Consider the following 57671-nt stretch of genomic DNA (forward strand, 5'->3'; position numbering starts at 1 on the left):
CGCACGCATCGGCGAGCTCGTCGGCGACGAGATCAGGCTCGTGCTGCCCGCTCGGTCCGGGCCGGTCGTGCGTTCGGTCCCGCTCTCGGAGGTGCGCAGAGCGGTGGTGGAGGTGGAGTTCTCCCCGCCGCCGCCGAGGGAACTCGAGCTCGCGGGCGGGGTTCCGGACGGTCGGGTCGCGGCCGGGGAACTCACCGAAGGACCCGAGGACGAGACCGGCAGCGACGACCACGACGAGACGAACGAAACGAAGGTGGACAAGTGAATATCGAGATCGCCGCCCTGCGCATGCTCGAGGCGGAGAAGAACATCCCGTTCGACGAGCTGATCGCAACGCTCGAGACGGCCCTGCTCACGGCGTACCGGCACGTCGACGGACACCAGCCGCACGCGCGGGTCGTGGTCGACACCAAGACCGGCGCCATCCAGGTCCTCGCCGAGGAACGCGACGCCGACGGCAACCTGATCGCCGAGTGGGACGACACCCCCGAGGACTTCGGCCGGATCGCGGCGACCACCGCCCGTCAGGTCATCATGCAGCGCATCCGCGACGCCGAGCACGAGCAGCGCTTCGGCGAGTTCGCGACCCACGAGGGCGAGATCGTCAGCGGCGTCGTGCAGCGCGACTCGCGTGCCAACGCCCGCGGCATGGTCGTCGTGAAGATCGGTGGCGAGACCAACAACGCCGAGGGACTGATCCCGCCGGCCGAGCAGGTGCCGGGGGAGACCTACGAGCACGGCGACCGCATCAAGTGCTACGTCGTGGGCGTCTCCCGCGGACAGCGCGGCCCCCAGATCACCCTTTCGCGGACGCACCCCAACCTGGTGCGCAAGCTGTTCGCCCTCGAGGTCCCCGAGATCGCCGACGAGTCGGTGGAGATCGTCGCGGTCGCCCGGGAGGCAGGCCACCGCTCGAAGATCGCCGTGCACTCGACCGTCCCGGGCCTCAACGCCAAGGGTGCGTGCATCGGCCCGATGGGGCAGCGGGTGCGCAACGTCATGCGTGAGCTCGGCGAGGAGAAGATCGACATCATCGACTACGACGAGGATCCCGCCAAGTTCGTGGGCAATGCACTCTCGCCGTCGAAGGTGGTTTCGGTCACGGTCGTCGACCCCGACGCGCGTGCCGCCCGGGTGGTTGTCCCCGACTTCCAATTGTCCCTCGCGATCGGCAAGGAAGGGCAGAACGCCCGGCTCGCGGCCCGGCTGACCGGCTGGCGGATCGACATCCGCAGCGACGCGGCACCGGCTGCGAACGACGATTCGCGCGGCGGCTCGACAGGCGCGTAGGAGTGGGATGCGGGATTCCGGGCAAATCAGCGGTACAGTGGTCGATGGTTCAGCATGACCTGTCCTCGACCGGCGGGGAACGCACCACTCCGGTGCGGACCTGTGTCGGATGTCGGCAGCGAACGCTGGCTGCCGAACTGCTCCGGGTGGTGGCGCGCGAGAAGGAACCGTCAGGTTTCGCCGTGATTCCCGATCCCCGACGCAGGCTTCCCGGGCGAGGTGCTTGGTTGCATCCCACTCCGGAATGTCTGGGCCTGGCGGTTCGGCGTCGAGCATTCGGCAGGGCACTGCGCGTGACCGGACAACCGGACACCGCAGCGCTGGATCAGCTGGTCGGGTCCACGGAACAGTGATCACGGACGCATCGAATCGGCCTCGGCCGGGTAGACGTACGTGGGAACGACGACGAGGAACACCAACAGTGACATCGCACTCTGAGAAGAACAGGCACGAACACTCATGAGCACACCGTGAAGCACCAGCGATGAACGTCCATCGGAGATAACCCGAGGTCGTGCGGGCAGTCGGCCGCTCGACCTCATCAGTGAGGAGAGCAGTGGCAGGCAAGGCCCGCGTGCACGAGTTGGCGAAAGAACTCGGTGTCACCAGCAAGGAACTACTCGCACGCCTGAAGGAACAGGGCGAGTTCGTCAAGTCCGCGTCGTCGACGGTCGAACCGCCGGTCGCGCGTCGACTCCGCGAATCGTTCGGTAAGACCGAAGGCGATGCAGCCGCGAAGGCTGCATCCACCCCCGCACCGAAGCCCGGTGCCCCCCGGCCGGGTCCCCGGCCCACCCCTGCGAGCCCGGCCCCCGCGGCCGAGACCGCACGTCCGAAGCCCGGCGCACCGAAGCCGGCCGCTCCCAAGCCGGCTCCGGCACCGGAGAAGCCCGCGGCTCCCGCGCCGCAGGCCCCCGCTGCCCAGGCGGCACCGCAGTCCCCGGCTGCTCAGGCTCCCGGCGCGACGCCGCAGGCCCCCGCAGCGAAGCCCGGCCCCAAGCCGGCCGGTCCGCGTCCGGGTCCGAAGACCCCGCGCGTCGGTAACAACCCCTACTCCTCGGCTCCGGCCGAGCGTCCCGCTCCGCGTCCGGGTGCCCCGCGCCCCGGCCCGGGCGGACCGCGTCCGGCTCCCGGACAGGGCGGTCCCCGCCCCACGCCCGGACAGGGACGTCCCGCAGCAGGCCCCGGTGGCCCGCGTCCCGGACCCGGCCAGGCCGGTCCGCGTCCGGCTCCCGGACAGGGCGGTCCCCGCCCCGCTCCCGGTCAGGGCGGACCCCGTCCGTCCCCGGGTTCGATGCCCCCGCGTCCCAACCCGGGTGCGATGCCGCAGCGTGCTGCGCGTCCGGCCGCGTCCGGTCGTCCGGGTCGTCCGGGCGGAGCTCCCGGTGGTCGTCCCGGTGGTGGCGGCGGCGGTTACCGCGGTGGCGGTGCCGGTGGCGGCGCACCTGCAGGTGCAGGCGCTCCCGGTGGTTTCCGCGGTCGCCCCGGTGGTGGCGGTGGACGCGGTCGCGGCGGCGCAGCCGGCGCGTTCGGTCGTCCCGGTGGCGCTCCGCGTCGTGGTCGCAAGTCGAAGCGGCAGAAGCGCCAGGAATACGATTCGATGCAGGCGCCGTCGGTCGGCGGCGTGCGGTTGCCGCGTGGCAACGGCGAGACCATCCGTCTCGCTCGTGGCGCATCGCTGTCCGACTTCGCCGAGAAGATCGACGCGAACCCGTCGGCCCTGGTGCAGGCGCTGTTCAACCTTGGTGAGATGGTCACGGCCACTCAGTCGGTGAACGACGACATCCTCGAGCTGCTCGGCTCGGAGATGAACTACGTCGTGCAGGTCGTCTCGCCCGAGGACGAGGACCGCGAGCTGCTCGAGTCGTTCGACATCCAGTACGGCGAGGACGAGGGCACGGAGGAAGACCTCCAGCAGCGCCCGCCGGTCGTCACCGTCATGGGTCACGTCGACCACGGCAAGACCCGCTTGCTCGACACGATCCGTAAGGCGAACGTCGGTGAGGGCGAGGCCGGTGGCATCACCCAGCACATCGGTGCCTACCAGGTCATGACGCACCTCAACGGTGAAGATCGCCTGATCACCTTCATCGACACCCCGGGTCACGAGGCGTTCACCGCCATGCGTGCCCGCGGTGCGAAGTCGACGGACATCGCGATCCTCGTGGTCGCCGCCGACGACGGTGTCATGCCGCAGACGGTGGAGGCGATCAACCACGCGCAGGCCGCCGATGTCCCCATCGTGGTCGCGGTGAACAAGATCGACAAGGAGGGTGCGAACCCTCAGAAGATCCGTCAGCAGCTCACCGAGTACGGGCTGGTCGCGGAGGAGTACGGCGGCGACACCATGTTCGTCGACATCTCCGCGAAGCAGAACCTCAACATCGAGCAGCTGCTCGAAGCGGTGCTGCTCACCGCCGACGCAGCGCTCGATCTGCGGGCCAACCCGGACATGGAGGCGCAGGGCGTCGCCATCGAGGCGCACCTCGACCGCGGTCGTGGTCCGGTGGCCACGGTGCTCGTCCAGCGCGGCACGCTGCGGGTCGGCGATTCCATCGTCGCCGGCGACGCCTACGGTCGTGTCCGTCGCATGGTCGACGAGCACGGCGAGGATGTCCTCGAGGCGCTCCCGTCCCGGCCCGTGCAGGTCGTCGGCTTCACGTCGGTGCCCGGCGCCGGCGACAACCTGGTCGTCGTCGACGAGGACCGGATCGCTCGGCAGATCGCCGACCGACGCAACGCCCGCAAGCGCAACGCGCTGGCAGCGAAGAGTCGCAAGCGGATCAGCCTGGAAGATCTCGATGCCGCTCTCAAGGAGCACAACGAGCTCAACCTCATCCTCAAGGGCGACAACTCCGGTACCGTCGAGGCCCTCGAAGAGGCCCTCATGGGTATCGAGATCGACGACGAGGTTCGGCTGCGGGTCATCGACCGCGGTGTCGGTGGCGTCACCGAGACCAACGTCAACCTGGCAGCGGCTTCGAACGCTGTGATCATCGGCTTCAACGTTCGCGCCGAAGGCAAGGCGACGGAGCTGGCGAACCGCGAGGGTGTCGACATCCGCTACTACTCGGTCATCTACCAGGCGATCGACGAGGTGGAGAAGGCTCTCAAGGGCATGCTCAAGCCGATCTACGAGGAGGTCGAGCTCGGCCGCGCCGAGATCCGCGCGATCTTCAAGTCGTCGAAGATCGGCAACATCGCGGGTTGCCTCGTGCAGTCCGGCATCGTCAAGCGCAACGCGAAGGCCCGTCTGCTCCGCGACAACAACGTTGTCGCCGAGACGGTCACCATCTCGTCGCTGCGACGCGAGAAGGACGACGTCACCGAGGTCCGCGAGGGCTTCGAGTGCGGTATGACGATCACCTACTCCGACATCAAGGTCGGCGACGTGATCGAGGCGTACGAGTTGCGCGAGAAGCCGCGCGACTGATCCACCCGCACCCGTGGCGGTGAACGATTCGTCGTTCGCCGCCACGGGTGTGTCGGGACGCCCGACCGGTCGGTACAGAGCCGACCGGACGGCCGACCGGACGCCCTCGAGGGGAGAAGCGGATGTATCTGGGAGCGCTCGAACTCGACCTGCTGCTCGGCGACGTGCATTCGCTCAAACAGAAGAGATCGGCGATCCGTCCGGTGATCGCGGAACTGCGCCGGTTCGGGGTGTCCGCCGCCGAAACCGGGGAACACGATCTGTACCGCCGGGCGCAGGTGGGTGTGGCGGTCGTCGCCCCCGATCTCGCGCACGTCGGAGAGATACTGGACAAGTGTGAGCGGCTGGTCGCCCAGCGGCCCGAACTCGACCTGCTGTCGGTCAGACGCAGGCTGTACGGGCCCGAGGACTGATCCCGGCCGCACGACGGGCCGCCTGCCGGCGGCCACAGAAGGGAACGAACGACATGGCCGATCCAGCACGGGCTCGCCGACTCGCGAAGCGCATCGCCACCATCGTGGCGACCGCCATCGACCTCGAGATCAAGGATCCGCGGCTCGAGTTCGTGACGATCACCGACGCGAAGGTCACCGCGGATCTGCACGACGCCACCGTCTACTACACGGTCCGCGGCGCGGATCTGAACACCGAACCCGATCACGAAGCCGCTGCTGCCGGCCTCGAGAAGGCCAAGGGCGTGCTCCGCTCGAAGGTCGGCGCCGGCACCGGTGTGCGGTTCACCCCGACGCTGACGTTCGTCACCGACACCGTGCCCGACACGGCGCGGCACATGGAGGAACTCCTCGCACGCGCTCGCGCGGCCGACGACGAAGTCGCACGCGCCCGTGAGGGTGCCGTTCCGGCCGGCGACGCCGATCCCTACAAGGAACCCCGTGAGCGCGACGCCGGTGACGACGACGAATAACGCACCGGTGCCCGACCCGACCCCTCCGGTCGTCCCGTCGCACCGGGACGACGCCGCTCTCGCGTCCGCCCCGGCAGGATCCGTCGACCTGCCGGGTGCCGCCGCACTGCTCGACGCGGCGGCCACCGTGACGGTGCTGTGCCACATCAATCCCGACGCCGACACCCTCGGCAGCGGGCTGGCACTCGGCCTCGCGCTCGAGCGGCGCGGTGTCGCCGTACAGGTGGCGTTCGGTTCGCCCGCGAACATGCCGGACTCGATGCGGTCGCTGCCGGGCACACACCTGGTCACGCCGGTCTCGGAGGTGCGCCGCGAGGCCGATCTCGTGGTGACCGTCGACTGCGGTACCGCAGGTCGCCTCGGTGTCCTGCGCGACCGTTTGAAGACCGCGCCGAACGTCCTGGTGATCGACCACCACCTGTCCAACACGCGGTTCGGTACCCACAACCTCATCGACCCGGAGTCCGAGGCCACCGCGATGGTGCTCGCCGACCTCTTCGACGTGTGGGGCGTCGAGATCGATGCCGCACTCGCGCACTGCCTGTACGCGGGACTGGTGACCGACACCGGATCGTTCCGGTGGGGTCGCCCGCAGGCCCACGGCCTCGCCGAACGCCTGCTCGCCACCGGGATCGACGGCACGTCGATCACACGTGCCCTGCTCGACACCCACCCCTTCGGATGGCTGCCGATGCTGTCGTCGGTGCTGGCCACCGCCACGCTCGAACGCGACGCCGCGCAGGGCAGGGGACTGGTCTACGCCTTCGTCCGGCGCGCCGACTCCGCGCATCTCGGGCCGGAGGAGGTCGAGAGCGTCATCGACATCGTGCGCACGACCGCCGAGGCCGAGGTCGCCGCCGTGTTCAAGGAGGTCGCTGCCGAGGAGTGGACCGTCTCGCTGCGCGCGAAGACCTCGGTGGACGTGTCCGCCGTCGCCACCGCACTCGGCGGCGGAGGACACCGCCTGGCGGCGGGATACACCGCCCACGGCGACGCCGATCGGATCGTCGCCGCCCTGCGCGGCGTGCTCGGTTGACGGCGCCCGGCGGGTCGCCCGCCTCTGAGACGCCCGGCGACTTACGCGCCTCTGAGACGCCCGGCGACTCACGCGCCTCTGAGACGCCCGGCGGCGCCCATGCCTCGGACGTCTCCGGACGGCGCATCCTCGGGCTCGCTCTCCCCGCTCTCGGGGTGCTCGCGGCCGAACCGCTCTACCTGTTGTTCGACATCGCCGTCGTCGGCCGGCTCGGGGCGCTGCCCCTCGCCGGTCTCGCGATCGGCGGGTTGATCCTCGCGCAGGTGAGCACCCAGCTCACCTTCCTGTCGTACGGGACCACCTCACGCGCGGCGCGTCTCCACGGCGCGGACCGGCACGACGACGCCGTCGGTGAGGGCGTGCAGGCGACCTGGCTCGCGATGATCGTCGGACTGACGATCCTCCTGGTCGGCCAGGCGCTGGCCGGGCCGGTCGCTCGGCTGCTCGCCGGTGACGCCGAGATCGCCGACGCCGCCGTCTCGTGGCTGCGTGTCGCGCTGTTCGGGGCACCCCTGATCCTCGTCGGTTTGGCCGGGAACGGCTGGATGCGCGGCGTCCAGGACACGATCCGGCCGCTGCGATTCGTCATCGCCGGCCTCGCCCTGTCGGCGGTGCTGTGCCCGGTACTGGTCCACGGACTGCTGGGCGCTCCCCGGTGGGAGCTCGTCGGTTCCGCCGTCGCCAACGTGATCGGGCAGTCCGTGACGGCCGTCCTGTTCGTCGTGGCACTGCTGCGGGCCGGGGTTCCGCTGCGACCACGACCCGCCGTGATCGGAGCCCAGTTGCGGCTCGGACGCGACCTGATCGCCCGCAGCCTCGCGTTCCAGGCGTGCTTCCTGTCCGCGGCGGCGGTCGCGTCGCGCTTCGGTGCGGCCGCGGTCGCCGGTCATCAGGTCGTGCTCCAACTGTGGAACTTCGTGACCCTGACCCTGGACTCGCTGGCGATCGCCGCGCAGGCCCTCGTCGGCGCCGCGCTCGGTGCGGCCGACCGTCGGGGTGCGACGCGCCTGGCGTGGCGGTTGTCGGCCTGGTCGGCGGTCTTCGCCGTCGTCCTTGCAGTGGTCTTCGTGGCGGGGAAGGACGTGATCCCCGGTCTGTTCACCACCGACACCGAGGTACTCGACCAGATCGGCGTCGCGTGGTGGTTCTTCGCCGCGATCATGCCGCTCGCGGGAATCGTCTTCGCACTCGACGGTGTTCTCCTCGGTGCGGGGGACGCCGCTTTCCTGCGCACCGCGACGCTGGCCTCGGCGTTGTTCGGCTTCCTGCCGTTGATCTGGTTGTCGCTCGCGTACGACTGGGGTCTGGCGGGTATCTGGACGGGGCTTACGGTGTTCATCGTGTTCCGGATGATCGCCGTCGTATGGCGCACGCTCTCGGGACGATGGGCGGTGACGGGCGCGGACCGGCAGGTGCGTGTCCAGGACGAGTCTGGAGGTTAGTGCGTGGCAGCGAAGCTGTGGGCGATCAGCGACATCCATGTGGGCCATCGGGGCAACCGGCCGGTCACCGAGGATCTGTATCCGGAGTCGCCCGACGACTGGTTGATCGTCGCGGGCGATGTGTCGGAGAAGACCGACGACATCCGGTGGGCGCTGTCGCTGCTCCGCAGCCGGTTCGCGAAGGTGATCTGGGTGCCCGGCAACCACGAACTGTGGACGACCGCCAAGGACCCGGTGCAGATGTTCGGCGTCGCGCGCTACGACTATCTCGTCACGATGTGCCGCGAACTCGACGTGCTCACCCCCGAGGATCCCTATCCGATCTGGGAGGGCGAGGACGGGCCCGTGGTGCTCGTGCCGATGTTCCTGCTCTACGACTACTCGTTCCTGCCGGAGGGCACCACGACGAAGGCGGACGGGCTCACGCTCGCGCGCGAACGCAACGTCGTCGCGACCGACGAGTTCCTGCTGAAGCCGGATCCGTACATCACGCGCGACACCTGGTGCCGGGTACGCGTGGAGCAGACCCGCGCCCGTCTCGACGCGCTCGACCCCACCCTGCCCACCGTGCTGATCAACCACTTCCCGCTGGTGCGCGAACCCACGCGGATGCTGTTCTACCCCGAGTTCGCCCTGTGGTGCGGTACCACCGAGACGGCCGACTGGCACCTGCGCTACCGGGCGCTGTGCAGCGTGTACGGCCACCTGCACATCCCGCGGACCACCTACTACGACGGGGTGCGCTTCGAGGAGGTCTCGGTCGGCTACCCGCGCGAATGGCAGCGACGCGGCATGCCGGAGAAGCCCCTGCGGCAGATCCTCCCCGTCCCGGAGTATCCGCCGGGCAGCCTGAACAAGTGGGGCGGTCATTTCACCGTGACCCCCGAGATGGAAGCCGAGGCCGAGAAGATGCGGGCTCAACGAGAGAAGGAGTTGCGGTGACCGAACCGGACACCGGGCAGAGGACGGACACGCGCGGCGCGCTGATCGGGCGTATCGTGCCGGACGGCGTCGCTGCAGCCGAGTTGTTCGAGGACCCACCGGGACTGCGGCCGCATCCCCAGGAGGAACCGCTCGTGGCGCGGGCCGTGGAGAAGCGGCGCCGCGAGTTCGCCGGTGCCCGTCACTGCGCCCGGCAGGCCATGCGCACCCTCGGCGTCGACCCCGCACCGGTGCTGCGCGGGGAGAAGGGCGATCCGATCTGGCCGCGCGGCGTCGTCGGCAGCCTCACCCACTGCGACGGCTATCGCGGTGCCGTGCTGGGCTATTCGCTGCAGATCCGTTCGCTCGGCATCGACGCCGAACCGCACGACGTGCTCCCCGACGGAGTGCTGCCCGCGGTGAGCCTCGAACCCGAGCGCGAGTGGCTCGCCTCGGCCGGCGACGACCTGCACTGGGACCGGCTGTTGTTCTGCGCCAAGGAGGCCACCTACAAGGCGTGGTTCCCGCTGACGAAGAGGTGGCTGGGCTTCGAGGACGCCCACATCACGTTCGAGCGCGACACCACCTCGGACGCGGTCACCGGCACCTTCCATTCGCGACTGCTCGTCCCCGGCGACACCCTCGACGGGCAGCAGCTGACAGGATTCGACGGACGGTGGCTCGTCGCCGACGGTCTCGTCCTCACCGCGATCACGGTGCGCTGATGAACGACACCGCACCCTCGCAGGAACATCCGGCCCTCGCCCGCGCAGGCCTGCTCGTCGTCGACAAGCCCGCCGGCATGACGAGCCACGACGTGGTGGCGCGCTGCCGCCGACTGCTCGGCACCCGCAAGGTCGGGCACGCGGGCACCCTCGACCCCATGGCAACGGGTGTACTCGTCCTCGGCGTCGAGCGCGCCACGAAGCTGCTCGGGCTGCTCGCACTGACGACCAAGTCGTACACCGCGACGATCCGTCTCGGGCAGAGCACCGTCACGGACGACGCGGAGGGCGAGACCGTCGCGACCACCGATGCGACGCACGTGACAGACGAACAGATCGGCGAGGGCGTGGCCGCGCTGACCGGCGACATCCAGCAGGTGCCCGCCAGTGTCAGTGCCATCAAGATCGACGGCAAGCGCGCCTACGCCCGCATGCGTGAGGGGGAGGAGGTCGAGCTGAAGGCCCGGCCGGTCACGGTCTCGCGGTTCGACGTCCTCGCCCGCCGCGATGTGCCCGAAGGCGGCTTCGTGGATCTCGATGTCGACGTGGACTGCTCGTCCGGCACCTACATCCGGGCGCTCGCGCGCGATCTCGGCGCGGCTCTCGGAGTGGGTGGCCACCTCACGGCGCTGCGTCGCACGAAGGTCGGCCCGTTCGGTCTCGAACACGCCCGCACGCTCGAACAGCTCGCCGACGACCCCACGCCGAGCCTCGACATCGATGCGGCGGTGCGTACCGCCTTCGAGTGCCGCACCATCAGCGACGAGGAGGCGGGGCAGCTCGCGAACGGCCGCTGGCTCGAGCCCGTCGGTCTGCGCGGTGTCTACGCGGCCGTGGATTCCCGCGGACGGGCCGCTGCTCTGCTGCAGGAGAAGGGCAGTCGCGCGTCGGCCGTGTTCGTGGTGCGGCCCTCCAACATGTGAAGCGCCGGGGCCGACGCCCCGGATCGACCCCGGCTCAGACCAGCCAGATCGCTTCCGCCGCCGGGTGACCGAGATCGAGCGTGCGGCCCTCGGTCCGGCCCAGCCGGACCGAGATGGTCCCGGCGAAGTCGCGACGTTCGAGCACGGTGATGTCGGTGTCGAGCGCGATCCCCACCTCGTCGAAGTAGCGCAGCATCGCGGGGTCGGAGTCGGAGATGCGGGCCACCCGGCCGTGGTCGCCGTCGTTGAACTCGCTCAGGGCACGGGCCGGCGGTGACGGGATCGTCCCGTCGGGCGATGGGATGGGGTCGCCGTGCGGGTCGCGTTCGGGATGACCGAGTTTGGCGTCGATCGCCGCGACCATCCGTTCGGAGACGGCGTGCTCGAGGATCTCGGCCTCGTCGTGCACCTCGTCCCACCCGTAGCCGAGTTCGCGGACCAGGAAGGTCTCGATGAGGCGGTGGCGGCGGACCATCGCCACCGCGGCCTGCCGGCCCTCGTCGGTGAGGGAGATCGCGCCGTAGCGTTCGTGGTCGACGAGACCCTGGTCGGCGAGGCGGCGCACCGCTTCGGACACGGTGGACGCCGACACACCCAGCTTCTCGGCGAGCAGCTTGGTGGAGATCTTCTCCCCGGACCACTCCTGGACCGTCCACATGATCTTGAGATAGTCCTGTGCGACCGAGGACAGCATCTCGGTCGCGGTGGTCTCGTTACTCTCAGGCACGCGTCCAGCTTAGGTAACCGTCACCCGGGAATCACGCTCTCCGTCGGCTCACCGGCCGTTTCGCACTCCGGGGCGCGGCGACGCGTCACGAGCCGGGTGACGACGCCCTGTCGCGGCGCGAACAGGTACGCGAGGGTGAAGACCACGGCCTGGGCGAGCACCACCACGCCGCCGGTCGCGGCATCGGTGTAGTAACTCGTGTACACACCGATCACCGACGCGATCACCGCGAGTACCGGTGCGATGACGAGCATCCGGGCCATCCGGTCGGTGAGCAGGTAGGCCGTCGCGCCCGGGATGATGAGCATCGCGACGACCAGGATCACGCCGACCGCCTGCAGTGCGCTGACGATCGTCACCGCGAGCAGCGACAGCAACAGCGCCGACAGTGCGGCGGGGGACAGGCCGAGCGTGTGCGCCTGGACGCGGTCGAAGGCGAACAGTGTCAGATCGCGGCGTTTCGCGACGAGGACGGCCAGCACCACGGCCGCCAGGATCGACACCTGCCAGACGTCGCCCGAGGCGAGGCCGAGCAGGTTCCCGAACAGCACGTGGTGCAGGTCGATCTGGCTCGGGTTCTTCGAGATCAGCACCACGCCCAGGGCGAACAGCGTCGTGAAGACGATACCGATGGTCGCGTCCTCCTTGACGCGGCTCGTGCCGCGGACGAGCCAGATCAACGCGACGGCGATGCCGGCGAAGACGAGGGCTCCGAGCGCGAACGGCACCCCCAGCAGATAGGCGAGGACGACACCGGGCAGCACGGCGTGCGAGACCGCGTCGCCCATCAGCGACCAGCCGATGAGCACGAGCCAGCAACTGAGCAGCGCGCACACGATCGTCGCAGCGACCGCGACGAGCAGCGCGCGCTGCATGAAGCCGTACTGCAGGGGTTCGATCAACGTGTCGATCATCGTCCGGCCTCCTGTGCGTACGTCTCCTGTGCGAGGTCCTCGGTCCGTCCACCGTTGACCGGTGGGGGAGCGCCGAAGGCACGGGCGAGGTTCTCCGGGAGCAGGACCTCCTCGGGGGAACCGTGCACGAGCACGCGCCGCTGCAGCAGCAACGCCTCGTCGCAGAGTTGCGCCAGACCCGCGAGATCGTGGGTGGCGACGAGGATCGCGTGACCGCTCGCCGCCAGTTCGCGGATGACGGCGGTCAACGCGTGCTCGGTGGTGGTGTCGACCCCCGCGAACGGCTCGTCGAGCAGCAGCAACGGCGAACCCTGCGCGATCGCCCGTGCCACGAAGACACGCTTGCGCTGGCCGCCCGAGAGCTGCCCGATCTGCCGGCCGGAGAGTGCGGTCATGCCGACGCGCTCGAGTGCGGCGTCGACGGCGTCGTGGTCGGCGGGGCGCGGTCGGCGCAGGAAGCCCTGGTGGCCGTAGCGTCCCGTCATGACGACGTCGCGCACGCCGATCGGGAAGTTCCAGTCGACGGCCTCGGACTGCGGCACGTAGGCGACCTGCGTGCGGCGCCGCGCCACGGCGGTGGTCGTCCCGCCGATGGTGACGCGACCCGAGGTGGGACGCACGAGGCCCATGATCGTCTTGAACAGCGTCGACTTGCCCGAGCCGTTCGTTCCCACGAGTCCGCAGACGCGGCCGGGTGCGAGCTTCAGGGTGACGTTCTGCAGGGCCAGGACGGTGTCGTAGCGCACCGTCACGTCGTCGACGAACAGTGCGGGTGTGTCGAGTGTCGAAGTCATGGCCTCAGTCCCGTCGTGATGACGTCGATGTCGTGTCGGAGCAGATCGAGGTAGGTGGGGACGGGGCCGTCCGCCTCGGAGAGCGAGTCGACGTAGAGGATTCCGCCGAATTCCGTTCCGGTATCGGCCGCGACCTGCCGTTGCGCCTTGTCCGAGACGGTCGATTCGCAGAACACCGCCGGCACCTCGTTGGTGCGCACGAAGTCGACGGTCCGGGCGATCTGCTGGGGGGTGCCCTGCTGGTCGGAGTTCACCGGCCACAGATAGGCCTCCTGCAGCCCGGCATCCCGAGCGAGATAGCTGAACGCGCCTTCACAGGTGACGAGTGCGCGCCGGTTGGCAGGGATGCCGTCGAGGGCGGTGACGAGTTCGGTGTGGAGAGCGTCGAGTTCGGCCTTGTACGCCTCGGCGCGGGCCGCGAAGTCGTCCGCGTGCTCGGGGGCGAGGTCGGCCAGTGCCGCGGTGATGTTGTCGACGTAGACGCGGGCGGCGAGTGGGGACATCCAGGCGTGGGGGTTGTAGGGGCCCGTCATCGCGCCCTCACCGATCGGCAGTGGGTCCACACCGTCGCTCACGACCACGTGCTCGGCGTCGACGTCGGCGACGAACTGTTCGAACCACCGTTCGAGACCGAGTCCGTTGTCGAGGACGAGGTCGGCCTCGGTCGCGAACCGCAGGTCGCCCGGGGTGGGCTCGTAGCCGTGGACCTCGGCGCCGGGCTTGGTGATGGACTCGACCCGCACGTGATCGCCGCCGACGTTGCGTGCCATGTCGGCGAGAACGGTGAAGGTGGTCAGGACCAGGGGCCGATCGTCGGCGGAACCGGTGGTCGAACACGCCGCGAGGGCGGCGGCGCAGGCCGTGGCCGCGAGGGCGGCGATCATGCGACCGGCACGGGAACGTACGGACTGTGTTCTGCGGGCTCTCGGCGAAAAGTTCGGCACACCGAAATTATGCATTCGCCGAGCCGTCACCGTCATGTGGGGCGCGCCGGGAGCCATCCGGGCGTGCCCGACCCGCTCACGGGCCGTAGGCTGCCGATGTGCAGAGATGGCGAGGTCTGGACGAAATTCCTGCGGACTGGGGTCGGTGTGTACTCACGATCGGCGTGTTCGACGGTGTACACCGCGGCCATCAGCAGCTCATAGCGCGTGCCGTCGAGGCCGCGCGGGCACGCGGTGTGGCCGCCGTGCTCATGACCTTCGATCCCCACCCCATGGAAGTGGTCCGTCCGGGCAGCCACCCGGCGCAGCTGACCACCCTCGCGCGACGCGCCGAGCTCGCCGAGGAACTCGGTATCGACGTCTTCTGCGTCATGCCGTTCACCCCGGAATTCATGAAGCTCTCACCGGAGCGGTACGCCCACGAGATCCTCGTCGAGCGACTGCACGTGGCCGAGGTGGTCGTGGGGGAGAACTTCACCTTCGGGAAGAAGGCGGCCGGCACCGTCGACATGTTGCGCTCGATCGGTGAGCGCTTCGGGTTCGCGGTGCAGGGGCTCACGCTGGTCGCCGAGCACGCCGTGACGTTCTCGTCGACCTACATCCGTTCGTGCGTCGACGCCGGGGACGTCGTCGCTGCCGCGGACGCACTCGGGCGCCCGCACCGGGTCGAGGGCGTGGTCGTGCACGGCGACGGCCGCGGTCGCGGACTCGGATTCCCGACCGCCAACGTCGCACCGCCGATCTACGCGGCGATCCCCGCCGACGGCGTGTACGCGGCCTGGTTCACGGTGCTCGACTCCGGTTCGCCCGTCGAGGGACTCACGGCCGGTCAGCGTTACCTTGCGGCCGTGTCGGTGGGCACCAATCCGACCTTCTCCGGACGCAAGCGCACGGTCGAGGCGTTCGTCCTCGACGAGAAGGCCGATCTCTACGGCCAGCACGTGGCGGTCGACTTCGTCGAGCGGCTGCGGGGCATGGAGAAGTTCGATTCGGTCGAGGCGCTCATCTCCGCGATGCACCGCGACGCCGACCGAGCGCGAGAGGTTCTCACGAAGACTCCCCAGTGACACCGACTACCGAGTGACACCGACTACCGAGTGACGTGGGTGTCCGTCGACCGTCCGGTGTCGTCCGAACGAACGAAACTGCGAGTTCGGTACGAAAAAGGTCTTGTCCGCCGTCACAATCGGCTACATGTTTTTTCGAGAGTGGAGGTCCGCGCGCCTTTCGTGGGTCGATGCGGGTAACTACTTTCAGTCGATCCCGGGACGGCCCACCGATTGGTGGTCGTTCGCCGTGTTCTCGGAGGACCGGGGAAATACCCCGGACCGCGGGTCGATTCTGTCGTTCTTCGACTCCCGGATGCACCTGGTCAGCGCTCTGGCACGTCGGATCGCCGACGCGCCGGGCTCACTGGACTATCCCTACTGGGTGAAGGCCGACCTCGCCGTCGACGACGTGGTCACCGTCCACGACGCGCGCAGTTCCACCTTCGAGGACTGGCTCGGGTCGGTGGCGAAACTGTCCGCCGACTGCATCGACGCCGCCCGGTGCCCGTGGCAGGTGCACGTCTTCCCGGGCGTCCCCGATCCGGACGAGCCCGGCGCGACCGTCACCGTCGCGGCGATTCAGGCCAGCCATGCCATGCTCGTCGGTTCCTCCGCCCGCGGGCTCCTCGAGGCCCTGTTCGGCGAGGAGGGCCGACCGCTCGAGGTCGACGGCCTCGCACCGCCCGCAGAAACCACACATCCGGTCGCGGCCACGACGCACGGAATCGCCCGTCTCGCGATCTGGCCGATGGTTGCGCTCGGCGGCCTCGTGCGGGCGAACCTGGAGGCGCGTCGTCGTGCCCGGGATCCGCTGCCCGGAACGGTCGCAGCCGACACCGCACCGGACGACTCGCCCGCCCGGCCGACGAGCCGCCGTGTCATCCGCATCCTGCGCCCCGACCTGTCGGCGCTGGCCGGACGGTCCTGGACGGTGACCGCCCTCGGTCTGACGGCGGTGTCGCTGGCGATGGAGCGCTACTACCGCGAGCGCGGGGAGGATCTGCCCTCGGAGTACGCGGCAGTTCCCGTGGCACTCGGCGAGTCTGCGGCGGGCCTCGGGGTGAACCGTGTCGCGGGCGGCCTGGTACCCCTGCACGTCGAGATCCCCGAACCCGCGCAGCGCGCCGCGACGATCGCCGACTCGCTTGCGCGCGAACGGGCCCGCGTCGACTCGTCGGAGAGCATCGACGCGATGCACCGCACCGGTGCCGCCCCCTATCCGGTCTTCCGGCGTGTCTCCCGCGCCCTGGCACACGCCCTCGCGTCCGGCGCGGTGCCCGGTGTCGCGACGGCGCTCAGCAGCGTCAACTGCGGCGCGGACGTGCGGTGGTCGGTGCCGTGGGGTCACCTGAAGATCGTCGCCGGCGTGCAGGCGCTCGTGCCGCGTGTCGACTTCATGCACACCTTCGCGCGGGCAGGCGATGCCTTCGCGGTCACCGTCCTGGCCCCGGCGAGCGACGACAGTCGTCCCGATCACGACATCGACCGGTACGTCGAGTTGCTCGACCAGGGGTTCGCCGAGGTGTCGGCTGCGGTGGGCCGCGTGGGTGCCGGCCGGGCACTGAACCCGATCGTGGTTCGGCGGTGGAAGCTGTCTCTGATAGGCTGGACCGTCGGTGCGTGCTGCGGTTCGCGGTGGCCGTACCGGGCGGACTCTCGTCCGTCTACCGTCACGCGGACGTCAGTTGTACAGGAGTGACCCAGTGGCTCTGACCACCGAACAGAAGAAGCAGATCCTCGGCGAGTACGGCCTCCACGAGACCGACACCGGTTCCCCCGAGGCGCAGGTGGCACTGCTCACCAAGCGCATCGTGGACCTCACCGAGCACCTCAAGCAGCACAAGCACGACCACCACTCCCGCCGCGGCCTGCTGCTGTTGGTCGGTCGTCGTCGCCGCCTGCTGAAGTACGTCGAGAAGGTCGACGTCGAGCGTTACCGCTCGCTCATCCAGCGTCTGGGCCTGCGTCGCTGACGCGGACAGGACACGACCTGATCTGCATTCGCTGATCTTTTCCGGCAGCCGACGGGGTACCCACTACACTGGGCCTCGTTGGCTGTCGGTGTTTGTGCCGGTTCGGCCGGCGACTTCCATCGCCTCCAGCGGCGATGATCCGTATGCACCGACGGTGTCGGTCCTCGGTAGTGACCTTCCGGTCCCGTCGGGTGTCGTATCCCGAATCCGCCGGAGGGTTTCGATCGACGACCGCCTCCGTGAGTCGGTGCGCAGCCGTGGCCACGGGGGTCGCGGCGCCCGCGCGGGTACGGCGAAGACGAAGAGGGAAGAGAAGACATACAGATGACAAGCACTACCGCAGTCGAGATCGACGAAGGGGTCTACGAGACCACCGCGACGCTCGACAACGGTGCCTACGGCACCCGCACGATCCGTTTCGAGACCGGCCGCCTCGCACGTCAGGCCGCCGGTTCGGTCGTCGCCTATCTCGACGACGAGACCATGCTGCTCTCGGCCACCAGCGCCTCGAAGCAGCCCAAGGACCAGTTCGACTTCTTCCCGCTGACGGTGGACGTCGAGGAGCGCATGTACGCCGCGGGTCGCATCCCCGGCTCGTTCTTCCGTCGCGAGGGACGCCCCTCCACCGACGCGATCCTGACCTGCCGTCTGATCGACCGGCCGCTGCGCCCGTCCTTCGTTGACGGTCTGCGCAACGAGATCCAGGTCGTCGTCACGGTTCTGAGCCTGAACCCGAACGACCTCTACGACGTCGTCGCGATCAACGCCGCGTCGGCCTCCACCCAGCTCGCCGGTCTGCCGTTCTCCGGCCCGGTCGGTGGCGTGCGTGTCGCGCTCATCGTCTCCGACGACAACAAGTCGGGGCAGTGGGTCGCGTTCCCGACCGTCGAGCAGCTCGAGAACGCCGTCTTCGACATGGTCGTCGCCGGCCGCATCGTCGGTGGGGGAGACAACCCCGACACCGCCGACGTCGCGATCATGATGGTCGAGGCCGAGGCGACCGACAACGTCATCGCGCTCGTCGAGGGGGGCGCCCAGGCGCCCACCGAGACCGTCGTGGCCGAGGGCCTCGAGGCAGCGAAGCCGTTCATCGCCCGCCTGTGCATCGCGCAGCAGCAGCTCGCCGCCGCTTCCGCGAAGCCCACCGGCGATTTCCCGCTGTTCCCGCCCTACCAGGACGACGTCTACGCCGCGGTCGAGTCCGCTGCGTCGGAGAAGCTCGCCGACGCGCTCACCATCGCCGGCAAGCAGGAGCGCGACGACCGCACCGACGAGATCAAGGTCGAGGTGCTCGAGCAGGTCGCTCCGAACTTCGAGGGTCGCGAGAAGGAGATCGGCGCGGCCTTCCGCTCGCTGACCAAGAAGCTCGTGCGCCAGCGCATCCTGCGCGACCAGTTCCGCATCGACGGCCGCGGTGTCACCGACATCCGTGCCCTCTCCGCCGAGGTCGCGGTCGTTCCTCGCGCCCACGGTTCGGCGCTGTTCGAGCGCGGCGAGACCCAGATCATGGGTGTCACCACGCTCGACATGGTGAAGATGGCGCAGCAGGTCGACTCGCTCGGTCCCGAGACCAGCAAGCGCTACATGCACCACTACAACTTCCCGCCGTACTCCACCGGTGAGACCGGTCGCGTGGGCTCGCCGAAGCGCCGCGAGATCGGCCACGGTGCCCTCGCGGAGCGCGCGCTCATCCCGGTTCTGCCGAGCCAGGAGGAGTTCCCCTACGCCATCCGTCAGGTCTCCGAGGCTCTGAGCTCGAACGGCTCGACGTCCATGGGCTCGGTCTGTGCCTCGACGCTGTCGATGCTCAACGCCGGTGTGCCCCTGAAGGCCCCGGTCGCCGGTATCGCCATGGGCCTGGTCTCCGACGAGGTCGAGCTCGAGGACGGCACCCGCGAGACCCGCTACGTCGCCCTCACCGACATCCTCGGTGCGGAGGACGCGTTCGGCGACATGGACTTCAAGGTCGCAGGCACGAAGGACTTCGTCACGGCCCTGCAGCTCGACACCAAGCTCGACGGCATCCCGTCGCAGGTCCTCGCCGGTGCGCTGTCGCAGGCCCACGATGCCCGCGCCACGATCCTCGAGGTCATGGCCGAGGCCATCGACGCCCCGGACGAGATGAGCGAGTTCGCTCCGCGCATCACCACCATCAAGGTCCCGGTGGACAAGATCGGCGAGGTCATCGGCCCCAAGGGCAAGATGATCAACTCGATCACCGAGGAGACCGGCGCCAACATCTCCATCGAGGATGACGGCACCGTCTACGTCGGTGCAGCGGACGGCCCGTCCGCGCAGGCCGCGATCGACAAGATCAACGCCATCGCCAACCCGCAGCTGCCGAAGGTCGGCGAGCGCTTCCTCGGCACCGTGGTCAAGACCACGGCGTTCGGTGCGTTCGTCTCCCTGCTCCCCGGCCGCGACGGCCTGGTGCACATCAGCAAGCTCGGCAACGGCAAGCGCATCGCCAAGGTCGAGGACGTCGTGAACGTCGGTTCGAAGATCCGCGTCGAGATCGCCGACATCGACAACCGCGGCAAGATCAGCCTCGTCCCCGTCGAGGACGAGTCGGCCGAGGCCGCTGCGACCGGCGAGAACGCCGAGTCCTGATCACCCCACCCGCCTGCCGGTTCCCGGTGGGCGCGTGAACCCCGCACCCGTGGCGCCCGACATCCGGTCGGGCACCACGGGTGCGTCGTTTCCGGCAGACCATGGTTACCGGGGTGCAACGGCCGGACGTCCTCCGGGTGAGGTTCCGCCGAACCGGGTGCGGACCGCGCCCGGGAATGGTTCCCTGAATATGTGAGAACAGCCACGCCGGCGGATCTCGGGAGGTTGCGCGGAGCGAATCTGGCTCTGGCAACCTGGGTGTCCGCCATCAACTTCTGGGCCTGGAACATGATCGGGCCGCTGTCGACGACCTACGCCACCGACATGTCGCTCAGCAGCACGGAAGCGTCGATGCTGGTGGCCACGCCGATCCTCGTAGGCTCCCTCGGCCGCATCGCGGTCGGGGCGATGACGGACCGGTACGGCGGAAGGGCGATGTTCATCGCCGTCTCGCTGCTGTCGATCGTTCCCGTCGTCGCGGTCGGATTCGCCGCCGAGGCCGGCTCCTACCCGCTGGCCCTGGTCTGCGGGTTCTTCCTCGGCATCGCCGGCACGATCTTCGCGGTCGGGATCCCGTTCGCCAACAACTGGTACGAACCCGCCCGCCGCGGCTTCGCGACCGGCGTGTTCGGGGCGGGCATGGTGGGCACGGCCCTGTCGGCCTTCTTCACCCCGCGTTTCGTGAACTGGTTCGGGCTGGTGCCCACCCACATCGTCGTGGCGGCCGCCCTCGCCGTGACCGCCGTGGTGTGCATCCTGGTGATGCGCAACGCTCCCGATTTCCGTCCCAACACCGACCCGGTGCTGCCCAAACTGACAGCCGCGGCGAAACTCGGTGTGACCTGGGAGATGTCGTTCCTGTACGCGGTCGTGTTCGGCGGATTCGTGGCGTTCAGCAACTATCTGCCCACCTACATCAAGACGATCTACGGCTTCTCCGCGGTCGACGCCGGTACGCGCACGGCGGGTTTCGCGCTCGCCGCGGTCCTCGCCCGGCCCGTGGGCGGAGCGCTGTCGGACCGGGTGCCGCCGAAGTACGTGGTCCTGGCCTCGTTCACCGGCACCGCCGTGATGGCGGTGATCGCGACCTTCCAGCCCCCGCCCGACCTGTGGTCGGCGCTGACGTTCATCACGATGGCGATCTTCCTGGGTATCGGCACCGGTGGGGTCTTCGCATGGGTGGCGCGCCGCGCCCCGGCGCACGCGGTGGGCAGCGTCACGGGCATCGTCGCCGCAGCCGGTGGGCTCGGCGGTTACTTCCCACCCCTGGTGATGGGCGCGACCTACGACGCCGAGGGCAACGACTACACCGTCGGCCTGCTCCTGCTCGCCGCGACGGCACTGGTGTGCCTGCTCTACACCGCCTTCCGGCTGCATGCCCACGAACCGCCGCCGTCGGCCGCAGGATCCGGGAACCGCGACGTACGTGAGGAGAAGCCGTGACGGACACCGCCGGAGTCGGGAACCGGATCGAGGAACTGCTCGTGCGCAGCGGACGGTTCTTCACCTCCGGCGAGCAGTCCGACGACACGCGCACGGTCACGCGGCGCGGTGGCCGCGAAGGCGACATCTTCTACCGGGACCGCTGGAGTCACGACAAGGTCGTCCGCTCCACCCACGGGGTGAACTGCACCGGCTCCTGCTCGTGGAAGATCTATGTCAAGGACGGCATCATCACCTGGGAGACCCAGGAAACCGACTATCCGACAGTCGGTCCCGACCGTCCCGAGTACGAACCGCGCGGGTGCCCGCGCGGCGCGGCCTTCTCCTGGTACACCTACTCACCGACGCGCGTGCGGTACCCGTATGCGCGCGGGCTGCTCGTCGAGATGTACCGGGAGGCACGGCAGCGACTCGGCGATCCGGTGCTCGCCTGGGCCGACATCCAGAACGATCCCGAGCGGCGCCGCCGCTACCAGCGTGCCCGCGGCAAGGGCGGGCTGGTGCGCGTCACGTGGGCCGAGGCCACGGAGATGATCGCCGCCGCGCACGTTCACACCATCAAGGAGTACGGGCCCGACCGGGTGGCGGGTTTCTCGCCGATCCCCGCGATGTCGATGGTCTCCTTCGCCGCCGGTTCCCGGTTCGTCGAACTGCTCGGCGGCGTGATGACGTCGTTCTACGACTGGTACGCGGACCTGCCGGTGGCGTCGCCGCAGGTCTTCGGCGACCAGACCGACGTGCCCGAGTCCGGGGACTGGTGGGACGCGTCCTATCTGATGATGTGGGGCTCGAACGTGCCCGTCACCCGCACCCCGGATGCGCACTGGATGACGGAGGTCCGTTATCGCGGCACGAAGGTCGTCTCGGTGAGCCCGGACTACGCCGACAACACCAAGTTCGCCGACGAATGGATGGCGTGCGCGGCGGGTACCGACGGTGCCCTGGCGATGGCGATGGGCCATGTGCTTCTCACAGAGTTCTATGTGCGGCAGCGTGTTCCGTTCTTCGTCGACTATGTGCGCCGGTACACCGACCTGCCCTTCCTCGTACGGCTCGACCAACGCGACGGGAAGCTCGTGCCGGGCAAGAACCTCACCGCCGCCGACCTCGGGCACAGTGTCGAGAACGCGGCCTTCAAGCCGGTCTTCGTCGACGGTGCGACCGACACCGTCGTCGCACCCCGGGGCTCCCTCGGATTCCGCTACGGCGACGACGGCATCGGCAAGTGGAATCTCGAACTCGGTGACCTCGTCCCCGCACTGACGGTCGCGCCCGGAGGTGGGGGAGCGGGTGAGACCGCGGCGGTGCACCTGCCGAGTTTCGACACCGTCGACGGGCACGGTGAGAGCATCGAACGGGGCGTGCCGGTGCGGCGGATCGGGGATCACCTCGTGTGCACCGTCTTCGACCTGATGCTCGCGCAGTACGGGGTGAACCGCCCGGAGCTCGACCTGCCCGGGCAGTGGCCGAGCGGGTACGACGACCCGGCCTCGCCGTACACCCCGGCCTGGCAGGAGGCCCTCACCGGAGTGCCCGCAGCCCAGGCGATCCGGATCGCGACGGAGTTCGCCCGCAACGCAGAGGAATCGGGCGGGCGTTCGATGATCATCATGGGGGCCGGCATCTGCCAGTGGTTCCACGGCGACGCGACCTATCGCGCTGTACTCGCGCTGCTCATGCTCACCGGTTGCATGGGACGCAACGGAGGCGGATGGGCGCACTACGTCGGCCAGGAGAAGTGCCGGCCCGTCACGGGATGGGCGGCCATGGCGATGGGGACGGACTGGTCTCGCCCGCCCCGCCAGATGGCCGGAACCTCCTACTGGTACGTGCACACCGATCAGTGGCGCTACGACGGTTACCGCGCCGACGCCCTGGCCAGTCCCCTGGGACGAGGACGTTTCCGCGACAAGCACACGATGGACGTCATGGCGTCCGCCGTCGCCATGGGCTGGACGCCCTTCTATCCGCAGTTCGACCGCAACACCCACGAGGTCGCCGAACAGGCGCGGGCCGCGGGAACGGAGATCCCGCAGCACGTTGCGCAGCAACTCGCCTCGGGCGAGTTGAAGCTGTCGGTCACCGACCCCGACGATCCCCGGAACTGGCCGCGTGTGCTCAGCGTGTGGCGGTCGAATCTGCTCGGCTCGTCCAGCAAGGGCAACGAGTACTTCCTGCGGCACCTGCTCGGCACCGACTCCAACGTGCAGGGCGAGCCGACGGCCCCCGGCCTGCGACCCGGCGAGGTCGCGTGGCCCGACGACCTGCCCGAAGGAAAACTCGATCTGCTCATGTCGATCGACTTCCGCATGACCTCGACGACGTTGTTCTCCGACATCGTCCTGCCCGCCGCGACCTGGTACGAGAAGGGCGACCTGTCGAGCACCGACATGCACCCCTACATCCACGCCTTCACCGCGGCGGTCGACCCGCCCTGGGAAACCCGTTCGGACTACGACGCCTTCGGCGCCATCGCGCAGACCTTCAGCGCCCTCGCCCGGACCCATCTGGGAACCCGCACCGACATCGTCATGGGGACACTGCAGCACGACACGCCCGCGGCGATGGCGTATCCGTCCGGCACCGAACGGGACTGGCGCGCGACCGGCGAAATACCGGTTCCGGGGAAGACGATGGGTCCGCTCACCGTCGTCGAACGGGACTACGGTGCGGTCGCGGAGAAGTGGGCGACCCTCGGCCCGCTCGTCGAGACCCTCGGATTGAACACCAAGGGTGTCGTGACCCGGCCGGACCGTGAGGTCGCCGAACTGGCACAGAGATTCGGCGTGATGGATTCCGGTGCCGGGCAGGGGCGTCCGGCGATCACCACCGCCGAGCGCATGGCCGACACGATCCTCGCGCTGTCGGGCACGTCCAACGGCAGGCTCGCCGTCGAGGGTTTCCGCGAGCTGGAGAAACGCACCGGACGGCGACTCGTGCACCTCGCGGAGGGCAGTGAGGAACGGCGGATCACCTACGCCGACACCCAGTCCCGTCCCGTACCGGTCATCACGAGCCCGGAATGGTCGGGGAGCGAAACAGGAGGTCGCCGGTACGCCCCGTTCACCGTGAACATCGAAGAACTGAAGCCCTTCCACACGTTGACGGGCCGGATGCACTTCTACGTCGACCACGACTGGCTCGAAGAGCTCGGGGAGCAGCTCCCGGTCTACCGGCCCCCGCTCGACATGTCGCGGCTGTTCGGCGAGCAGGCGGTCGGCTCCGGCGACGGTATCGGCCTGACGGTGAGGTACCTGACCCCGCACTCGAAGTGGTCGATCCACTCGGAATACCAGGACAACCTGTTCATGCTGTCGCTGTCCCGGGGCGGGCCGACGATGTGGATGTCGCCGGCCGACGCCGCGAAGATCTCGGTGAGCGACAACGACTGGGTCGAGGCCGTCAACCGCAACGGTGTCGTGGTGTGCCGGGCGATCGTCTCGCACCGGATGCCCGAAGGGGTGGTGTTCGTCTACCACGCCCAGGACCGCGTCATCGACGTTCCGCGCAGCGAGACCACCGGACGCCGCGGCGGCATCCACAATTCGCTGACCCGCATCCTCATCAAGCCGAGCCACCTGGCCGGTGGATACGCGCAGACGGCCTACGCGTTCAACTATCTCGGCCCGACGGGCAACCAGCGCGACGAGGTGACGATCGTGCGGCGCCGATCCCAGGAGGTCGTCTACTGATGTGTGAGCAGGAAGCGAGGCGATCGTGAAGGTCATGGCACAGCTCGCGATGGTGATGAACCTCGACAAGTGCATCGGATGCCACACCTGCTCGGTGACCTGCAAGCAGGCGTGGACCAACCGGTCGGGCACCGAGTACGTGTGGTTCAACAACGTCGAAACCCGCCCGGGCCAGGGCTATCCGCGCACCTACGAGGATCAGGAACGCTGGCGCGGTGGCTGGGTCCGGGATACCAAGGGACGGCTGCGTCTCCGCGACGGTGGACGCCTCGCGAAACTCGCGCGCATCTTCTCGAACCCGAAGATGCCGTCGATCGACGACTACTACGAACCGTGGACCTACGACTACGACAACCTGACGAACGCCCCACTCGGCGACCACGTCCCGGTGGCCTCGCCACGCAGCCTCATCTCCGGCGAGCCGATGAAGGTGGAATGGTCGGCGAACTGGGACGACAACCTCGGTGGTTCACCGGCGATCGTGCCCGACGACCCGATCCTGAAGAAGGTCGGCGACCGGGTCAAGCTCGAGTTCGAGCAGACCTTCATGTTCTACCTGCCGCGGATCTGCGAGCACTGCCTCAACCCGTCGTGTGTGGCGTCGTGTCCGTCCGGCGCGATGTACAAGCGGTCGGAGGACGGCATCGTCCTCGTCGACCAGGACCGGTGCCGCGGCTGGCGGATGTGCGTGTCCGGATGCCCGTACAAGAAGGTGTATTTCAACCACAAGACCGGCAAGGCCGAGAAGTGCACCTTCTGCTACCCGCGGGTCGAGGTCGGGTTGCCGACGGTGTGCTCGGAGACGTGCGTGGGCAGGCTCCGGTACATCGGTCTCGTCCTCTACGACGTCGACCGGGTCCTGGAGGCGGCATCGGTGGAGAACGACACCGACCTGTACGAGGCGCAACGCGGGCTGCTGCTCGACCCCCGCGACCCCGAGGTGATCGCCGGCGCCCGCGCCGAGGGCATCTCCGACGAGTGGATCGAGGCCGCGCAACGGTCGCCGGTCTACGACCTGATCAGCACGTACCGGGTCGCGTTGCCGCTGCATCCGGAATACCGGACGATGCCGATGGTCTGGTACGTGCCACCGCTGTCGCCGGTCGTCGACGCCGTCAGCCGGGAGGGACACGACGGCGAGGACATCGGCAACCTGTTCGGCGCCCTCGACGCCCTGCGCATCCCCATCGCGTACCTCGCGGAACTGTTCACCGCCGGGGACACCGCGACGGTCGAGGCGGTGCTGCGACGACTCGCCGCGATGCGCTCCTACATGCGCGACATCAATCTCGGCCGCGAGACCCGCCCCGAGATCCCCGAGGCCGTCGGCATGACCGAGGAACGGATCTACGAGATGTACCGGCTCCTCGCGCTCGCCAAGTACGACGAGCGGTACGTCATCCCGACCGCCTATGCGGCCGAAGGGCATCGGCTCGAGGAGTCGGCGACGGACTGCGCACTGTCCTACGAGGGTGGTCCCGGCATGTACGAGTCGGGTCCGTTCGGTGAGGCCAGCGGCGCCCCGGTCCCGGTGGCGGTCGAGACCTTCCACGCCCTCGCCCAGCGGCAGACCAGTGAGGGGATGGCGGCGAACGCGTCGAACCCGTCGCGGGTGAACCTCCTGAACTGGGACGGCAAGGGCGTGCCGACGGGCATGTTCCCGGGCGGTCACGACAGGGGCGGTCACGGCACGGAAGGGGAGAAGCGATGAGACTGCTGCGTCCACGGCGCGCCGGCGTCGATCGCGCACTGCACCGTCGCCTCGTCCGTCAGGCCGCGTCGCTGCTGCTGGCCTATCCCGACGACGGACACGCCGGACGGCTGGACGTCGCCGGGCAGCTCGTCGACCACATCACCGGTCCCGAGGAGGACATGCTGGGGACGGCGGTCCGCGCACTGGACGAACCGGATCTGCTCGTCCTGGCCCAGCGGTACGTCGAGACCTTCGACCTGCGGCGACGCTCGACGATGTACCTGACCTACTGGACCGCGGGCGACACCCGGAATCGCGGCGCCGAGATGCACGCCTTCGCGAGTGCCTACCGCGCCGCGGGCGTCGAGCCGCCCGCCCACGAATCACCCGACCATCTGCCGGTCGTCCTCGAATTCGCGGCCACCGTGGATCCCGCCGCGGGTGAGGAACTCCTCACCCGGTATCGGGTGGCCCTCGACGTGCTGCACACCTCCCTGCACGAGGCCGGCTCGCCGTACGCGCAGGTCGTCGCGGCCGTGTGCGCGACGCTCCCGCCGGTCACCGCGCGGGACGAGGAACGGGCCCGGCGTCTCGCGCAGGCGGGACCGCCCCGTGAGTCGATCGGCCTGCAACCCTTCACCCTGACGGTGCCGCCCCGGACCGCGCCCTCGTCGCCGTCCGACGGATCTTCCCGGCGAGGAGCCCCGCGATCATGAGTGCAGGAGAGATCTTCTGGGATGTGGTGCCGTACGTGACACTCGCGATCGTCGCGGTGGGGACCTGGTGGCGGTACCGGTACGACAAGTTCGGATGGACGACCCGTTCGTCCCAGCTGTACGAGGCGCGGTTGCTGCGCATCGCCAGCCCGATGTTCCATTTCGGGATCCTGGTCGTGATCGTCGGCCACATCATCGGCCTGGTGATCCCGCAGTCGTGGACCGACGCCGTGGGGTTGAGCCAGCACGCCTACCACGTGCAGGCCATCACGCTGGGCACGATCGCCGGTGTCTCGACGCTCGTGGGCATCTCCCTGCTCGTGTACCGCCGACGCACCCGCGGTCCCGTCTTCAGCGCCACCACCCTCAACGACAAGGTCATGTACCTCGTGCTCGTCGCCGCGATCGTGGCGGGTCTCGCCACCACGCTGATGGGGTCGGGTGTCGTGGGCGAGGAGCACAACTACCGCGAGACCGTCTCGCCGTGGTTCCGGTCGATCTGGGTCCTGCAACCCCGCGGCGACCTGATGGTGGAGGCACCGTTCAGCTTCCGACTGCACGCGCTGATCGGCCTCGTGCTCTTCGCGCTCTGGCCGTTCACACGCCTCGTCCACGCGTTCAGCGCCCCGGTCGGATATCTGTTCCGGCCGTACATCGTCTACCGCAGCCGCGACGAGGCACGTCCCGGACGGCTCGTGGGTTCGCAGCCGCAACGACGGGGATGGTGAGCGCGCGCCCGATGGTGGGGGAGAGTCCCGGTGTACTGTGAAATGTTCCGCGCCCTCCGACCTTGTCAGGACCACCGAAGATCCCCATGGCTTCCAGTTCCCACGTGAAGAACGACGCTTCGACCCCCGCACCCGTCGCGGCCACCGGCGTCCGACGCTCGGTCCTGCCCGGAGGCGTGCGGGTCGTCACCGAGCACGTCCCGGGAGTTCGCTCGGCGGCCGTCGGAGTGTGGGTCGGTGTCGGGTCCCGCGACGAACAACCGTCCGTCGCAGGCGCCGCCCACTTCCTCGAGCACCTGCTGTTCAAGGCGACCCCGACGCGTACCGCTCTCGACATCGCCGAGACGATGGACGGGATCGGGGGAGAGCTCAACGCGTTCACCAGCAAGGAGCACACCTGCTTCTATGCGCACGTGCTCGACGACGACCTGCCGATCGCCGTCGACGTCGTCGCCGACGTCGTCCTGCGCGGCCGGTGCCTGAGCGCGGACGTCGACGTCGAGCGTCAGGTGGTGCTCGAGGAGATCGCGATGCGCGACGACGATCCCGAGGACCTGCTCGGCGACTCGCTGCTCACCGCGCTGTACGGCGATCACCCCATCGGCCGGCCGATCATCGGATCCGTCGAGTCGATCGAGTCCATGACCCGGACCCAGCTGCATTCGTTCCACGTGCGCCGCTACACGCCGCCGCGGATGGTCGTCGCGGTCGCCGGCAACGTCGACCACGCGCACACCGTCGAACTGGTGCGCCGCGCCTTCGCCGGTCATCTGGACGACGCGGCCGCTCCCGCGCCCTGCCGCGACGGACGGCTCGAACTGCGTACCGCGCCGACGATGAGCATCGTCGAGCGCGACAACGAGCAGACGCACCTGACCCTCGGCGTGCGCTCCTTCGGCCGGCACGACGGGCGTCGCTGGGCGCTGTCGGTGCTCAACGCAGCCGTCGGCGGCGGGCTGAGTTCGCGCCTGTTCCAGGAAGTGCGGGAGAAGCGGGGCCTGGCCTACTCGGTGTACTCCGGCACCGACACCTTCGCCGACACCGGCGCCTTCTCCGTCTACGCGGGTTGTCAGCCCGACAACCTCGGGGAGGTCGCCGCGGTGGTCCGGGAAGTGCTCACCGACGTGGCCGAACACGGCATCACCGACGCGGAATGCGCTCGTGCCAAGGGGTCGCTGCGCGGCGGTCTCGTGCTCGGACTCGAGGACGCCGGCGCGCGCATGCACCGGATCGGCCGCAGCGAACTGAGCTACGGACAGCACTGGAGCATCACCGAGACCCTCGAACGCATCTCGTCGGTGTCCACCGAGGAAGTACGCAGCGTGGCAGCCGACCTGCTGCACCGGCCGTTCGCGGTCGCGGTCGCCGGTCCCTACAGGCGCACGCGTGACCTTCCGGCATCGGTGCGCGAACTCGTGTCCTGAATCGTCCTCAGCTGAGCCAGTCGGCTCCGCAGGCGTCCGATGTCGTGCGCGACGGGTCCCGCCGCGGCAGCGAGTTCCGACACCGCGACCTCCGCGACGAAGACGACCCGCGCGTCGCGGTCGTGGAGCACGTCCACCAGATCGGCGAATCGCTGCGCGGGTTCGCGACCGGCGGTCGTCAGGTTCGGGATCTTGTCGACGACCCAGAACAGGTGCTCCGCCGCGAGCGCCAGATAGTCGGCCGGCGCCGTGGTGTGCCCACAGAGGTCGCCGAAGTCGAACCAGAGACAGTCCTTCTCGGCCCGTAGAGCGCGGAGCGGACGTCCTGCCGGGCGCAGGACCCGATGTTCGGCCGGTGCCGGCCGCTCGAGGCCCTGCCGTCGTAGCTGCAGGTCGGACGGGGAGACGGCCCAGATCCCCGACGCGAAACCCCGCGTACGGTCGGAATCGAGCCGATGATCGCGCGGACCATCCAGGGCCACGACGGTCGCGCACCGCTCGACGAGCTCGATCGTCGGGACGAAGCCCTCGTGGAAGAGCGGATCGGGGAGAAGCTCGCGGGGACGGTAATTCGAGGTCAGGACGAGACGCGTGTGCCGCGCGAGCAGTGCGGGGAGCAACCGGGCGACGAACGTGCCGTCCGCCGGATCGTGGACGTGGAATTCGTCGAAGCACAGGAGTTCGGCGCGACCGATCAGATGATCGAGTGCGGCGTCGAGATCGAAGCGGTGCCGTCGGAGCTCGACGTGCAGGTCGCGGAAGAACTCGTGGAAGTGGACGCGCAGCTTGTCCGGTCCGGGATAGGCCGAGAAGTAGACGTCGGCGAGCCAACTCTTGCCACGTCCGGGCGGGCCCCACAGGTAGACGTTCGGGCGCTCGGGATGGCACAGCTGCTCGACGGCGTGGTGTTGCGCGGGATCGAGCACGAACCCCCTGCTACGCGCGGCGTCGTCGAACACCGTGCGGGGAACGGGGTTCGGCAGGGCGGTGTTCGGTGACCTGCGGTTCCTGCGGCGGCGCAACCTCACGCCGAGACTCTATCATCGTAGAGTGACGATTCCGCCTCGACGTCCCTCCCGGCACACGGCCATCAGCGACGCCGCACTCGAACTCGCCGCCCGTGGCGGCAACCACGCGGTGACGCACACGGGCATCGACGTGCATCTCGGTCTGCCGAAGGGCTCGACCTCGTACTACTTCCGCACCCGCCACGCCCTGGTCTCGGCTGCGATCGCCCGTCTCACCGATCGGTCGCGCGCGGATTTCGCCGCGCTGTTCGACGACACGACCGGCACCCCGAGTTCGCCCGCCGACCTGATCGCGCGCTATATCGAACGTCTGCTCACGGTGCGCCGCACCGATGTGCTGGCCCGGTACGCGCTCGCGACCGACGCGCGGCTCGAACCCGAGTCGGCCGAGGCGCTCGCGGGCTGCATGTTCTCGATCACCGCGGCCACCGACCTCGTGCGGGAGCTCGGAGCGCCCGACCCCGGTACGGCCGGCCACGATCTGGTGACCCTGCTCGAAGGAATTCTGTTCGATCGCACCCACGGCCTACGCGCCCACACGTCCTCGGGGCCGGGCACGGCGTGGGTCGACGGGATCCGTTCGTCGGTCGGCCTGTGGCTCGACGCCCTCTGCGCGCAGCAGTAGGTGGCATTCGACCCGCTCGGGACATCCGCGGGTGGTTGCGTAGGATTTCCGGGGGAGACGGCAACGAAAGGGCGTGACGACGCAAGTGGATGCAACAAAGGTTCGGGTGGGTGTACTCGGTGCTGCCGGCAAGGTCGGCCAGGCGATCTGCGCCGCCGTCGACGCCGCGTCCGATCTCGAGCTCGTCGCCACCGTCGACAAGGGTGACGGTCTCGACACCCTGGTGAACTCGCAGGCCCAGGTGGTCGTCGACTTCACGCACCCCGACGTCGTCATGGACAACCTGCACTTCCTCGTCGAGAACGGTATCCACGCCGTGGTCGGAACCACCGGCTTCGACGACGAGCGCCTCGACAGGGTGCGGAGCTGGCTCGCGGATCGTCCCGAGGTGGGGGTACTCATCGCACCGAACTTCGCGATCGGTGCCGTGCTGTCGATGCGCTTCGCCCAGGCCGCCGCCCGGTTCTTCGACTCCGTCGAGGTGATCGAGCTGCACCACCCGAACAAGGCCGACGCACCGTCCGGTACCGCCTACCGCACCGCCCGTCTGATCGCGCAGGCCCGCGCCGAGGCCGGTGTGGCTCCGAGCCCGGACGCCACCACCACCGAACTCGACGGTGCGCGCGGCGCCGACGTCGACGGTGTCCGCGTGCACTCCGTGCGTCTCGCCGGACTCGTCGCCCACCAGGAGGTGCTGCTCGGCACCCAGGGCGAGACCCTCACCATCCGGCACGACTCGATCGACCGCTCCTCCTTCGCCCCCGGCGTGCTGCTCGGCGTGCGGGAGATCGGTAAGCGGCCGGGACTGACCGTCGGAATCGATCCCCTCCTCGACCTGTGAGAACCGGCTCCCTCAAAGTCCTCGTGCCCATCGCGTTCATCGTGGTGGCGCTGGGGTTCTACTTCGTCCTGCTCGGCTCGACCGGCCTGGAGCTGATCCGCTCCGGTGAGGTCGCGGCGATCGGTCTCGGTATCGGCATCCTCATCCTCCCGATCGTGGGAGCCTGGATCGTCTACGCGACCCTCCGCGCAGGCCTGCAGCACCAGCATCTCGCGCGGCGGATCCACGACGAAGGCCTCGAACTCGACGTCGACGATCTGCCCCGCATGCCCTCGGGGCGGATCGACCGGGACGCCGCCGACGAACTGTTCGCGACCGTGAAGCAGGAATGGGAAGCCGACCCCGACAACTGGCGCAACTCCTATCGGCTCGCACGCGCCTACGACTATGCGGGCGACCGCAGTCGCGCGCGGGAGACGATGCGCCGGGCCGTCGCGCTCGAGAAACTCGAACGGGACGGCGACGCGGGTTCCTGAACCGACGAGCGGCTTCGACAAGCGCTGCCGTGAGCGGCTTCGACAAGCGCTGCCGTGAGCGGCTTTGACAAGCTCAGCGCGGTCCAGCAGCCTGCTGATGTGACGGACGAGGCTGTGGAAGACCGGTCAGGGGCGGACGAGACGGGACGCGGGGACGGATCGCGCACGGTGCTGGTGGTGCACCACACCCCGTCGCCGTCGACCCGCGAGATCCTCGAAGCGGTCCTGGCGGGAGCGCGGGACCCGGAGATCACGGGTGTCACCGTCCGGGCGGTTCCTGCGCTGGGTGCCACGGTGCCCGATGTGCTGGCCGCCGATGGTTTCCTGTTCGGCACCACCGCCAATTTCGGCTACATGTCGGGTGCGCTCAAGCACTTCTTCGACACCGTCTACTACCCGTGTCTCGATGCCGTGGCCGGCCGTCCCTACGGTCTGTGGGTGCACGGGAACAACGACACCGCCGGGGCTGTGGCCTCGGTTCGGCGCCTGACCACCGGCTTGGGTCTCGTGCAGGCTGCCGCCGATCTCGAGATCACCGGACCGGTCGACGCGAAGGTGCGCGAGCAGTGCTACGAGCTCGGCGCCATCGTCGCGGCGACCGCGGCCGGTGAGATCTGACGCGAGCGAGAGTTCTTCGCTCCGCGATCAGTGGACATGCTTCGCTCCGCTATCAGCGGAAATGCTTTTCCGTGAACGACTTGAGGCCCTTGCCGGCGGTTTCGAGGGCCATCTTCTCGGCGCGCCGCACGAGGAATCCGGGGATCGGGATCTTCGGATCGATCGTCAGCGAGAATTCGGCCGTCGTGCCGGATCCCTTGGCAGTGAGGGTGTAGGCACCGTCCTGCTGGCGCTGCTGGCTGCTCTCCACGAGGGTCCACGACATGGACTCGTTGCCGTTCCAGTCGTACTCGACGACCTGTTCGTCGGTGATGCCGACGATCGAGACGGTCATCCGCACACGGTGTGGGCGTCCGTCGGGGTGGGTGGATTCGACGGTGACGGACTTGTGGGTCGACGACCACTCGGGCAGGCGTTCGACCGCGGCGAGTGCGGCCATCACCTGCTCCGGGGTTGCGTCGATGTCGAAATTCCTGGTGCTGCTGACCGCCATGCGCCCTCCGCGTCGCCCGATATGTGTGCGTCGGCACTCTATCGTGCGGTGAGGTGCCTCACGCGTCGGTGTGGGGCTCCGTGTCGCCGGGGCCCGCCGCGTCGTCCGGGCCCGCGGTATCGGTCGGGTCGGTCGGCGGTTGCTCGGTGGATGCGGGCGGGGTGGGCTTCGCCCAACCACCTTGACGGCGCCATTCGTCGGCACGGCGCTGGTAGCGCATCTGCTCCCGCAGGGCGCCCTGCACGGCCTGCGCCATCCAGGAGTTGAGCGACAGTCCGCTCTGCTGCGCGGCTTCCTCGGCCTTGGTCTTGATCTGCTCGACGAGGCGCAGGGTCACCCGGCTGATATCGCCGGTCATCTCCTCGAAGGACGGCGTCGGATCCTCGTGCGGGGGAGCGGTTTCGCTGTGGACGGCGAGGACGGCGTCGGTGCCGTCGAGTCGCACCGTGACGGTGCGGTCGCCGAGTTCGTCGCTGATCTCGTTGGCCATGTCGGACAGTGCTGCCAGGACCGCGAGCCGGACGGGTGCGGCGATGGCGGTCGCGAGGGCCGCGGCGGTGCGTCGGGTCTGTTCGTCGCCGAGTTCGGCCGCGGAGATCACGGAGTCGGTGATGGCGGACGTGTACTTGTCGATGTCCATGACGCCAGTGTGACGTCACAAATGATGTCACGCAAGGTGTCATCGTGATGTCATCGATCGTCGCAGGTCGAGGCGCGTTAGTGTGCGGACGGAAGAGACGGCGCGTCCGGAGGATGCGCGACGACCGAGGCGAGGAGGAGACGATGGCGCCCGAACCCGCCGTTCCGAAGGTCCGGCTCATCGCCACGACGGAGTTCCATCTCCCCGACGACGTCGACTGGGACACCGACGCCGAGGGCGGGGAGGCGCTCGTCGAGTTCGCCGGTCGCGCCTGCTACCAGAGCTGGTCCAAGCCCAACCCGCGCACCGCGACGAATGCCGGGTACCTCCGTCACCTGCTCACCGTGGGGCACCTGTCCGTGCTCGAACACGCCACGGCGACCTTCTACATCACCGGTATCTCCCGCTCGTGCACGCACGAGTTGATCCGGCACCGCCACTTCTCGTTCTCTCAGCTGTCCCAGCGTTTCGTCGCCGACGGTGAGGTGCCCGTGGTGGTTCCGCCCGCGATCGCGGGCGACGCCGAGCTCGAGGAGCTGTTCTTCGCGGCCGCGGCGCGCAGCCGCGAGGCGTACGTGGCGCTGCTGGAGGCACTCGACGAGAAGCTCTCGCATCTTCCCGCCGGTCCGTTGCGCGCCAAGCAGGTCCGGGAGGCCGCCCGGGCGGTCCTCCCCAACGCCACGGAGACCCGCATCGTCGTCACCGGCAACTACCGCTCGTGGCGTCACTTCGTCGCCATGCGCGCGACCGAACATGCCGACGTCGAGATCCGGCGTCTCGCCGTCGAATGTGTACGTCAGCTTGCGGATGCCGCACCGAACGCGTTCTCGGACTTCGCGATCACGAAACTGTCCGACGGCAGCGAGATCGCAGCTCCCACGCTCGCGACCGATCTCTGATCGACCTGCACACAGATCTTCGATCCACCTCGACACCGATCTGTGATCCGTCTTCGGGGGGCGGGCGTGTGTCGAGGCGACCCTGCCACGCGGTAGCCTTCTGACCATGACCAACGGTGATTCCGCAACTGCTGTCGAGCTTCCGTTCGGCACCGTCGCCACAGCGATGGTGACCCCGTTCACTGCCGATGGCAAGCTCGACGTGGATGCGGGCGTGCGTCTGGCGAACTATCTCGTCGACGGTGGCTGTGACGCACTGGTTCTCGCCGGTACGACCGGCGAATCGCCCACGACGACCGAGAACGAGAAGATCGAGCTGATGCGGGCCGTGCTCGCATCCGTCGGCGACCGCGCCAAGATCATCGCCGGTGCCGGCAGCAACGACACCGCCCACAGTGTCGAGCTCGCCCGCGACGCCGCGCGTGCCGGGGCGCACGGCCTGCTCGTGGTGACCCCGTACTACTCGCGACCCCCGCAGGCCGGCCTCTACGCCCACTTCGTCGCCGTGGCCGATGCGACCGATCTGCCGGTCATGCTCTACGACATCCCACCTCGATCCGTCGTGCCGATCGAGACCGACACGCTGCGCCTGCTCGCCGAGCACCCGCGGATCGTCGCGGTCAAGGACGCCAAGGGCGACCTGAACGCGGGTGCCGAACTGATCGGCACCACCGACCTGAAGTTCTACTCGGGCGACGACCCGCTGAACCTGCCGTGGCTGTCCGTCGGCGCCGTCGGATTCGTCAGCGTGATCGGTCATCTCGTGCCCGGTCGCCTCCGCGAGCTGCACACCGCCTTCGAGGCCGGCGATCTCGAACTCGCCCGCCGCATCAACCTGTCGATGGTGCCCATCTACCGGGCCGTCGCGCGGCTGGGAGGTGTGAGCGCCTCGAAGGCCGGGCTGCGACTGCTCGGCATCGACGTCGGAGAGCCCCGCCTGCCGCAGGTCGCCCCGGTGACCGCGCAGATCGACGCGCTCGCGGCAGATCTCCAGGCTGCGGGGGTGCTGTGATGAGCCGCCCCGATCGTGGCCGTGGCCGCGCCACCCGCAACGCCGGTCCGCCCTCCCGCGCCCCGCGCCGGGTCGTGCAGAACTCCGCTGCCGCCCAGCGACCCGACGCGCGCGTCGTCGACCCCACCGAACGGTTGGGTACACCGCCCAAGGCTCCCCGCGACGGTCTGCGTGTGGTTGCGCTCGGCGGTATCGGCGAGATCGGCCGCAACATGACGGTCTTCGAACACCAGGGACGGCTCCTGATCGTCGACTGCGGTGTTCTCTTCCCCGAGGACCAGCAGCCGGGCGTCGACCTGATCCTGCCCGACTTCCGGTACATCGAGGACCGGATGGACGACGTCGAGGCGATCGTCCTCACCCACGGCCACGAGGACCACATCGGTGCCGTGCCGTTCCTGCTGCGTCTGCGCCCCGATGTCCCGGTCGTCGGGTCCAAGTTCACCCTGGCGTTGGTCGCGGCCAAGTGCCGCGAACACCGTCAGCGTCCCAAGCTCGTCGAGGTCGTCGAGGGGCAGACCACCTCGCACGGTCCGTTCGAGTGCGAGTACTTCGCGGTCAACCATTCCATCCCCGATGCGATCGCCGTCGCGATCCGCACCGCCGCGGGCGTCGTGCTGCATACCGGCGACATCAAGCTCGACCAGTTGCCGCTCGACAACCGCCTCACCGACCTCGCGGGCTTCTCCCGCCTCGGTGACGAGGGCGTCGACCTGTTCCTCGTCGACTCGACGAACGCCGAGGTCCCGGGCTTCGTCACCCCCGAGCGCGAGATCGGCGGAGTGCTCGACACCGTCATCGGCAAGGCCACCAACCGGGTGATCGTCGCGTCCTTCGCGAGCCACGTGCACCGCATCCAGCAGATCGTCGACGTCGCCGAGCGCTACAACCGGCGCGTGGCGTTCGTTGGCCGGTCGATGGTCCGCAACATGCAGATCGCGCAGGATCTGGGCTACCTGAACGTGCCCGACGGCCTCGAGGTCGACATCGACACCGCGGCGAGCCTGCCCGACGGCCGGGTCGTGCTGGTCTCCACCGGTTCGCAGGGTGAACCGCTCTCGGCGCTGTCCCGGATGGCGCGAGGGGAGCACCGGCAGATCAACATCCGGGCCGACGATCTCGTCGTCCTCGCCTCGTCGCTGATCCCCGGCAACGAGAACTCCGTGTTCGCGGTCGTCAACGGCCTTGCCAAGCGCGGTGCGAAGGTCGTCACCCAGCAGAACGCGAAGGTGCACGTCTCCGGCCACGCGTCGGCCGGCGAGCTGCTGTACCTCTACAACGCGGTGCGTCCGACCAACGCGATGCCCGTCCACGGCGAGTGGCGCCACCTGCGGGCGAACGCCGCTCTGGCCGAGGCCACGGGTGTTCCCCGCGAGCGGATCGTGCTCGCAGAGGACGGCGTGGTCGTCGACATGGTCGACGGACTCGCCGAGATCGTCGGGCGTGTCCCGGTCGGCCACGTCTACGTCGACGGCCTGTCGGTGGGCGACGTGGGCGAGTCCACGCTGTCCGATCGTCTCGTTCTCGGCGAAGGTGGTTTCATCTCGATCTCCGTCGCGGTCGACGCCACCACCGGCCGTGCGGTGAGTACCCCGGAGGTCTCCGGTCGCGGTTTCTCCGACGACCCGGGCGCATTGAACGAAGCGGCACAACTCGTCGACAAGGCGCTCAACGAACTCGCTGCCGAAGGGGTCACGGAGACCCATCGCATCGCCCAGGGCATCCGCCGGGTCGTCGGCCGCTGGGTCGCCGAGACCTATCGTCGTCGTCCGATGATCGTGCCCACGGTGATCCCGGTCTCCTGAGTACGGTCCGCGCGGGCCCGCCGAACACGCGGGCTCGCGCGATGGGCGAGGGCAACCGTGATCGCTAGAGTGGCGGAATGAGCCTCGCCCGAAGCGAACGACATGCCCTCGTCCGCACCATGTCCGAGGTCGGGCCCGACGCGCCGACGCTCTGCGGCGACTGGACGGTCCGGGATCTCGCCGCGCACCTGCTCGTCCGCGAGCGCCGCGTGGACGCGATGCCCGGCATCCTCGTCCCGGCCCTGGCCGACCACACGGAGAAGGTGCGACGCTCCGCCACCGACCGGCAGTGGGCACACCTGCTCGCCGACGTCGATTCCGGCCCGCCGAAGTGGTCGCCGATGTTCCTGTTCGACGCCGTCGCCAACGCGGCGGAGATGTTCGTGCACCACGAGGACGTGCGCCGCGCGCAGCCCGGATGGGAACCGCGGACGCTGTCGGCCGACGACCAGGACCAGCTCTGGCGGATCGCACGGATGATCGGGCGCAACAGTTACGGCGGATGCGACGTCACGGTCGTCTTCGAGAGGTCCGATTCCGGCGAGCGGGTCACCCTCCGCAAGCGCGGCCCCCGCACGGTCGTGTTGCGCGGCGAACCGTCCGAACTCGTGCTCCACGCCTTCGGCCGCGACCAGGTGCGGCTCGAGATCGAGGGCGACGAGTCGGCCGTCACCGAACTGGCGGCGTCGAAACGCGGCCTGTGAGCACTCGCCTGCACGGCATGTGACCAGTGCCGCCGCCCGGTACCCGTGTTGCTGATGGTTCATGAGAGGTCCGTGCGGCTACCCTGGCGGACATGGCAGGAAAGTCGTCGGGCAGCCGCGGAACGTCGTCTACGACCTCTCGGTCGCGGACGGGGGCGCGGGGCTCGGGCGGCAGCACCTCCCGTGCCCGCAGTGCGGGTGCCTCCACCTCGAAGACCCGATCGACCGCGAAGTCGAAGGCGTCCGGTTCGTCCCGGTCCACCGCCGCACGCAAGCCGCGGGCCGCGGCCTCGACCACGAGCCGTCGCAGCGGGGGCACCGCGCGTCGCGCTCCGGCCGCGAGCCGACGTCCCGCGCCCGCCCGTCCCCGGCGCAGTTCCGGGGGGATCCTCACCGCCGTGGGCCGCACCGTCGGCGCCGGCTGGATGATGACGGCCCGCGCCGTCGGAGCCACGACCCGAACGATGGGTCGCGCCACCGAGATCGAGTCCGGACACCGCCGCGACGGCATCGCGCTCGGACTGATCTCCCTCGGCGTGATCATCGCCGGCACGGTGTGGTTCGGTGTCGGTGGCCCGGTGGGCGAGTGGGTCGAGACGGCTGTCCGTGCCGTCACCGGCGGTGCGAGCGCGGTCCTTCCGCTCGTCGCGGTCGGCATCGCGGTGACGCTCATGCGCACCGAACCGCATCCCGAGATCCGTCCGCGGCTCGTCGTCGGCGGACTGCTCGTCGGTCTGCCCGCACTGGGTCTGTGGCACATCGCCTCCGGTTCACCCACCGACGCGGAGGGCCGCGCCGAGGGAGCCGGTTTCGTCGGTGCCGCCGTTGGCGGCCCGCTCACCTCCGGACTCACCGTCTGGCTGTCCGTGCCGCTGATGCTCCTCGCGGCGGGCTTCGGGATCCTGCTGCTCACCGGCACCACGGTGCGGGAGCTGCCCGAACTGTTCCGCGACTACTTCGGTCTCGGCTACCGCGCCGAGGACGAGTACGGCGACTACGACGACCACTACGACGACGGCTACGGCTACGACGAGCCGCCGATGTTCGACGCCGACGGCTACCCGATCGACGAGCCGCCCGCGCCCAAGCGGTCCCGCCGCCGGCGTACCCCGGTGGAGAACTACCCGCCCGACGAGTTCGACGGCGACGCGAAGACCGAGGTGCTCCCGCTGTGGGACGACCGCGCAGCCGAACCGGAGAAGCCCACCTCACCACCGGCCACGCTGGAGATGCCCTCGGTCGCCGAGACCCCGGCTGCAGCACCGGCCCCCGCTCCCACCCGCAAGAAGCCGAAGGCCGCCCCGGTACCCGAGGTCGTCGACCAGACCACCGAACCGGAACCCGCCGAGACGTTCGTCCGCGACCGCGAGGTCGAGGGCGACTACACGCTTCCCTCGCTCGAGTTGCTCACCAAGGGCGACCCGCCCAAGACGCGGTCGGCCGCGAACGACCAGATGATCGAGGCGATCACCGAGGTCCTCGAACAGTTCAAGATCGACGCAGCGGTCACCGGCTTCACCCGCGGCCCGACCGTCACCCGCTACGAGGTCGAACTCGGCCCCGGCGTCAAGGTCGAGAAGATCACCGCGCTCGCCCGCAACATCGCGTACGCCGTGGCGACCGACAACGTGCGGTTGCTCGCGCCGATCCCGGGAAAATCCGCCGTCGGTATCGAGGTTCCCAACACCGACCGCGAACTCGTGCGCCTGTCGGACGTGCTCGCGGCACCGTCGACCCGCCGCGACCACCATCCCCTCGTCATCGGTCTCGGCAAGGACATCGAGGGCGACTTCGTCTCCGCCAACCTCGCGAAGATGCCGCACCTTCTGGTCGCCGGTTCCACCGGGTCCGGTAAGTCGAGCTTCGTCAACTCGATGCTCGTGTCGCTGCTCATCCGCGCGACGCCCGACGAGGTGCGGATGATCCTCATCGACCCGAAGATGGTCGAGCTGACGCCCTACGAGGGCATCCCGCACCTGATCACACCGATCATCACGCAGCCGAAGAAGGCCGCGGCGGCGCTCGCGTGGCTCGTCGAGGAGATGGAGCAGCGCTACCAGGACATGCAGGCCAACCGGGTGCGGCACATCGACGACTTCAACGCGAAGGTGAAGTCGGGGGAGATCACCGCACCGCTGGGCAGCGAGCGTGTGTACCGGCCGTATCCCTACATCCTCGCCATCGTCGACGAGCTCGCCGACCTGATGATGACGGCCCCGCGCGACGTCGAGGACGCCATCGTCCGCATCACTCAGAAGGCCCGCGCCGCCGGCATCCACCTCGTGCTCGCCACCCAGCGACCCTCGGTCGACGTCGTCACCGGTCTCATCAAGACGAACGTGCCCTCGCGGCTCGCGTTCGCGACGAGTTCGCTCACCGACTCGCGCGTCATTCTTGACCAGCCCGGTGCCGAGAAGCTCATCGGTATGGGCGACGGACTGTTCCTGCCGATGGGCGCGGGCAAACCGATCCGTCTGCAGGGCGCGTTCATCACCGACGACGAGATCGCAGGGGTCGTCGACTTCGCCAAGAACCAGGCCGAACCCGAGTACAACGAGGGCGTCACCGCCCCGAAGGCCGGCGACAAGAAGGACGTCGACCCCGACATCGGCGACGACCTCGACGTCTTCCTGCAGGCCGTCGAACTCGTCGTCACGAGCCAGTTCGGTTCGACGTCGATGCTGCAGCGCAAGCTCCGCGTCGGATTCGCCAAGGCCGGTCGCCTGATGGACCTGATGGAGACACGCGGCGTGGTCGGGCCGAGCGAGGGCAGCAAGGCCCGCGACGTGCTCGTCAAGCCGGAGGAGCTCGACGGCCTGCTGTACTCGATCCGTGGCGGCGGAGACCCGGCGGAGGCCCCGGCCGCCGAGCAATGAGACCGGCCCGTTCGACGGACCGTCACTGCTGCCTCCGGCGGGAAGTGACGATGTGTGGCACAATCGGGGGAGCTGTGGAGGGGAGTATCCCCTGATCCGCGGCGGTCTCGTCAACACGTGCGGCGCCGATGCCGTCCCGGGGCCGTCGGTCCGGCGATGGTCCGGGCGGGAGAGACCTCCGGCAGGTACGCATACCTACCGGAAGGCCCTGTGCCCATGCACGTAACCCTGACCACGTGGTTGATCACGATCGCCGTCATCATCGGGTTGTTCGTCTTCGACTTCTTCGCCCACGTCCGCAAGCCGCACGCGCCGACCCTGCGCGAATCCGGCTTCTGGTCGGCCGTCTTCATCGCCATCGCGATCCTCTTCGGCGTGATCGTCTTCGCGATCTGGGGCCCGACCTACGGCGGTGAGTACTTCGCCGGCTACATCACCGAGAAGGCGCTGTCGGTCGACAACCTCTTCGTGTTCGTCATCATCATGGCCACCTTCGCAGTGCCCCGTGAATACCAGCAGAAGGTCCTCACGATCGGCATCGTGCTGGCCCTGGTGATGCGCGGTGCCTTCATCGCGGTCGGTGCCGCGGCGATCAACACCTACAGCTGGGTGTTCTACCTGTTCGGCTTCTTTCTCATCTACACGGCCGTCAAACTCATCCGCGACCACGGCGAGGACCCGCAGGGCATCTCCGAGAACCGGATGGTCAAGCTGGCCCGGAAGTTCCTGCCGGTGCACGACGAGTACGACGGCGACCGGCTCGTCACCCGCATCGACGGCAAGAAGCTCGTCACGCCGATGCTGCTCGCGCTCGTCGCGATCGGGTTCACCGACATCCTCTTCGCGCTCGACTCGATCCCCGCGATCTACGGTCTGACCAATGAGCCGTACCTGGTGTTCACCGCGAACGCCTTCGCGCTGATGGGCCTGCGACAGCTGTTCTTCCTCATCGGCGGTCTGCTCGAGCGGTTGGTCTACCTGTCCTACGGACTGTCGATCATCCTGGCGTTCATCGGCGTGAAGCTCGTGCTCCACGCCCTGCACGAGAACACGCTCGGCTGGATCAACGGCGGCGAGCACGTCGCCGTCCCGGAGATCTCCACCGGCGTGTCCCTGGTCGTGATCGTCGGCGTGCTGGCCGTGACGACGGTGGCCAGCCTGCTGAAGACGCGCGGCGAGAAGGAATCCGTCAGGAGTTGAACACACCCATCACCGGGTTCCACCCGGTGATGCGCACGGCATCGACGAGGTCGCGCTGCGCGAACGGGTCCTGGGCCATCAGTTCGCGCGCCGCGGCCTCGTCGGCCACATCGATGAGGATGAGCGCACCCGAACCGTCCGTCCACGGGCCCGTCGCCCGCACGATTCCCTGTTCGACGAGATCGCCGAGCCATGCGCGGTGCTTCGGGCGGTGCTCGTCGCGCGCCGAGGCGGTCGCGTCCGAATAGGTGTACTCGACGGCGAACAGGGCCATGCGGGCCTCGCTTTCGTGGTCTCGATCAGAGGGTGAGGAGCATCCGGGTGTTCCCGAGCGTGTTCGGTTTCACATAGCTCAGGTCCAGGAACTCCGCGACGCCCGTATCGTACGACCGGCACATCTCCGCGTAGACCTCGGCCGTCACAGGAGTCCCCTGGATCTCCGCGAAACCGTGCCGCGCAAAGAATTCCACCTCGAAGGTGAGCACGAACAATCGTTCCAGCTCGAGCTCGCGGGCGACCTCGATGAGGCGCGCGACGATCAGGTGACCCGCGCCGTGGCCCTTGACCGACGGGTCGACGGCCACGGTGCGTACCTCGCCGAGATCCGACCACAGCACGTGCAGGGCACCGCAACCGACGACCTGCCCTGCGAGTTCGGCCACCCAGAACTCCTGGACGGCCTCGTACAGGGTCACCAGATTCTTCTCGAGCAGGATCTTGCCCGCGTAGATGTCGATGAGCCGCTTGATCTCGGGCACGTCGGAGGTTCGGGCGCGCCGGACGACCATTCGATCGTTCGAGTCGTGGTTCGTCGGCGGTGTCGTCATGCGGTGAACAGTAGCGCGTGCAGCTACCGATATTGTGGGGCACATGAGCACGCCCCGCCAGCATGTCACCGCGTCGGGCGGGAGCGGCGCCGCACCGGGACCGCACGCCGGGAGCCCGCACGATCCGGTGCCGTTGTGGAACATCGCCAACATCCTGACGGTGGGTCGGATCGCGTTGGTACCGGTCTTCCTGGTGCTGCTCTTCGTCGGCGACGGGCACGACACCGTATGGAGGCTCGCGGCGACCGGAGTCTTCGCGATCGCCGCCATCACCGACCGGATCGACGGTCAACTCGCGCGAAAGCACGGCCTCGTCACCGATTTCGGCAAACTCGCCGATCCCATCGCCGACAAGGCACTCATCGGTGCCGCACTCGTCGGACTGTCGCTGCTCGGCGACCTGTCCTGGTGGGTCACCGGGATCATCGCGGCCAGGGAGCTGGGGATCACCGCCCTGCGGTTCGCTGTGCTCCGGCACGCCGTGATCCCGGCGAGTCGCGGCGGAAAGCTCAAGACCCTGGTGCAGACGCTCGCGATCGGCGTCTACCTGCTGCCGCTGCCCGAATCGGTGGCGCCGGTGGCGATCGGCCTGATGATCCTGGCGGTCGCCCTGACAGTGGTGACGGGACTCGACTACGTGGTCCAGGCGATCCGGTTGCGTACCGGGGTGCGCCGGAGCGAGAGCGGCCGTGCAGACGACGTCACGGGGGAGGACGTCACGGGGGAGGGCGCAGCCACTCGGGACACGCCGGACGACGGTCGCACGGTGGGTGAGGACGCCCGGTAACCACGCCCGGTAACCACGGGCGGGATGTGCGGGATCGGGCCCGGCGCGGACGACACCGCTGTGTCGGGACTACTCGGACGTCTGCAACCGCCGTCGGCGTTGTAATGTCTGGACACCGCGGTATCGAGGTCCGATCGGTCTGCGGGAACCTCGCAGCGTCGTCGTGCGTTGACGAGGTGTCGGCACGACGGACGAAGGAGGATGGGATGGCGCTGTTGTTGCGTGAGGCACTCGGTGACAGCCTTCGGCGCACCCGTGTTTCGCAGAGCCGCACCCTGCGCGAAGTCTCCAGCAGCGCCCGGGTCAGCCTCGGTTACCTCTCGGAGATCGAGCGCGGCAGGAAGGAGGCCTCGAGCGAACTGCTCGCGGCCATCTGCGACGCACTGGAGGTCCCGCTGTCCGACGTGCTGTTCGACGTGAGCGGTCTGCTGGCGGACGGCCTCGACCGTCGCACGGACATGGAGACCACCGCAGCCGCCACGGCATCCGCCGAGCGGTCCGACGACGGCGCCACCGCCGAGCCCGGGTTGCTCGCGCAGGAGCCGCGGATGGTGATCCCTGCACCCGCCGCGCAGGCGCTGGCAGCCGCCTAACATGGATCACGAACCGTGCCGGCCTCGCCGGATACGGTCGTAAGCGACATCGACCGGGGCGTGGTGCGTGCACGGACCCGGCCGGGGCAGGTGGGTCGTCGGGGGTAGCAGCGGACCGGCGATCTTCGAACCGGGGCGCGAGGGCCGCGTACCGGGTCGCGTTCGGCGCGGCGTACCAGATGGAGGCAGGATCACACCCATGGCTAATCCTTTCGTCAAGGGCTGGAAGTACCTGATGGCGCTTTTCAACTCGAAGATCGATGAGAAGGCCGATCCGAAGGTCCAGATTCAGCAGGCGATCGAGGACGCGCAGCGTCAGCATCAGGCGCTCTCGCAGCAGGCGGCCTCCGTCATCGGTAACCAGCGTCAGCTCGAGATGAAGCTCAACCGCCAGCTGGACGAGGTCGAGAAGCTCAACGCGAGTGCTCGCCAGGCCGTCATGATGGCCGACCAGGCGACGGCGGCGGGCGACACCGAGAAGGCGATCCAGTACACGAACGCGGCCGAGGCCTTCGCGGCACAGCTCGTCACCGCCGAGCAGTCCGTCGAAGACCTCAAGGTGCTGCACGACCAGTCGCTCCAGGCGGCCGCGCAGGCCAAGAAGGCCGTCGAGCAGAACGCCATGGCGCTGCAGCAGAAGGTCGCCGAGCGCACGAAGCTGCTCAGCCAGCTCGAGCAGGCCAAGATGCAGGAGCGCGTGAGCGAGTCGCTGCGCTCGATGGATTCCACCCTCGCAGCTCCGGGCACCACTCCGAGCCTCGACGCCGTCCGCGAGAAGATCGAGCGTCGCTACGCCAACGCTCTCGGTTCGGCCGAGCTCGCCCAGAACTCGGTGCAGGGCCGCATGCTCGAGGTGCAGCAGGCCACCGTCCAGATGGCCGGCCACAGCCGCCTCGAGCAGATCCGGGCGTCGATGAAGGGCGAGGCGCTTCCGGGTACTCCCGCCAACCCTGCCGTCGACACGCGCAAAGAGCCCCCGAACGCGGCCGGTACCACCGGCCGGTGATCCGTACGCCTCGGAACTGATCCGCCGTGAACGACTCCGGAGACGACCGGACCGGGAACATCCCCGGTTCGGTCGTCTCTGCGTTCCGCGACGCCACCGACACCGCGATGGAGGCCGCGCGCCGTTGGCGCGATCCCGCCGCCCGCTTGCGGCGTAAGAAGCGTCGCGCGCGTCGACGCGCGAGTTTCTTCGGTGCCGGCTCGGGCACCACTGCGATCGGCACCGCGACCCTCGCCGTCGCGTCGGCTCCCGAATGGACGCTCGTCGCGGCCGGGGGAGCGACAGCGGCTCTCGCGGTGCCCGCCGTCCTCGCCGTCCGCACGTTCCGTCGTCTCGATGCGGTGCCGCTGCCCCCACCGCCGCCGCGTCGCCGGTCGCTGCCACCGGCCGGCTCGGTCGCCCGTGCTCCGATGGAACGCCTCGCGGCGAACGAGGAGAGCCTGCGACGTCTGCTCGGTGTGCTCGTGCGGTCGAACTCCGTGGCTCCCGACGACCTCACCGAGATCGACGACGCGGCCCGCGCAGCCGCAGCCGCACTCGATGCCGTCGTCGAGGATGTCGTGGCCCTCGAATCCGCCGCGCGGGGCAGTGCGGCCGCGAAGACCCATCTGTCCGCTGCCATCGTCGACGCGGGCGAGCGTCTCGGGACGGGTGTCGACCAGTTCGAGGAACTCGTCGCCGCCGCCGCACGCCTCGCCGCGACCGCCGAGGGCAACCGGTCGCTGGCGGTGCTCGACCAGCGACGCGCCGAACTGATCGCCACCTCCGACAAGCTCGAGAGCTGGGCGCAGTCCTGGCGCGAGTTGGGGCAGATCGAGCAGCGTTACCGCCCCTGAGGGGTGGAACATTTCCGTCATCGACACCGCGAGCCGAACACGTCGGTCGTCGACACCTGTCAGTCGTCCACACCACGAGCGGCGAGGGCCTCACCCATCGCCTCGGCGGTGCGCAGCGCTCCCACCACCACTGGAACCACGAGGGCCCGCAACGAGAATCCGAGACCGCGCGCCTTGCGTGCCTCTGTCACGCGGGTGATCACGGTGCCGATCAGCGGGATCGCGCGGACGGTCATCACCAGTACGAGTCCGACCCGGTCGGGATCGACCCCGACGCGCGCGAGGGGACGGGCCGCCCGCACGATCGCGTCGAGCATCTCGGTGGTCCGCGTCGTGAGGGTCACGAGGGCGGCCAGAGCGACCGCCACGAGCAGCGACCCGCAGATCACGACCGCCCGTTCCCACCCCGCTACGAGGACCTGAAACGCTGCGATGATCGCCAGCATCCACACCAGCGGCCGCAATTGCACGACGGCGAGACGCGGAGGTATGCGCGCCGCCGCGTACGCGAGCACGGCCAGTGCCAGCGCGGGAAGCACCTGCCAGGGCTGCCGGATCCACAGGGTCAGCGCGAGGATCAGCGCTGCGACCGCGAGCAGTTTCGCTCCCGCCGGAAGCCGGTGCAGGACCGAGTGTCCGGGGTGGTAGAGGCCGAAGGTGTTCACCCGATCAGATTCCGGTAGAACGCGAGCGCGGACGCCGGTTCGTCGTCGGCGACGATCCGCCCGGAGTCCACCACCAGCACACGATCGAAGTCGGCGAGGAGATCGAGATTGTGGGTCACCGCGATCACCTGCTGCGGCAGGCTCGCGAAGGTGCGCGCGATGAGCTTCGTGTTGCGCAGGTCCAGCAGCGTCGTCGGTTCGTCGGCGACGAGCACCGCCGGGTCGGTCACCATGATCGCGGCGAGCGCGAGCAACTGTTTCTGACCGCCCGAGAGCAGGTGACTGGGGTGGTCGTGGTGTCCCGCGAGCCCGAAGTCTGCGAGGACCTGCCGTACCCGGGCCTCGCGTTCCTCCTTGCCGAGTCCGCTGCGCCGCAGCGAGAAGGCGACGTCCTCGGCCACGGTGGGCATGACGATCTGGTGGTCGGGGTCGGTGAAGACGAATCCGACCTTCCTACGGACCTCCCGGCCCTTGCGGGCCGTGTCGAGGCCGTCGACGGTCACCGACCCGGACGACGGGACGAGCAGGCCGTTGATCATCCGTGCCATCGTCGACTTGCCGCTGCCGTTCGCACCGACGATGCCGACGCGTCGTTCGGTGAGGACGACATCGACCCCGTCGAGGACGGTGCGGTCGCCGTAGGCGTGCCGCACCTCCCGGAATCGGATCTCGCTCATCGACGGTCGGTCGGCGGCGTCAGTGCGCGGGATCCGCGGCGGGGCGGGGTGCGATGCGCGGTGCCGCCAGTGCGGGGTAGGCGCGGTGCACCTGGGCGGCGACCGCCGCGGCGACGACCGCCTTGGCCAGGTCGCCCGGCAGGAAGGTGACATTGGCAGCGGCGGCGGCCCACACCGTGAGATCGGTGCGCAGGACCATGCCCGCGATACCGAAGGCGTAGAGCACGACGATGCCGCCGAGGACGTTGACGGCCACACCCGGCAGCGTGCGGTAGCGCGGCAGCATCTTCATGCTCAGCCAGCCGATCACGGCGACGGCGGGGATCCAGCCGATGAGGAAGCCCACCGTGGGACCGGCCAGCGAGGTGAGGGTCGTGCGGCCGCCGGCGAGTACGGGCAGCGCCAGTCCCAGCACGATCACGGTGAGCACCGACAGGACACCCTTGCGTGCGCCGAGCAGTGCACCCGCGAGCATCACGCCCAGGGTCTGCAGCGTGATGGGCACGCCGGACGAACCGATGCTGATCTGACCGGGCAGTCCCAGGGCGATGATCAGGGCGGCGAAGACGGCGATCTGCGCGAGGTCGCGCGCGGGGATACGGCGGGACGAGGACACGATTACTCAGCCTTCCGATCGGACGGTGAACCCGTAGAGCCTAAGCCGTGACGACGTGCCGCGGGTCACCGACCCGTCTGCGGATGCCCCGGGCCACACCGGGGTGCGTCTCCGGGTGTCCCCTGATCTTTCCCTGATATCTGTGCTGACCTGCTGTTTTTCGTCGCCCGAGCTGTCAGGATCGAGGCGTACCGAGCAAACGGAGTCCGGCGCGGAAGCGGCCGGCATCGAGGGTGGGAGTACCCAATGTTCTGGAAGATCGTAGGAATCGTCGCGGTGGTGTGGGTCGGCCTCGCCGTACTCGGCGCCCTGCTCGACAACCTGATCGGCTTTCTCGTACTCGGCGCCGTGATCTTCGGCGGATACCTGCTGTACAAGGCAGTATCGGGAGGTGACAAGCACGACCTGACACGTCTGTAGGACGAAGGGGGCAGCTGTGGAGGCGGTACCGGAGGACTGGCAGGACGGACTCGTGATCGCCGCGCACCCCGACGACATCGAATACGGTGCCGCCGCGGCCGTGGCCCGATGGACCTGGCAGGGCAAGCAGGTGCGCTACGTCCTCGCGACGAGCGGGGAGGCCGGGATCGCCGGGCTCGACCCGAAGGAGTGCGGCCCCCTGCGGGAGGCGGAGGAACGCGAATCCGCGCGGATCGTCGGCGTGGACTCCGTGGAGTTCCTCGGCCACCGCGACGGGCACATCGTCGCCGGTCTCGACCTGCGACGCGACATCGCGGCGAGCATCCGCAGACACCGACCCGAGATGGTGGTGACCGGGAACTTCGGGCTCACCTGGTTCCCCGGCATCCTCAACAGTGCAGACCACCGTGCGGTCGGGCTGGCCGTGCTCGACGCCGTCGCCGACGCCGCGAACGAGTGGATCTTCCCGGAACTCGCGGAGGCCGGTCTCGAAGCCTGGCCCGGGGTGCGGTGGGTGGCGGTCGCCACGACGTCTCCGACGCACGCGGTGGACGTCACCGACACGGTCGAGGTGGCGGTCGAGTCGCTCTCGGCGCACCGCCGCTATCTCGAGGCCCTCGACGACAGGAGCGCCGAGGAGCAGGCCCGCGAGCAGGTGGAGCGGTCGTCCGCACCCCTGCCGGGCTTCCCGGCCGCTCGGGCCGCCGGATTCGAGCTGTACACCTTCGCGGGATAGGGGACGTCCCACGACGGTGCGGTGACATCTCTCCCGCGTGCACGGGATGTGGCAGGCTGTGCGCGTGCGAGTGGCGGTGGTGGCCGGGCCCGATGCGGGTCATGCGATTCCGGCGATCGCGTTGTCGCTGCGGCTCGCGGATGCCGGGCACGACGCGGTCGTCTTCACAGGCGAACGATGGCTCGGCCTCGAACTGCCCGGGGTGACGTTCGCGGAGTTGAAGGGGCTCGCGCCCCGGCTCGGGGACGACGACGGCGATGCGGGGGCGAAGATCCACGCCCGTGCCGCCCACATCGCGAGCGAGATGCTCCCGGATCTCGGAGCCCTGCTACCCGACCTCGTGGTGGCGGACGTGCTCACGGCCGGCGGAGGGATGGCCGCCGAGCGCCTGGGGATCCCGTGGGTCGAGCTCTCGCCGCACCCGTTGTACCTGCCGTCGCGCGGGCTCCCGCCGATCGGCAGCGGTCTCGATGTGGGCACGGGCGTGCGGGGCCGGTTGAGGGACGCCGCGTTGCGGGCGATGACCGCGAGATCGCTGCGGCAGGGGGAGCGCGAGCGTTCGGCCGCACGCGTCGGGATCGGTCTGCCGGCGCGCGATCCCGGGCCCCGGGCCCGGCTGATCGCCACCCTGCCGGCACTCGAGGTGTCCCGCCCCGACTGGCCCGGGCACGCGCACGTCGTCGGTCCGCTGCTGTGGGAACCCACCGCGGAGATCCTCGGTCCGCCGCCGGGTGACGGACCTCTCGTGATGGTCGCGCCGTCGACCGCGGTGACCGGGGTGACCGGGATGGTCGAGACGGTCTGCGACGCACTCGACGGTGCCGGGATGCGGGTCGCCGCGACGATGCTCGATCCCCCGCAGCAGGCGCTTCCGAGCTGGGCCGTCTCGGGTCGTGGCAGGCAGGACGTCCTGCTCCGGCAGGCCGATGTCGTCGTGTGCGGGGGCGGGCACGGGATGCTTGCCAAGACGTTGAGTGCGGGGGTTCCGGCGGTGATCGTGCCCGGGGGCGGTGATCAGTGGGAGCTGGCGAACCGCGCCGCACGGCAGGGGAGTGCGGTGGTGGTCCGTCCGCTCGAGGCGGCTGCGGTCCGCTCCGCGATCGACACCGTGTTGTCGTCACCGGACTTCGCCGCCGCGGCGCGTGCGGCCGCGGACGGCGCCGGTGACGTGGAGGATCCGGTCGCGGTATGCGAGGCCGCGGTGGACTGACTGTCGTGCCGCAGCACGCGCGACTACCGTGGTCGGGGTGCGGTTGACGGAGTTCTACGAGGTGGTCCGGGACGAGTTCGGACAGATGCACGGCGATGCCCTGCTGCGCGATCATGTGCTGCTCTCGCTCGGTGGACGGACGGCGGCCGAGGCGATCGAGGCGGGGCGCGAACCCCGCGAGGTGTGGCGCGCGCTCTGCGACGAGTTCGACGTCCCGCCCGTACGGCGGTAGGCCCGGAACCGGCCGGGGCGTTCCGACCGGAGTCGGTGCCGGTGTCGATTTTCTGTCCGACCGGGATGCGACCATTCCTCACGTACACGAAGCGACCGGATTTCGAACACGTGTTCGGCTATGCTGGGAGCGCCGGATGGGTGTTGTCCACAGGTAGTGATTCCATCCACAGATGCGGCGTTTCCGCGGTCGCGACAGCGAACTTGTCGGTGCCGGGTTCTAACGTCGTCGACAACAAGGACGAGATTCTATTAAGGGGACCAAGATGGCAGCACAGGCTCACGACCGCGAGAAGGCGCTCGAGCTCGCCCTCGCGCAGATCGACAAGAGCTTCGGTAAGGGCTCGGTGATGCGCCTGGGCGAGGACGTCCGTCCGCCCATCGCCGTCATTCCCACCGGGTCGATCGCACTCGACGTGGCTCTCGGTATCGGCGGTCTGCCGCGCGGGCGCGTCATCGAGATCTACGGCCCGGAATCGTCGGGTAAGACGACGGTGGCCCTCCACGCGGTCGCCAACGCGCAGGCCGCCGGCGGCATCGCGGCGTTCATCGACGCCGAGCACGCCCTGGATCCGGACTACGCGCGCAAGCTCGGTGTCGACACCGACGCCCTGCTCGTGTCCCAGCCCGACACCGGTGAGCAGGCCCTCGAGATCGCCGACATGCTCATCCGCTCGGGTGCGCTCGACATCATCGTCATCGACTCGGTGGCGGCGCTCGTGCCCCGCGCCGAGATCGAGGGCGAGATGGGCGACAGCCACGTCGGTCTCCAGGCCCGCCTGATGAGCCAGGCGCTGCGCAAGATGACCGGTGCGCTCAACAACTCCGGCACCACCGCGATCTTCATCAACCAGCTGCGCGAGAAGATCGGCGTGATGTTCGGCTCGCCCGAGACCACCACGGGCGGTAAGGCGCTGAAGTTCTACGCCTCGGTGCGTCTGGACGTGCGCCGGATCGAGACGCTCAAGGACGGCGGCGACGCGGTGGGCAACCGCACCCGTGTGAAGGTCGTCAAGAACAAGGTCTCGCCTCCGTTCAAGCAGGCCGAGTTCGACATCCTGTACGGCCAGGGCATCTCGAAGGAGGGCTCGCTCATCGACATGGGTGTCGACCAGGGCTTCATCCGTAAGTCCGGCTCCTGGTACACCTACGAGGGCGACCAGCTGGGGCAGGGCAAGGAGAATGCCCGCAAGTTCCTGCTCGAGAACACCGATGTGCGTGACGAGATCGAGAAGAAGATCAAGGAGAAGCTCGGCATCGGTGCCGTTCTCACCGATCCGAGCGATGTCGAGGAGCCGGTCGACTTCTAGTCACCGCCCAGAACCCGCGGGGGCACGGACGCACGTTGCGTCCGTGCCCCCGCGGCGTATCCGCACGCGACTGCGCTGTCGGTGGGTCCGGTTACTGTGCGCGTCATGGACGACCCCGAGGAACGACGGCCCCAAGCACGGCGCGAACGACGCGGACGGCGTCGCTCGGCCCGCACCGAGCAGGAACTGCCCGGCGGTGGCACCGAAGCGCAGGCCAAGGACGTCTGCCTCCGTCTGCTGACCGATCGCGCACGCAGCCGATCCGAACTCGCGACGAAGCTCGAGCAGAAGGGTTTCGCGTCCGACGTCGCGGAGCGCGCCCTCGATCGTCTCACCGAGGTCGGATTGATCGACGACGCGGATTTCGCGAACCAGTGGGCACGGTCACGGCATCTGCATGCGGGGAAGGGCAAGCGCGCGATCGCACTCGAACTGCGCCGCAAGGGAATCGACGCCGACGATGCGGCCGCGGCCCTCGAGCAGATCGACACCGCCGACGAACGCGAGCGAGCGATCGAACTGGTCCGCAAGAAGCTCCGTACCCAGCCGCCGCTGCCCACCGAGGGGGACCGGCGCGAGATCGCGGCCGAACGCGACAAGCTGGTACGGCGGCTGGTCGGGATGCTGGCCCGACGCGGCTACGCGCAGGGGATGGCCTTCGACGTCGTGCGGGAGGAACTCGCGACGTTCGGTGCCGACGCGAGCGACCTCCCGCACGACTGAAGCGTTACTTCCGGCCCTCGCCGGTCAGGTCCAGGCCCGGCACCGTCATGGTCGGAACGGTTCCCGGATCCTCGGCCGGCACGGCACCCTTCTTGCGCTTTCCGGATCGCAGACGCTTCTCGAGCCAGACCGCGAACTGCGTCAGCGCGCTGTTGAGGATGATCATGATCGCAGCGACCACCAGCAGCGACGGCAGGTAGTTCTGGAAGAACGCGCCGAGCTGCTGGCCGGAACGCACCACTTCGACATAGCCGATGAGGTAGCCGAGCGCCGAGTCCTTGAGCGCGATCACCATCTGCGACACGATCGCCGGGAGCATGACCGTGACGGCCTGCGGCAGCAGGATCAGCCGCATGAGCTGGTTCTTCCGCATGCCGATCGCGAAGGCCGCCTCGCTCTGACCGCGCGGGAGCGACCTGATGCCTGCGCGCACGATCTCGGCGATGACCGAGCCGTTGTACAGGGTCAGGCCGGTGATGACGGCCGCGAGCGCGAGATACCCCGACTTGAAGACGCGGTACTCGGCGAACACCTGGTAGGCGAAGATCATCAGGATCAGCACCGGGACGGCGCGGAACAACTCGACGATCGCGCCGGCGATCCAGCGGACCCACCGGTGGTCGGACAGGCGCGCGATGCCCAGGACCGTGCCGAGCACGAGTGCCAGCACGATCGATGCGACGGCCGCGATGATCGTGCCGCGGATGCCGGGCAGCAGATAGGTGGTCCAGCTGGACGATTCGACGAACGGCTCCCACTTGGCCGCTGTCAACTGCCCGTTGGCGTCGAGTGCGCGGTAGACGATCCAGCCGGCGACGACGAGGAGCACGGCCACGACCACCGACAGGATCTGGTAGAGCGCCTTGGCGCGGGGTCCCGGTGCGTCGTAGAGAACGGTTCCGTGTGCACTCATCGGGCGACCTCGTATCGCTTGCTGAGCCGACCGAAGAACAGGCCGGTGGGAAGGGTGAGGATGACGAATCCGAGCGCGAAGATGCCACCGACGACGAAGATGGCCGCTTCGTTCTCGATCATCGTCTTCATCAGCAGCGAGGCCTCGGACACGCCGATGACGGAGGCGATCGTCGAGTTCTTGGTCAACGCGATGAGCACCGAACCGAGCGGGGCGATGACCGCGCGGAACGCCTGCGGAAGGACGATCAGGCGCAGATTCTGGCTGAAGGTCAGGCCCAGCGAGCGGCCGGCCTCCGACTGCCCGAGCGAGACCGTGTTGATGCCCGAGCGGAGCGACTCGCACACGAACGCCGCCGTGTAGACGCTCAGGCCGAGCACGGCGAGCCGGAAGTTGTTGTCCACCAGGAATGTCGGCGACGACTCCGAAGCCAGTTTGATACCGAGTGTCTGGGACAGACCGAACAGGCAGAAGATGATGATCAGGGTCAGCGGGGTGTTGCGGAAGATCGTCACGTAGGCGGTGCCGACGGCACGCGCCACGGGGATGGGGGACACACGCATTCCGGCGAGGATCGTTCCGAGGATCAGTGCACCGATCGCCGAGATGACGGTCAACTGGATCGTGGTCCAGAACGCGTCGAGTAGCTGGCTGCTGTACTTGCTCAACAGATCCACAGGTCACTCCGGGATCGAGGGGACGGATGGGAGTCCGGAACGGTCCGGCCGGTCCGTGGACTCACGGACCGGCCGCACCGGCGGACGTGACGGGTGGTGATACCCGTGCGCGGTGACGATCGACACTCAGTAACGATCGACGCTGGGCTGCTCCGGGAGCTCGTAGCCCGAGGCGCCGACGGTCTCCTGGAATGCGGCCTCCCATGCACCGCTGGCGATCATCTCCTCGATCGCGTCGTTGATCGCGTTGCGCGACTCGTCGTCGCCCTTGGCGAGACCGATGCCGTAGCGCTCGGTGGTGAACGGCTCACCGACGACCTTGAAGTCGCCCGGGCTCTGTGCGGCGTAACCGGCGAGGATGATGTCGTCGGTGGTCACCGCGTCGACCGCACCGTTGCGCAGCGCCTCGACACACAGCGAGTAGGTGTCGAACTCCTGGAGCTGGACGTCCTGCGCGTAGTTGTCCTTCACGTTCTGGGCCGGGGTCGAACCCGCCACCGAGCACAGGCGCTTGCCGCCGCTGAGCGTCTCGGGACCGGTGATCTCGGTCTCGTCCGCGCGCACGAGGAGCGACTGTCCGGCGATGAAGTACGGGCCTGCGAAGTCCACTTTTTCCTTGCGGGCATCGGTGATCGAGTAGGTCGCAACGACGTAGTCGACCTCACCGTTCTGGATGAGCGTCTCGCGCTGGGCCGAAGGAGCCTCCTTGAAGGTGATGTTCTCCGGCGGGACACCGAGCTGGCCGGCGACGTACTCGGCGACCTCGACGTCGAACCCGCTGAACGAACCGTCCGGGTTGCGCAGGCCCAGGCCCGGCTGGTCGAACTTGATACCGACCGTCAGGGTGCCGTTCTCCGCGGACTGCGAGACGCTGCGCGTCTCGTCGCCACCGCACGCCGTGGCGACCACTGCCACGGCGACGGCGCCGATGCCCAGGCGGATGGAGCGGGACAATTTCATCGAATACCTCCGGTGCGGTTCGGAACTACGTCCGGCGGGCCGGGCGGCCCGTCGGATGCGGGGAAAGGTCAGTGACTGAGGATCTTGCCGAGGAAGTCCTTGGCGCGATCGGATTTCGGTGCGGTGAAGAAGGTCTCGGGATCGGTGTCCTCGATGATGCGGCCGTCGGCCATGAACAGCACGCGATCGCCGGCCTTGCGGGCGAATCCCATCTCGTGGGTGACCACGACCATCGTCATGCCCTCCTTCGCGAGGGAGGTCATCACGTCGAGGACTTCCTGGACCATCTCGGGGTCGAGGGCGGAGGTGGGCTCGTCGAACAACATGACCTTGGGGTTCATCGCGAGCGCGCGTGCGATTGCGACGCGCTGCTGCTGACCACCCGACAGCTGCGCCGGGTACTTGTCGGCCTGGTTGGCGATCCCGACCCGGTCGAGCAACTGCATCGCCGACTCGCGGGCCTTGTCCTTCTTGATCTTGCGCACCTTGATGGGGCCGAGCATGACGTTCTCGAGGATCGTCTTGTGGGCGAACAGGTTGAACGACTGGAACACCATGCCGACGTCCGAACGCAGGCGGGCGAGTGCCTTGCCCTCCTCCGGCAGCAGGGTGCCGTCCACGTGGATCTCTCCCGAGTCGATCGGTTCGAGCCGGTTGATGGTGCGGCAGAGGGTCGATTTACCCGAACCCGACGGGCCGACGACGATGACGACCTGTCCTCGCGGGATCTCGAGGTTGATGTCCTGCAGTACGTGCAGGGATCCGAAATGCTTGTTCACCCCGTTCATGGAGATCATGGACGAGTTGGTGTCCGACTTCTCGGACGGACGATCCGTTCCGGCTGCCGCTGATGTCATATCTGCAGACCCTATGCCGTCCGACCCCCGAGACTTCGCATTTCGGGACACCTTCGGTGCACGCGTCACGGGATTTTTACTGCACGAGCAGTAACGGATACCTCGACGGAGCCCGCACGGTCGGCGCGAGGGAAGAGGGCCCACCGAGGTGAGATACCCTGAGACGTGTCACTGATCGACGAAGAAGCCCCCCGTACCGGTGCCCGGACCTACGAGGTCCGCACCTACGGCTGTCAGATGAACGTACACGACTCCGAGCGTCTGTCGGGGTTGTTGGAGGACGCCGGCTTCACCAAGGCCGCGCCCGGTGCGTCACCCGATCTGGTGGTTTTCAACACCTGCGCGGTGCGGGAGAACGCCGACAACAAGCTGTACGGCAATCTGAGTCATCTGCGTCCGGTCAAGGACGACAACCCCGACATGCAGATCGCTGTCGGAGGCTGCCTCGCCCAGAAGGACCGCGACACGGTCGTCAAGAAGGCGCCCTGGGTCGACGTGGTCTTCGGCACACACAACATCGGTAATCTCCCCGCCCTGCTCGAACGCGCACGGCACAACCGCCGCGCCGAGGTCGAGATCCTCGACGCCCTCGAGGCGTTCCCGTCGACGCTGCCCGCCAAGCGTGAGTCGTCGTACGCCGGATGGGTGTCGATCTCCGTCGGCTGCAACAACACGTGCACCTTCTGCATCGTGCCGTCGCTGCGCGGCAAGGAGGTCGACCGGCGCCCGGGCGACATCCTCGCCGAGGTGCAGGCGCTCGTCGACGAGGGCGTGCTCGAGGTGACACTGCTCGGCCAGAACGTCAACTCCTACGGCCGGTCCTTCGCCGATCCGGAGCAGCCCCGCGACCGGGGCGCCTTCGCGTCGCTGCTGCGCGCGTGCGGCGACATCGAGGGGCTCGAGCGGGTGCGCTTCACCTCCCCGCACCCGGCGGAGTTCACCGACGACGTCATCGACGCCATGGCGCAGACCCCCAACGTGTGCCCGCAGCTGCACATGCCGCTGCAG

The 57671-nt window shown here is 68.8% G+C and carries 58 protein-coding genes (2 of these 58 cut by a window edge); 42 read left to right on the forward strand and 16 right to left on the reverse strand.

Translation table 11 applies throughout. The annotated features are described in order from the left end of the window. The 11 genes from rimP to truB all read left to right on the forward strand — a co-directional run. Positions 1-265, forward strand: partial view of a ribosome maturation factor RimP gene (gene rimP, locus CKW34_RS09695; RefSeq protein WP_059381210.1) — the final stretch only. The gene continues 335 nt to the left of window position 1, outside the view; 265 of the gene's 600 nt are visible here — the last part of the coding sequence; its start codon lies beyond the left edge, outside the window; the stop codon is at positions 263-265. Beyond that, the gene (gene nusA, locus CKW34_RS09700) at positions 262-1290 is read left to right on the forward strand and encodes a transcription termination factor NusA (RefSeq protein WP_059381211.1); all 1029 of its coding nucleotides are present in this window, start codon (positions 262-264) and stop codon (positions 1288-1290) included. The genes rimP and nusA overlap by 4 nt, the downstream gene beginning before the upstream one ends. 44 nt (positions 1291-1334) lie before the next feature. Beyond that, positions 1335-1643: a YlxR family protein gene (locus tag CKW34_RS09705; RefSeq protein ID WP_080968157.1), complete on the forward strand. Its 309-nt coding sequence runs from the start codon at positions 1335-1337 to the stop codon at positions 1641-1643. 203 nt (positions 1644-1846) lie between these two features. Then, the gene (infB, locus tag CKW34_RS09710; RefSeq protein ID WP_059381212.1) at positions 1847-4723 is read left to right on the forward strand and encodes a translation initiation factor IF-2; all 2877 of its coding nucleotides are present in this window, start codon (positions 1847-1849) and stop codon (positions 4721-4723) included. A gap of 122 nt (positions 4724-4845) precedes the next feature. After that, a complete protein-coding gene (locus CKW34_RS09715; protein ID WP_026061433.1) occupies positions 4846-5136 on the forward strand; it encodes a DUF503 domain-containing protein in 291 nt (96 codons plus the stop codon). A 53-nt stretch (positions 5137-5189) separates the two neighbouring features. Next, entirely contained in the window at positions 5190-5648 is a 459-nt protein-coding gene (rbfA, locus tag CKW34_RS09720) for a 30S ribosome-binding factor RbfA (RefSeq protein ID WP_016693580.1), read from the forward strand. Between the two features lie 7 nt (positions 5649-5655). Continuing rightward, a complete protein-coding gene (locus CKW34_RS09725; RefSeq protein ID WP_059381213.1) occupies positions 5656-6684 on the forward strand; it encodes a DHH family phosphoesterase in 1029 nt (342 codons plus the stop codon). Between the two features lie 125 nt (positions 6685-6809). Further along, positions 6810-8126, forward strand: coding sequence for an MATE family efflux transporter (locus tag CKW34_RS09730; protein ID WP_059381481.1), 1317 nt, complete (start codon positions 6810-6812; stop codon positions 8124-8126). A 3-nt stretch (positions 8127-8129) separates the two neighbouring features. Beyond that, positions 8130-9068, forward strand: coding sequence for a metallophosphoesterase family protein (locus CKW34_RS09735; RefSeq protein WP_059381214.1), 939 nt, complete (start codon positions 8130-8132; stop codon positions 9066-9068). A 41-nt stretch (positions 9069-9109) separates the two neighbouring features. Next, entirely contained in the window at positions 9110-9772 is a 663-nt protein-coding gene (gene npt / locus CKW34_RS09740; protein WP_059381480.1) for a 4'-phosphopantetheinyl transferase Npt, read from the forward strand. Then, positions 9772-10695 (forward strand): tRNA pseudouridine(55) synthase TruB, encoded by a 924-nt coding sequence (gene truB, locus CKW34_RS09745; protein ID WP_059381215.1) that lies wholly within the window; start codon positions 9772-9774, stop codon positions 10693-10695. Before npt ends, truB begins: the two co-directional genes overlap by 1 nt. A 34-nt stretch (positions 10696-10729) precedes the next feature. On the opposite strand, the gene CKW34_RS09750 is transcribed toward truB, so the two are convergent. From CKW34_RS09750 to CKW34_RS09765, 4 genes are read right to left on the reverse strand one after another with little or no spacing between them, the layout of a single operon-like run. After that, on the reverse strand, positions 10730-11422 hold the full coding sequence (locus CKW34_RS09750) for a metal-dependent transcriptional regulator (RefSeq protein ID WP_059381216.1): 693 nt from the start codon (positions 11420-11422) through the stop codon (positions 10730-10732). 20 nt (positions 11423-11442) lie between these two features. Then, positions 11443-12336: a metal ABC transporter permease gene (locus CKW34_RS09755; RefSeq protein WP_059381217.1), complete on the reverse strand. Its 894-nt coding sequence runs from the start codon at positions 12334-12336 to the stop codon at positions 11443-11445. After that, a complete protein-coding gene (locus CKW34_RS09760; RefSeq protein WP_059381218.1) occupies positions 12333-13130 on the reverse strand; it encodes a metal ABC transporter ATP-binding protein in 798 nt (265 codons plus the stop codon). The genes CKW34_RS09755 and CKW34_RS09760 overlap by 4 nt, the downstream gene beginning before the upstream one ends. Further along, complete coding sequence (locus tag CKW34_RS09765) at positions 13127-14014, reverse strand: metal ABC transporter substrate-binding protein (RefSeq protein WP_059381219.1); 888 nt, start codon at positions 14012-14014, stop codon at positions 13127-13129. Before CKW34_RS09765 ends, CKW34_RS09760 begins: the two co-directional genes overlap by 4 nt. A gap of 158 nt (positions 14015-14172) precedes the next feature. Here CKW34_RS09765 and CKW34_RS09770 point away from each other — a divergent pair, with 158 nt between their 5' ends. The 10 genes from CKW34_RS09770 (at position 14173) to CKW34_RS09815 (ending at position 29402) form a co-directional block, all read left to right on the forward strand. Further along, positions 14173-15141: a bifunctional riboflavin kinase/FAD synthetase gene (locus CKW34_RS09770; RefSeq protein ID WP_080968160.1), complete on the forward strand. Its 969-nt coding sequence runs from the start codon at positions 14173-14175 to the stop codon at positions 15139-15141. Between the two features lie 127 nt (positions 15142-15268). Continuing rightward, complete coding sequence (locus tag CKW34_RS09775) at positions 15269-16822, forward strand: wax ester/triacylglycerol synthase domain-containing protein (RefSeq protein WP_155418932.1); 1554 nt, start codon at positions 15269-15271, stop codon at positions 16820-16822. 4 nt (positions 16823-16826) lie between these two features. Then, entirely contained in the window at positions 16827-17096 is a 270-nt protein-coding gene (rpsO, locus tag CKW34_RS09780) for a 30S ribosomal protein S15 (protein WP_006551263.1), read from the forward strand. Between the two features lie 324 nt (positions 17097-17420). Beyond that, on the forward strand, positions 17421-19706 hold the full coding sequence (locus tag CKW34_RS09785) for a polyribonucleotide nucleotidyltransferase (protein ID WP_059381222.1): 2286 nt from the start codon (positions 17421-17423) through the stop codon (positions 19704-19706). Positions 19707-19898: 192 nt separating this feature from the next. After that, positions 19899-21149, forward strand: a complete 1251-nt coding sequence (locus CKW34_RS09790; protein WP_059381223.1) for a nitrate/nitrite transporter — start codon at positions 19899-19901, stop codon at positions 21147-21149. Continuing rightward, positions 21146-24841 carry a nitrate reductase subunit alpha gene (locus CKW34_RS09795; protein ID WP_059381224.1) on the forward strand — a complete coding sequence of 1232 codons (3696 nt, stop codon included), beginning with the start codon at positions 21146-21148 and terminating at the stop codon, positions 24839-24841. Before CKW34_RS09790 ends, CKW34_RS09795 begins: the two co-directional genes overlap by 4 nt. Positions 24842-24866: 25 nt before the next feature. Further along, entirely contained in the window at positions 24867-26552 is a 1686-nt protein-coding gene (gene narH / locus CKW34_RS09800; protein ID WP_059381225.1) for a nitrate reductase subunit beta, read from the forward strand. Then, the gene (narJ, locus tag CKW34_RS09805) at positions 26549-27250 is read left to right on the forward strand and encodes a nitrate reductase molybdenum cofactor assembly chaperone (RefSeq protein ID WP_059381226.1); all 702 of its coding nucleotides are present in this window, start codon (positions 26549-26551) and stop codon (positions 27248-27250) included. Before narH ends, narJ begins: the two co-directional genes overlap by 4 nt. Next, entirely contained in the window at positions 27247-27978 is a 732-nt protein-coding gene (gene narI / locus CKW34_RS09810) for a respiratory nitrate reductase subunit gamma (protein WP_059381227.1), read from the forward strand. Before narJ ends, narI begins: the two co-directional genes overlap by 4 nt. A gap of 86 nt (positions 27979-28064) precedes the next feature. Beyond that, positions 28065-29402 carry a M16 family metallopeptidase gene (locus tag CKW34_RS09815; protein ID WP_059381228.1) on the forward strand — a complete coding sequence of 446 codons (1338 nt, stop codon included), beginning with the start codon at positions 28065-28067 and terminating at the stop codon, positions 29400-29402. On the opposite strand, the gene zapE is transcribed toward CKW34_RS09815, so the two are convergent. After that, on the reverse strand, positions 29351-30430 hold the full coding sequence (gene zapE, locus CKW34_RS09820; protein ID WP_306303669.1) for a cell division protein ZapE: 1080 nt from the start codon (positions 30428-30430) through the stop codon (positions 29351-29353). The two genes, CKW34_RS09815 and zapE, sit on opposite strands and share 52 nt — an antisense overlap. A gap of 22 nt (positions 30431-30452) precedes the next feature. On the opposite strand from zapE, the gene CKW34_RS09825 reads away from it, so the two are divergent. The 4 genes from CKW34_RS09825 (at position 30453) to CKW34_RS09840 (ending at position 32990) form a co-directional block, all read left to right on the forward strand. Then, the gene (locus CKW34_RS09825; RefSeq protein WP_059381482.1) at positions 30453-31055 is read left to right on the forward strand and encodes a TetR/AcrR family transcriptional regulator; all 603 of its coding nucleotides are present in this window, start codon (positions 30453-30455) and stop codon (positions 31053-31055) included. 85 nt (positions 31056-31140) lie between these two features. Next, complete coding sequence (dapB, locus tag CKW34_RS09830) at positions 31141-31896, forward strand: 4-hydroxy-tetrahydrodipicolinate reductase (protein WP_174479584.1); 756 nt, start codon at positions 31141-31143, stop codon at positions 31894-31896. Beyond that, complete coding sequence (locus CKW34_RS09835) at positions 31893-32372, forward strand: hypothetical protein (protein WP_059381231.1); 480 nt, start codon at positions 31893-31895, stop codon at positions 32370-32372. Before dapB ends, CKW34_RS09835 begins: the two co-directional genes overlap by 4 nt. A 114-nt stretch (positions 32373-32486) precedes the next feature. Further along, positions 32487-32990, forward strand: a complete 504-nt coding sequence (locus CKW34_RS09840; protein ID WP_059381232.1) for a flavodoxin family protein — start codon at positions 32487-32489, stop codon at positions 32988-32990. A 52-nt stretch (positions 32991-33042) separates the two neighbouring features. Here the strand turns inward: CKW34_RS09840 and CKW34_RS09845 are convergent, their stop codons facing one another. Both CKW34_RS09845 and CKW34_RS09850 read right to left on the reverse strand, forming a co-directional pair. After that, positions 33043-33483, reverse strand: coding sequence for an SRPBCC family protein (locus CKW34_RS09845; RefSeq protein WP_059381233.1), 441 nt, complete (start codon positions 33481-33483; stop codon positions 33043-33045). 58 nt (positions 33484-33541) lie between these two features. Next, positions 33542-34123 (reverse strand): hypothetical protein, encoded by a 582-nt coding sequence (locus tag CKW34_RS09850; protein WP_059381234.1) that lies wholly within the window; start codon positions 34121-34123, stop codon positions 33542-33544. Positions 34124-34266: 143 nt separating this feature from the next. On the opposite strand from CKW34_RS09850, the gene thyX reads away from it, so the two are divergent. The 6 genes from thyX (at position 34267) to CKW34_RS09880 (ending at position 42619) form a co-directional block, all read left to right on the forward strand. Then, complete coding sequence (gene thyX / locus CKW34_RS09855) at positions 34267-35022, forward strand: FAD-dependent thymidylate synthase (protein WP_059381483.1); 756 nt, start codon at positions 34267-34269, stop codon at positions 35020-35022. Between the two features lie 106 nt (positions 35023-35128). Further along, positions 35129-36034, forward strand: a complete 906-nt coding sequence (gene dapA / locus CKW34_RS09860) for a 4-hydroxy-tetrahydrodipicolinate synthase (protein WP_059381235.1) — start codon at positions 35129-35131, stop codon at positions 36032-36034. Beyond that, positions 36034-37839 carry a ribonuclease J gene (locus tag CKW34_RS09865; protein WP_095092019.1) on the forward strand — a complete coding sequence of 602 codons (1806 nt, stop codon included), beginning with the start codon at positions 36034-36036 and terminating at the stop codon, positions 37837-37839. The genes dapA and CKW34_RS09865 overlap by 1 nt, the downstream gene beginning before the upstream one ends. A 77-nt stretch (positions 37840-37916) precedes the next feature. Beyond that, on the forward strand, positions 37917-38543 hold the full coding sequence (locus CKW34_RS09870) for a TIGR03085 family metal-binding protein (RefSeq protein WP_059381236.1): 627 nt from the start codon (positions 37917-37919) through the stop codon (positions 38541-38543). A 92-nt stretch (positions 38544-38635) separates the two neighbouring features. Next, positions 38636-41419, forward strand: coding sequence for a DNA translocase FtsK (locus tag CKW34_RS09875; protein ID WP_167388356.1), 2784 nt, complete (start codon positions 38636-38638; stop codon positions 41417-41419). A 216-nt stretch (positions 41420-41635) separates the two neighbouring features. Further along, on the forward strand, positions 41636-42619 hold the full coding sequence (locus CKW34_RS09880) for a TerC family protein (protein ID WP_059381237.1): 984 nt from the start codon (positions 41636-41638) through the stop codon (positions 42617-42619). On the opposite strand, the gene CKW34_RS09885 is transcribed toward CKW34_RS09880, so the two are convergent. Further along, entirely contained in the window at positions 42609-42893 is a 285-nt protein-coding gene (locus tag CKW34_RS09885; RefSeq protein ID WP_059381238.1) for a YciI family protein, read from the reverse strand. The genes CKW34_RS09880 and CKW34_RS09885 overlap by 11 nt on opposite strands. A 25-nt stretch (positions 42894-42918) precedes the next feature. Next, the gene (locus tag CKW34_RS09890) at positions 42919-43446 is read right to left on the reverse strand and encodes an amino-acid N-acetyltransferase (protein WP_226949806.1); all 528 of its coding nucleotides are present in this window, start codon (positions 43444-43446) and stop codon (positions 42919-42921) included. A gap of 43 nt (positions 43447-43489) precedes the next feature. Between CKW34_RS09890 and pgsA the strand changes: the two genes are divergently transcribed. From pgsA to pspM, 4 genes are all read left to right on the forward strand, one after another. Continuing rightward, positions 43490-44233 carry a CDP-diacylglycerol--glycerol-3-phosphate 3-phosphatidyltransferase gene (pgsA, locus tag CKW34_RS09895; protein WP_059381239.1) on the forward strand — a complete coding sequence of 248 codons (744 nt, stop codon included), beginning with the start codon at positions 43490-43492 and terminating at the stop codon, positions 44231-44233. 206 nt (positions 44234-44439) lie between these two features. Next, complete coding sequence (locus tag CKW34_RS09900; protein WP_059381240.1) at positions 44440-44826, forward strand: helix-turn-helix domain-containing protein; 387 nt, start codon at positions 44440-44442, stop codon at positions 44824-44826. Positions 44827-45025: 199 nt separating this feature from the next. Next, positions 45026-45832: a phage shock protein PspA gene (pspA, locus tag CKW34_RS09905; RefSeq protein ID WP_006551283.1), complete on the forward strand. Its 807-nt coding sequence runs from the start codon at positions 45026-45028 to the stop codon at positions 45830-45832. 26 nt (positions 45833-45858) lie between these two features. After that, complete coding sequence (gene pspM, locus CKW34_RS09910) at positions 45859-46668, forward strand: phage shock envelope stress response protein PspM (RefSeq protein WP_080968162.1); 810 nt, start codon at positions 45859-45861, stop codon at positions 46666-46668. A 59-nt stretch (positions 46669-46727) separates the two neighbouring features. Here pspM and CKW34_RS09915 read toward each other — a convergent pair whose 3' ends face one another. The 3 genes from CKW34_RS09915 to CKW34_RS09925 are packed head-to-tail and all read right to left on the reverse strand — an operon-like array spanning position 46728 to position 48626. Continuing rightward, a complete protein-coding gene (locus CKW34_RS09915; RefSeq protein ID WP_059381241.1) occupies positions 46728-47333 on the reverse strand; it encodes a CbiQ family ECF transporter T component in 606 nt (201 codons plus the stop codon). After that, on the reverse strand, positions 47330-48010 hold the full coding sequence (locus tag CKW34_RS09920) for an energy-coupling factor ABC transporter ATP-binding protein (protein ID WP_016692684.1): 681 nt from the start codon (positions 48008-48010) through the stop codon (positions 47330-47332). Before CKW34_RS09920 ends, CKW34_RS09915 begins: the two co-directional genes overlap by 4 nt. A 19-nt stretch (positions 48011-48029) precedes the next feature. Then, a complete protein-coding gene (locus CKW34_RS09925; RefSeq protein ID WP_059381242.1) occupies positions 48030-48626 on the reverse strand; it encodes a biotin transporter BioY in 597 nt (198 codons plus the stop codon). A 246-nt stretch (positions 48627-48872) separates the two neighbouring features. Between CKW34_RS09925 and CKW34_RS24470 the strand changes: the two genes are divergently transcribed. The 6 genes from CKW34_RS24470 (at position 48873) to recX (ending at position 53256) form a co-directional block, all read left to right on the forward strand. After that, a complete protein-coding gene (locus CKW34_RS24470; RefSeq protein WP_167388357.1) occupies positions 48873-49046 on the forward strand; it encodes a hypothetical protein in 174 nt (57 codons plus the stop codon). Positions 49047-49062: 16 nt separating this feature from the next. Beyond that, positions 49063-49782, forward strand: coding sequence for a PIG-L deacetylase family protein (locus CKW34_RS09930; RefSeq protein WP_059381243.1), 720 nt, complete (start codon positions 49063-49065; stop codon positions 49780-49782). 64 nt (positions 49783-49846) lie between these two features. Next, positions 49847-50992 (forward strand): glycosyltransferase, encoded by a 1146-nt coding sequence (locus CKW34_RS09935; RefSeq protein ID WP_197700701.1) that lies wholly within the window; start codon positions 49847-49849, stop codon positions 50990-50992. A gap of 37 nt (positions 50993-51029) precedes the next feature. After that, a complete protein-coding gene (locus CKW34_RS09940) occupies positions 51030-51224 on the forward strand; it encodes a DUF3046 domain-containing protein (protein ID WP_059381488.1) in 195 nt (64 codons plus the stop codon). 265 nt (positions 51225-51489) lie between these two features. Beyond that, positions 51490-52533: a recombinase RecA gene (gene recA / locus CKW34_RS09945; protein WP_059381245.1), complete on the forward strand. Its 1044-nt coding sequence runs from the start codon at positions 51490-51492 to the stop codon at positions 52531-52533. 105 nt (positions 52534-52638) lie between these two features. Continuing rightward, complete coding sequence (recX, locus tag CKW34_RS09950; RefSeq protein WP_059381246.1) at positions 52639-53256, forward strand: recombination regulator RecX; 618 nt, start codon at positions 52639-52641, stop codon at positions 53254-53256. A gap of 4 nt (positions 53257-53260) precedes the next feature. Here recX and CKW34_RS09955 read toward each other — a convergent pair whose 3' ends face one another. The 4 genes from CKW34_RS09955 to gluA all read right to left on the reverse strand — a co-directional run bounded on the left by CKW34_RS09955 (position 53261) and on the right by gluA (position 56603). Further along, the gene (locus CKW34_RS09955; RefSeq protein ID WP_059381247.1) at positions 53261-54169 is read right to left on the reverse strand and encodes an amino acid ABC transporter permease; all 909 of its coding nucleotides are present in this window, start codon (positions 54167-54169) and stop codon (positions 53261-53263) included. After that, complete coding sequence (locus CKW34_RS09960) at positions 54166-54846, reverse strand: amino acid ABC transporter permease (protein WP_059381248.1); 681 nt, start codon at positions 54844-54846, stop codon at positions 54166-54168. The genes CKW34_RS09955 and CKW34_RS09960 overlap by 4 nt, the downstream gene beginning before the upstream one ends. A gap of 126 nt (positions 54847-54972) precedes the next feature. Next, a complete protein-coding gene (locus CKW34_RS09965) occupies positions 54973-55806 on the reverse strand; it encodes a glutamate ABC transporter substrate-binding protein (protein ID WP_059381249.1) in 834 nt (277 codons plus the stop codon). 68 nt (positions 55807-55874) lie between these two features. Then, entirely contained in the window at positions 55875-56603 is a 729-nt protein-coding gene (gene gluA, locus CKW34_RS09970; RefSeq protein ID WP_174479586.1) for a glutamate ABC transporter ATP-binding protein GluA, read from the reverse strand. A 297-nt stretch (positions 56604-56900) separates the two neighbouring features. On the opposite strand from gluA, the gene miaB reads away from it, so the two are divergent. Further along, positions 56901-57671, forward strand: the 5' portion of a protein-coding gene (miaB, locus tag CKW34_RS09975) for a tRNA (N6-isopentenyl adenosine(37)-C2)-methylthiotransferase MiaB (RefSeq protein WP_231921925.1). 687 nt of this gene lie beyond the right edge of the window; the window shows 771 of its 1458 coding nt (coding positions 1-771); it begins with the start codon at positions 56901-56903; the stop codon falls past the right edge of the window.

The organism is Rhodococcus rhodochrous, from assembly GCF_900187265.1.
Taxonomy (GTDB): domain Bacteria; phylum Actinomycetota; class Actinomycetes; order Mycobacteriales; family Mycobacteriaceae; genus Rhodococcus; species Rhodococcus rhodochrous.

Excerpts from the sequence above, each read along its gene's own strand:
- CKW34_RS09875 (WP_167388356.1), top strand. The coding sequence starts at position 38,636 with ATGGCAGGAAAGTCGTCGGGCAGCCGCGGAACGTCGTCTACGACCTCT.
- CKW34_RS09850 (WP_059381234.1), bottom strand. The coding sequence starts at position 34,123 with ATGGACATCGACAAGTACACGTCCGCCATCACCGACTCCGTGATCTCC.
- CKW34_RS24470 (WP_167388357.1), top strand. The coding sequence starts at position 48,873 with ATGTTCTGGAAGATCGTAGGAATCGTCGCGGTGGTGTGGGTCGGCCTC.
- CKW34_RS09900 (WP_059381240.1), top strand. The coding sequence starts at position 44,440 with ATGGCGCTGTTGTTGCGTGAGGCACTCGGTGACAGCCTTCGGCGCACC.
- CKW34_RS09845 (WP_059381233.1), bottom strand. The coding sequence starts at position 33,483 with ATGGCGGTCAGCAGCACCAGGAATTTCGACATCGACGCAACCCCGGAG.
- CKW34_RS09870 (WP_059381236.1), top strand. The coding sequence starts at position 37,917 with ATGAGCCTCGCCCGAAGCGAACGACATGCCCTCGTCCGCACCATGTCC.
- CKW34_RS09880 (WP_059381237.1), top strand. The coding sequence starts at position 41,636 with ATGCACGTAACCCTGACCACGTGGTTGATCACGATCGCCGTCATCATC.
- pspA (WP_006551283.1), top strand. The coding sequence starts at position 45,026 with ATGGCTAATCCTTTCGTCAAGGGCTGGAAGTACCTGATGGCGCTTTTC.
- CKW34_RS09775 (WP_155418932.1), top strand. The coding sequence starts at position 15,269 with ATGTTTTTTCGAGAGTGGAGGTCCGCGCGCCTTTCGTGGGTCGATGCG.
- dapA (WP_059381235.1), top strand. The coding sequence starts at position 35,129 with ATGACCAACGGTGATTCCGCAACTGCTGTCGAGCTTCCGTTCGGCACC.
- truB (WP_059381215.1), top strand. The coding sequence starts at position 9,772 with ATGAACGACACCGCACCCTCGCAGGAACATCCGGCCCTCGCCCGCGCA.
- CKW34_RS09755 (WP_059381217.1), bottom strand. The coding sequence starts at position 12,336 with ATGATCGACACGTTGATCGAACCCCTGCAGTACGGCTTCATGCAGCGC.
- CKW34_RS09815 (WP_059381228.1), top strand. The coding sequence starts at position 28,065 with ATGGCTTCCAGTTCCCACGTGAAGAACGACGCTTCGACCCCCGCACCC.
- CKW34_RS09865 (WP_095092019.1), top strand. The coding sequence starts at position 36,034 with ATGAGCCGCCCCGATCGTGGCCGTGGCCGCGCCACCCGCAACGCCGGT.
- CKW34_RS09760 (WP_059381218.1), bottom strand. The coding sequence starts at position 13,130 with ATGACTTCGACACTCGACACACCCGCACTGTTCGTCGACGACGTGACG.
- gluA (WP_174479586.1), bottom strand. The coding sequence starts at position 56,603 with ATGATCTCCATGAACGGGGTGAACAAGCATTTCGGATCCCTGCACGTA.
- thyX (WP_059381483.1), top strand. The coding sequence starts at position 34,267 with ATGGCGCCCGAACCCGCCGTTCCGAAGGTCCGGCTCATCGCCACGACG.
- CKW34_RS09705 (WP_080968157.1), top strand. The coding sequence starts at position 1,335 with ATGGTTCAGCATGACCTGTCCTCGACCGGCGGGGAACGCACCACTCCG.
- CKW34_RS09885 (WP_059381238.1), bottom strand. The coding sequence starts at position 42,893 with ATGGCCCTGTTCGCCGTCGAGTACACCTATTCGGACGCGACCGCCTCG.
- CKW34_RS09785 (WP_059381222.1), top strand. The coding sequence starts at position 17,421 with ATGACAAGCACTACCGCAGTCGAGATCGACGAAGGGGTCTACGAGACC.
- recX (WP_059381246.1), top strand. The coding sequence starts at position 52,639 with ATGGACGACCCCGAGGAACGACGGCCCCAAGCACGGCGCGAACGACGC.
- CKW34_RS09765 (WP_059381219.1), bottom strand. The coding sequence starts at position 14,014 with ATGATCGCCGCCCTCGCGGCCACGGCCTGCGCCGCCGCCCTCGCGGCG.
- narJ (WP_059381226.1), top strand. The coding sequence starts at position 26,549 with ATGAGACTGCTGCGTCCACGGCGCGCCGGCGTCGATCGCGCACTGCAC.
- CKW34_RS09715 (WP_026061433.1), top strand. The coding sequence starts at position 4,846 with ATGTATCTGGGAGCGCTCGAACTCGACCTGCTGCTCGGCGACGTGCAT.
- CKW34_RS09920 (WP_016692684.1), bottom strand. The coding sequence starts at position 48,010 with ATGAGCGAGATCCGATTCCGGGAGGTGCGGCACGCCTACGGCGACCGC.
- CKW34_RS09965 (WP_059381249.1), bottom strand. The coding sequence starts at position 55,806 with ATGAAATTGTCCCGCTCCATCCGCCTGGGCATCGGCGCCGTCGCCGTG.
- pgsA (WP_059381239.1), top strand. The coding sequence starts at position 43,490 with ATGAGCACGCCCCGCCAGCATGTCACCGCGTCGGGCGGGAGCGGCGCC.
- recA (WP_059381245.1), top strand. The coding sequence starts at position 51,490 with ATGGCAGCACAGGCTCACGACCGCGAGAAGGCGCTCGAGCTCGCCCTC.
- rbfA (WP_016693580.1), top strand. The coding sequence starts at position 5,190 with ATGGCCGATCCAGCACGGGCTCGCCGACTCGCGAAGCGCATCGCCACC.
- CKW34_RS09955 (WP_059381247.1), bottom strand. The coding sequence starts at position 54,169 with ATGAGTGCACACGGAACCGTTCTCTACGACGCACCGGGACCCCGCGCC.
- CKW34_RS09890 (WP_226949806.1), bottom strand. The coding sequence starts at position 43,446 with ATGACGACACCGCCGACGAACCACGACTCGAACGATCGAATGGTCGTC.
- narI (WP_059381227.1), top strand. The coding sequence starts at position 27,247 with ATGAGTGCAGGAGAGATCTTCTGGGATGTGGTGCCGTACGTGACACTC.